General features: G+C 65.1%; 50 protein-coding genes, 1 tRNA gene and 1 other RNA gene (2 of these 52 only partly in view). 23 read left to right on the top strand and 29 right to left on the bottom strand.

Going from position 1 to position 57133, the window contains the following annotated elements; genetic code table 11:
• The 3 genes from ACMG4O_RS12680 to ACMG4O_RS12690 all read left to right on the top strand — a co-directional run.
• On the top strand, nt 1-54 hold the 3' portion of the coding sequence (locus tag ACMG4O_RS12680; RefSeq protein WP_370210844.1) for a YciK family oxidoreductase. The gene continues 720 nt to the left of window position 1, outside the view; the window shows 54 of its 774 coding nt (coding positions 721-774); the start codon falls outside the window, past its left edge; the stop codon is at nt 52-54.
• Between the two features lie 142 nt (nt 55-196).
• Nucleotides 197-1372 (top strand): putative solute-binding protein, encoded by a 1176-nt coding sequence (locus ACMG4O_RS12685; RefSeq protein WP_414433883.1) that lies wholly within the window; start codon nt 197-199, stop codon nt 1370-1372.
• Nucleotides 1373-1390: 18 nt separating this feature from the next.
• Entirely contained in the window at nt 1391-2506 is a 1116-nt protein-coding gene (locus ACMG4O_RS12690; protein ID WP_414433884.1) for a putative solute-binding protein, read from the top strand.
• A gap of 13 nt (nt 2507-2519) precedes the next feature.
• On the opposite strand, the gene ACMG4O_RS12695 is transcribed toward ACMG4O_RS12690, so the two are convergent.
• Entirely contained in the window at nt 2520-3884 is a 1365-nt protein-coding gene (locus tag ACMG4O_RS12695) for an ABC1 kinase family protein (RefSeq protein ID WP_194856673.1), read from the bottom strand.
• 322 nt (nt 3885-4206) lie between these two features.
• Here ACMG4O_RS12695 and ACMG4O_RS12700 point away from each other — a divergent pair, with 322 nt between their 5' ends.
• The 8 genes from ACMG4O_RS12700 to ACMG4O_RS12735 all read left to right on the top strand — a co-directional run bounded on the left by ACMG4O_RS12700 (nt 4207) and on the right by ACMG4O_RS12735 (nt 14518).
• Nucleotides 4207-5229, top strand: a complete 1023-nt coding sequence (locus ACMG4O_RS12700) for a hypothetical protein (RefSeq protein ID WP_414433885.1) — start codon at nt 4207-4209, stop codon at nt 5227-5229.
• Nucleotides 5230-5313: 84 nt separating this feature from the next.
• Nucleotides 5314-6330, top strand: coding sequence for a putative solute-binding protein (locus ACMG4O_RS12705; protein WP_414433886.1), 1017 nt, complete (start codon nt 5314-5316; stop codon nt 6328-6330).
• A 148-nt stretch (nt 6331-6478) separates the two neighbouring features.
• Nucleotides 6479-8809: a TRAP transporter large permease subunit gene (locus ACMG4O_RS12710; RefSeq protein WP_414433887.1), complete on the top strand. Its 2331-nt coding sequence runs from the start codon at nt 6479-6481 to the stop codon at nt 8807-8809.
• Between the two features lie 159 nt (nt 8810-8968).
• Complete coding sequence (locus tag ACMG4O_RS12715; RefSeq protein ID WP_414433888.1) at nt 8969-11314, top strand: TRAP transporter large permease subunit; 2346 nt, start codon at nt 8969-8971, stop codon at nt 11312-11314.
• 14 nt (nt 11315-11328) lie between these two features.
• Nucleotides 11329-13158 carry a long-chain-acyl-CoA synthetase gene (locus tag ACMG4O_RS12720; RefSeq protein ID WP_414433889.1) on the top strand — a complete coding sequence of 610 codons (1830 nt, stop codon included), beginning with the start codon at nt 11329-11331 and terminating at the stop codon, nt 13156-13158.
• Between the two features lie 88 nt (nt 13159-13246).
• Nucleotides 13247-13399 (top strand): hypothetical protein, encoded by a 153-nt coding sequence (locus ACMG4O_RS12725; RefSeq protein WP_185956954.1) that lies wholly within the window; start codon nt 13247-13249, stop codon nt 13397-13399.
• A gap of 20 nt (nt 13400-13419) precedes the next feature.
• Nucleotides 13420-13779 (top strand): PilZ domain-containing protein, encoded by a 360-nt coding sequence (locus tag ACMG4O_RS12730; protein ID WP_142949674.1) that lies wholly within the window; start codon nt 13420-13422, stop codon nt 13777-13779.
• Nucleotides 13760-14518, top strand: a complete 759-nt coding sequence (locus ACMG4O_RS12735; protein WP_414433890.1) for a class I SAM-dependent methyltransferase — start codon at nt 13760-13762, stop codon at nt 14516-14518. The genes ACMG4O_RS12730 and ACMG4O_RS12735 overlap by 20 nt, the downstream gene beginning before the upstream one ends.
• Nucleotides 14519-14530: 12 nt before the next feature.
• On the opposite strand, the gene ACMG4O_RS12740 is transcribed toward ACMG4O_RS12735, so the two are convergent.
• Genes ACMG4O_RS12740 through rnd form a run of 5 tightly spaced genes read right to left on the bottom strand, consistent with a single transcriptional unit; the run spans nt 14531 to nt 17152 of the window.
• On the bottom strand, nt 14531-14980 hold the full coding sequence (locus tag ACMG4O_RS12740) for an HIT family protein (protein ID WP_414433891.1): 450 nt from the start codon (nt 14978-14980) through the stop codon (nt 14531-14533).
• Nucleotides 14981-15328, bottom strand: coding sequence for a hypothetical protein (locus ACMG4O_RS12745; protein ID WP_255442598.1), 348 nt, complete (start codon nt 15326-15328; stop codon nt 14981-14983).
• A gap of 9 nt (nt 15329-15337) precedes the next feature.
• Entirely contained in the window at nt 15338-15775 is a 438-nt protein-coding gene (locus ACMG4O_RS12750) for a YcgN family cysteine cluster protein (protein ID WP_142949670.1), read from the bottom strand.
• On the bottom strand, nt 15768-16082 hold the full coding sequence (locus ACMG4O_RS12755; RefSeq protein WP_414433892.1) for a YcgL domain-containing protein: 315 nt from the start codon (nt 16080-16082) through the stop codon (nt 15768-15770). Before ACMG4O_RS12755 ends, ACMG4O_RS12750 begins: the two co-directional genes overlap by 8 nt.
• A complete protein-coding gene (gene rnd, locus ACMG4O_RS12760) occupies nt 16079-17152 on the bottom strand; it encodes a ribonuclease D (protein WP_142949668.1) in 1074 nt (357 codons plus the stop codon). The genes ACMG4O_RS12755 and rnd overlap by 4 nt, the downstream gene beginning before the upstream one ends.
• Nucleotides 17153-17308: 156 nt before the next feature.
• On the opposite strand from rnd, the gene gpmA reads away from it, so the two are divergent.
• On the top strand, nt 17309-18055 hold the full coding sequence (gpmA, locus tag ACMG4O_RS12765) for a 2,3-diphosphoglycerate-dependent phosphoglycerate mutase (RefSeq protein WP_142949667.1): 747 nt from the start codon (nt 17309-17311) through the stop codon (nt 18053-18055).
• Here gpmA and ACMG4O_RS12770 read toward each other — a convergent pair.
• Entirely contained in the window at nt 18052-19047 is a 996-nt protein-coding gene (locus ACMG4O_RS12770; RefSeq protein ID WP_414433893.1) for a lipase secretion chaperone, read from the bottom strand. The genes gpmA and ACMG4O_RS12770 overlap by 4 nt on opposite strands.
• Nucleotides 19048-19213: 166 nt before the next feature.
• Between ACMG4O_RS12770 and ACMG4O_RS12775 the strand changes: the two genes are divergently transcribed.
• Together ACMG4O_RS12775 and ACMG4O_RS12780 are read left to right on the top strand one after the other, a co-directional pair.
• A complete protein-coding gene (locus tag ACMG4O_RS12775; protein WP_221929775.1) occupies nt 19214-20143 on the top strand; it encodes a lipase family alpha/beta hydrolase in 930 nt (309 codons plus the stop codon).
• 164 nt (nt 20144-20307) lie between these two features.
• Nucleotides 20308-21306 (top strand): putative solute-binding protein, encoded by a 999-nt coding sequence (locus ACMG4O_RS12780; RefSeq protein WP_142949665.1) that lies wholly within the window; start codon nt 20308-20310, stop codon nt 21304-21306.
• A gap of 9 nt (nt 21307-21315) precedes the next feature.
• On the opposite strand, the gene ACMG4O_RS12785 is transcribed toward ACMG4O_RS12780, so the two are convergent.
• From ACMG4O_RS12785 to ACMG4O_RS12825, 9 genes are all read right to left on the bottom strand, one after another.
• On the bottom strand, nt 21316-22422 hold the full coding sequence (locus tag ACMG4O_RS12785; protein WP_142949676.1) for an acyl-CoA dehydrogenase family protein: 1107 nt from the start codon (nt 22420-22422) through the stop codon (nt 21316-21318).
• 166 nt (nt 22423-22588) lie between these two features.
• Nucleotides 22589-23191, bottom strand: a complete 603-nt coding sequence (recR, locus tag ACMG4O_RS12790; protein ID WP_142949664.1) for a recombination mediator RecR — start codon at nt 23189-23191, stop codon at nt 22589-22591.
• Entirely contained in the window at nt 23188-23505 is a 318-nt protein-coding gene (locus tag ACMG4O_RS12795; protein ID WP_067612862.1) for a YbaB/EbfC family nucleoid-associated protein, read from the bottom strand. Before ACMG4O_RS12795 ends, recR begins: the two co-directional genes overlap by 4 nt.
• Nucleotides 23506-23517: 12 nt before the next feature.
• Nucleotides 23518-25341 (bottom strand): DNA polymerase III subunit gamma/tau, encoded by a 1824-nt coding sequence (gene dnaX, locus ACMG4O_RS12800; protein WP_414433894.1) that lies wholly within the window; start codon nt 25339-25341, stop codon nt 23518-23520.
• A gap of 111 nt (nt 25342-25452) precedes the next feature.
• Nucleotides 25453-25549, bottom strand: an RNA gene (gene ffs / locus ACMG4O_RS12805) — signal recognition particle sRNA small type.
• Nucleotides 25550-25618: 69 nt separating this feature from the next.
• Nucleotides 25619-26137, bottom strand: coding sequence for a hypothetical protein (locus ACMG4O_RS12810; protein WP_142949662.1), 519 nt, complete (start codon nt 26135-26137; stop codon nt 25619-25621).
• Between the two features lie 186 nt (nt 26138-26323).
• Entirely contained in the window at nt 26324-26746 is a 423-nt protein-coding gene (locus ACMG4O_RS12815; RefSeq protein ID WP_194855361.1) for an Hsp20 family protein, read from the bottom strand.
• 145 nt (nt 26747-26891) lie between these two features.
• Nucleotides 26892-27488: a 2OG-Fe(II) oxygenase gene (locus tag ACMG4O_RS12820; protein WP_414433895.1), complete on the bottom strand. Its 597-nt coding sequence runs from the start codon at nt 27486-27488 to the stop codon at nt 26892-26894.
• A 95-nt stretch (nt 27489-27583) separates the two neighbouring features.
• Nucleotides 27584-28054, bottom strand: coding sequence for a YbjN domain-containing protein (locus ACMG4O_RS12825; protein ID WP_142949659.1), 471 nt, complete (start codon nt 28052-28054; stop codon nt 27584-27586).
• Between the two features lie 141 nt (nt 28055-28195).
• On the opposite strand from ACMG4O_RS12825, the gene ACMG4O_RS12830 reads away from it, so the two are divergent.
• The 6 genes from ACMG4O_RS12830 (at nt 28196) to ACMG4O_RS12855 (ending at nt 32997) form a co-directional block, all read left to right on the top strand.
• Nucleotides 28196-28873: a hypothetical protein gene (locus tag ACMG4O_RS12830; RefSeq protein WP_194855362.1), complete on the top strand. Its 678-nt coding sequence runs from the start codon at nt 28196-28198 to the stop codon at nt 28871-28873.
• Nucleotides 28874-29085: 212 nt separating this feature from the next.
• Nucleotides 29086-29634, top strand: a complete 549-nt coding sequence (locus ACMG4O_RS12835) for a PadR family transcriptional regulator (protein ID WP_067609143.1) — start codon at nt 29086-29088, stop codon at nt 29632-29634.
• Nucleotides 29631-30449, top strand: coding sequence for a DUF1853 family protein (locus ACMG4O_RS12840; RefSeq protein WP_414433896.1), 819 nt, complete (start codon nt 29631-29633; stop codon nt 30447-30449). The genes ACMG4O_RS12835 and ACMG4O_RS12840 overlap by 4 nt, the downstream gene beginning before the upstream one ends.
• A 32-nt stretch (nt 30450-30481) precedes the next feature.
• A complete protein-coding gene (locus tag ACMG4O_RS12845) occupies nt 30482-31522 on the top strand; it encodes a DUF2804 domain-containing protein (RefSeq protein WP_142949656.1) in 1041 nt (346 codons plus the stop codon).
• Entirely contained in the window at nt 31516-32073 is a 558-nt protein-coding gene (locus tag ACMG4O_RS12850; protein WP_194855365.1) for a DUF4282 domain-containing protein, read from the top strand. The genes ACMG4O_RS12845 and ACMG4O_RS12850 overlap by 7 nt, the downstream gene beginning before the upstream one ends.
• A 66-nt stretch (nt 32074-32139) precedes the next feature.
• Nucleotides 32140-32997 carry a pirin family protein gene (locus tag ACMG4O_RS12855; protein WP_414433897.1) on the top strand — a complete coding sequence of 286 codons (858 nt, stop codon included), beginning with the start codon at nt 32140-32142 and terminating at the stop codon, nt 32995-32997.
• Between the two features lie 9 nt (nt 32998-33006).
• Here the strand turns inward: ACMG4O_RS12855 and ACMG4O_RS12860 are convergent, their stop codons facing one another.
• From ACMG4O_RS12860 to ACMG4O_RS12885, 6 genes are read right to left on the bottom strand one after another with little or no spacing between them, the layout of a single operon-like run.
• Nucleotides 33007-35172, bottom strand: a complete 2166-nt coding sequence (locus tag ACMG4O_RS12860; RefSeq protein ID WP_414433898.1) for an acetyl-CoA hydrolase/transferase C-terminal domain-containing protein — start codon at nt 35170-35172, stop codon at nt 33007-33009.
• A gap of 24 nt (nt 35173-35196) precedes the next feature.
• Nucleotides 35197-35526, bottom strand: a complete 330-nt coding sequence (locus tag ACMG4O_RS12865; protein ID WP_067609163.1) for a DMT family transporter — start codon at nt 35524-35526, stop codon at nt 35197-35199.
• Between the two features lie 23 nt (nt 35527-35549).
• Nucleotides 35550-36047: a ZrgA family zinc uptake protein gene (locus ACMG4O_RS12870; RefSeq protein WP_414433899.1), complete on the bottom strand. Its 498-nt coding sequence runs from the start codon at nt 36045-36047 to the stop codon at nt 35550-35552.
• A 35-nt stretch (nt 36048-36082) separates the two neighbouring features.
• Nucleotides 36083-37087: a CobW family GTP-binding protein gene (locus tag ACMG4O_RS12875; protein ID WP_370202031.1), complete on the bottom strand. Its 1005-nt coding sequence runs from the start codon at nt 37085-37087 to the stop codon at nt 36083-36085.
• Nucleotides 37084-38127, bottom strand: coding sequence for a dihydroorotase (pyrC, locus tag ACMG4O_RS12880; protein ID WP_370202032.1), 1044 nt, complete (start codon nt 38125-38127; stop codon nt 37084-37086). The genes ACMG4O_RS12875 and pyrC overlap by 4 nt, the downstream gene beginning before the upstream one ends.
• 10 nt (nt 38128-38137) lie before the next feature.
• The gene (locus ACMG4O_RS12885) at nt 38138-39316 is read right to left on the bottom strand and encodes an acetyl-CoA C-acetyltransferase (RefSeq protein WP_142949650.1); all 1179 of its coding nucleotides are present in this window, start codon (nt 39314-39316) and stop codon (nt 38138-38140) included.
• A 352-nt stretch (nt 39317-39668) separates the two neighbouring features.
• On the opposite strand from ACMG4O_RS12885, the gene ACMG4O_RS12890 reads away from it, so the two are divergent.
• Nucleotides 39669-40730 (top strand): 3-deoxy-7-phosphoheptulonate synthase, encoded by a 1062-nt coding sequence (locus tag ACMG4O_RS12890; RefSeq protein WP_414433900.1) that lies wholly within the window; start codon nt 39669-39671, stop codon nt 40728-40730.
• On the opposite strand, the gene ACMG4O_RS12895 is transcribed toward ACMG4O_RS12890, so the two are convergent.
• The 3 genes from ACMG4O_RS12895 to ACMG4O_RS12905 all read right to left on the bottom strand — a co-directional run bounded on the left by ACMG4O_RS12895 (nt 40702) and on the right by ACMG4O_RS12905 (nt 48120).
• Nucleotides 40702-42264 carry a methyl-accepting chemotaxis protein gene (locus ACMG4O_RS12895; RefSeq protein ID WP_414433901.1) on the bottom strand — a complete coding sequence of 521 codons (1563 nt, stop codon included), beginning with the start codon at nt 42262-42264 and terminating at the stop codon, nt 40702-40704. The two genes, ACMG4O_RS12890 and ACMG4O_RS12895, sit on opposite strands and share 29 nt — an antisense overlap.
• Nucleotides 42265-42622: 358 nt before the next feature.
• Nucleotides 42623-45610, bottom strand: a complete 2988-nt coding sequence (locus tag ACMG4O_RS12900) for a parallel beta-helix domain-containing protein (RefSeq protein ID WP_414433902.1) — start codon at nt 45608-45610, stop codon at nt 42623-42625.
• A gap of 32 nt (nt 45611-45642) precedes the next feature.
• Entirely contained in the window at nt 45643-48120 is a 2478-nt protein-coding gene (locus tag ACMG4O_RS12905) for a hypothetical protein (protein ID WP_414433903.1), read from the bottom strand.
• Between the two features lie 256 nt (nt 48121-48376).
• Here ACMG4O_RS12905 and ACMG4O_RS12910 point away from each other — a divergent pair, with 256 nt between their 5' ends.
• Together ACMG4O_RS12910 and ACMG4O_RS12915 are read left to right on the top strand one after the other, a co-directional pair.
• Nucleotides 48377-51556: a PAS domain-containing protein gene (locus ACMG4O_RS12910; protein WP_370185344.1), complete on the top strand. Its 3180-nt coding sequence runs from the start codon at nt 48377-48379 to the stop codon at nt 51554-51556.
• Nucleotides 51553-52776 (top strand): EAL domain-containing protein, encoded by a 1224-nt coding sequence (locus ACMG4O_RS12915; protein ID WP_142949644.1) that lies wholly within the window; start codon nt 51553-51555, stop codon nt 52774-52776. The genes ACMG4O_RS12910 and ACMG4O_RS12915 overlap by 4 nt, the downstream gene beginning before the upstream one ends.
• 193 nt (nt 52777-52969) lie before the next feature.
• Here the strand turns inward: ACMG4O_RS12915 and ACMG4O_RS12920 are convergent.
• The 4 genes from ACMG4O_RS12920 to alaS all read right to left on the bottom strand — a co-directional run.
• A tRNA-Ser gene (locus ACMG4O_RS12920) sits at nt 52970-53060 on the bottom strand.
• A gap of 79 nt (nt 53061-53139) precedes the next feature.
• Entirely contained in the window at nt 53140-53331 is a 192-nt protein-coding gene (gene csrA / locus ACMG4O_RS12925; RefSeq protein WP_142949643.1) for a carbon storage regulator CsrA, read from the bottom strand.
• 210 nt (nt 53332-53541) lie between these two features.
• Complete coding sequence (locus ACMG4O_RS12930; protein WP_142949642.1) at nt 53542-54768, bottom strand: aspartate kinase; 1227 nt, start codon at nt 54766-54768, stop codon at nt 53542-53544.
• A gap of 71 nt (nt 54769-54839) precedes the next feature.
• A protein-coding gene (gene alaS, locus ACMG4O_RS12935) for an alanine--tRNA ligase (RefSeq protein WP_142949641.1) crosses the window boundary here: on the bottom strand, nt 54840-57133 show its 3' portion. 304 nt of this gene lie beyond the right edge of the window; only the last 2294 of its 2598 coding nucleotides appear in the window; the start codon falls outside the window, past its right edge; the stop codon is at nt 54840-54842.

Raw genomic sequence — 57133 nt, forward strand, 5'->3', positions numbered from 1 at the left:
GGCCCTGAAGGGGCCGCGATCAACGGGCAGTCCCTGGACGCCCAGCCCCGCTGATACCGGGAGCGGCCGAGGCCGCTCTCCGTTTCACTCGATCTTGACCTCAGCGACATTCCGGTATGTCTGACGAGCATCCGGTCGTGGTCATCTCCATGCTATTACTGCCGGCGACCCTCTCGAATAATAATCAGGGATTGCCATGTTTCGTTTCGTCCTCGCTTCATTGATCCTGACGCTGTCATCGCTGTGTATCGGCGCGGAAGAGCTGCGCCTGTCGCAGGAGCAGCAGCAAAAAATGGAACAACTGCTCCCCGGGGTGGACGTTGACCAGGAGCTGGTTCGCGCCCTGGCGGATATTTTTTACTCCCGTGACATGCCGGTGCGGGTGCGGCTGGGCGCCATCGCCAAGCTGGTCGGCATCGACCAGATGCCGCCGGGCACCGCCCTGAACCGCAAGATATGCATCTGGGATATCGCCGGACGCAACGGGCCGGTGTTCCAGGCGGCCATGGAGCAGCGCGCCATGGCGCTGGAATACGGCATCGACCTGGAAATGATCCCGTTCACCAACGAAACCATTCTGGTCGAGGAGCTCAAGGCCGGGCGCTGTGACGCCGGCCTGATGAGCGGCATGCGCGCGCGCCTGTTCAACAGCTATACCGGCACCATCGACGCCATCGGTGCGATCCCGGACAACCAGCACATGCGCACCCTGCTGCAGGTGCTGGCGCACCCCAGCCAGGCCGGGCGCATGGTCCAGGGTGAGTACGTGATCATGGGCATCTTCTCCGGCGGCGCCGCCCATGTGTTCGTCAATGACAAGCGCATCAGTTCGCTGGCCAACGCGGCCGGTAAAAAAGTGGCGGTGCTGGATTACGACAAGACCCAGTCGGAAATGGTGGCCGGCATCGGCGCCACGCCGGTGCCCTCGGACATCGTCAGCGCCCCCAATAAATTCAATAACGGCGTGGTCGACATCCTCGCCGCGCCGCTGATCGCCTATGAATTGCTGGAACTCTATAAAGGCATGGAGCCCGACGGCGGCATCGTCAACTATCCGATCGCCCAGATCAGCATGCAGCTGGTGGGCCGGCTGGACAAATTCCCGAATGAAGTGGCGCAGCTGATCCGTGAAGCCTCCTTCGAGGCCTACGACGAGGTGCGGGCACGGGTAAAAACCGAGGAAGACCGGGTGCCGGACCGCTGGTGGATCGAGATCCCCGCCGACGAAAAGCGCGAATACGAAGCGATGATGCAGGAAGCGCGCGACACCCTGCGCGAACAGGATTACTACGACGGTCGCATGTTGGACCTGCAAAGCCGGATTCGCTGCAAGTTCGATCCGTCCCGTGGCGAATGCTCGAATAACAAGTAAACCGCACCAGGAGGTCGTGTGCAGATAACCCGTCTATTGCGTAACACCCTGCTCGGCGTGGGCGCCACCCTGGCCTTCGCCGTGGCGCCGGCGTCCGCGTCCGACGACGCCCTGCGGGACACCGTCTACAACGACGCGCTGCCCATGACCGAGCGCGTCGACGCCATGCGCGAACTGACCGGCCTGGGCAAAGCCGGCAATGACACCCGCAAGATCTGCATCTGGGACATTGTCGGCCGCAACGGGCCGATCTTCTCGGCGGCCCAGGACCAGCGCGCCAAGCTGCTTGAGTACGGCATCCAGCTGGACCTGGTGCCCTATACCGACGAGCGGGTGATGGTGGACGAATTCAAGGCCGGCCTCTGTGACGCGGCGCTGATGAGCGGCCTGCGCGCCAGGCTGTTCAACACCTACACCGGCACCATCGACTCCATCGGCGGGCTGCCCACCCAGCAGCACATGCGTATTCTGCTGCAGGTGCTCGCCGACCCCGCCTCGGCGGAGCACATGGTGCAGGGGGATTACGTGGTGGCCGGTATCGCCCCCGGCGGCGGCGCCTACCTGTTCGTCAACGACAAGAAGATCAACAGCCTGGCGGCGGCGGCGGGCAAAAACGTGGCGGTGCTGGACTACGACCCGGTGCAGGCGGAGATGGTCGGCCAGGTGGGCGCCTCGCCGGTGCCCACGGACATCGTCAACGCGCCCAACATGTTCAACAACGGCGTGGTGGACGTGCTCGCGGCGCCGCTGGCGGCCTATGAGATCGTCGAGCTGTACAAGGGCATGACCCCGGACGGCGGCATCGTCAACTACCCGATCGCGCAGATCAGCATGCAGCTGGTGGCCCGCCGCGACCGCATCCCCAACGAAGCGGCCCAGTTAGTGCGCGAAGTGTTCTTCGAGAGCTATCAGCAGATTATTGACCGGGTGCACGAAGAGACCAAGAACATCCCCGACCGCTGGTGGATCGAGATTCCGGATAACGACAAGCGCGAGTACGAGGTGATGATGCGGGACGTGCGCCTGCAACTGCGCGAGCGCGGCTACTACAGCGCCGACATGCTGACCCTGCAGCGCCGCATCCGTTGCAAGCTGGATTCGTCGCGGGCCGAGTGCGCCGACCCGCAGGAATAGGCGCCCGAGCCGCTCAGTGGAGCGGCTCGTCCCCGGGCAGCTGGTCCAGGGTGCCGAACAGGTCCACGCGCTGGTCGCTGAACATGTCCAGCTCCGGCGCCAGCGCCTGCACGTAGCGGTCGAAATAGAGGAACTGTTTGAGCAGCAGCGCGAACTCGCGGGGGAAGCGGATACCGTGCCCCTCGCCGATGCGCACCAGATCGGTGAGCAGCTGATTGACCTCGCGGTCGTTGCGGTCGGCCTGCACCAGGGCGCTGGCGTCCACGTCCGTGAGCCGGTCCTGCAGCGCGGAAATGTCCCGCGCCAGGGCGTCCACGTCCACCTCTTCGCTGGTCATGCCCACCATCGCCATGGCGCGCGCCATGGCGGGCACGTCGCCGCTGCCGATCGCTTCGAAGAACGCCATCATGCCCTGCCAGGCTTCCGGGCGGATACGCCCCACCATGCCGAAGTCGATGAACCCCACCCGGCCGTCTTCCAGCAGCATCAGATTGCCGGCATGCACGTCGGCGTGGAAGAAGTCGCACACCATAAGGCTGGAGAACCAGGTGTTCAGCGCGGTGATCAGGGTGCCGGCCGGGTCGTCCGTGTAGCGCCGCAGCACCTGCAGATCGGTGAGCGGTACGCCGTGGAAGCGCTCCATGGTGAGCACCCGCTTGGTGGTGTGCGAGGCCACCGGGCGCGGCGCCACCGCGGCCACATTGCCGGTTTCGGCGAGGAAGCGGTTGAACGCGTCCAGATTGCGGGCCTCCTGCAGGAAATCGCACTCTTCGAGCATGCCCGCCTGCAGCTCCTCGATCACGCCGGAGAGCGCCGAGCGGGACAGCCCCGGCGCCAGCGACTCGACCAGGCGCGCCGACGCGTAGAGAAAGTTGAAATCGGTGAGCAGCACCTGACGCACGCCGGGGCGCTGGACCTTGATCACCACGTCGGCGCCGTTCTTCAGGCGGGCCGCGTGCACCTGGGCGATGGAGGCGCTGGCCAGCGGTTTGGGATCGACCCATTCGTACAGAGTGTCCAGGGGAGCGCCGAGCTCCGCTTCCACGGTCTCGCGGATATAATGGAACGGCAGCGGCGGCGTGCGGTCCAGGCACTTCTGGAATTCGCTGACGTACTCCTCCGGGAACAGCGACGGCGAACTGGCGATGAACTGGCCCAGCTTGATGTAGGTGGCACCCAGGGACTCAAAGGTGCGGCGCAGGTGCCTGGGCAGGGCCTCGCGGTCGCCCAGCAGCCAGCCCAGGCCCTGGCGGCCGACCACGCCCACCGTTTCGAACACACGGAAAGCGCCGCGGGCGGTGTTGCGCACCAGGGCCAGGCCCTCCCGCTCACGGGCAAGGTTTGCGCGCATTTCATTAACGATGGTGTCTTTGCTCATCACATCTACCTAGAGTTCCGTTGAAAGAGTCAACACCGCCCGGCCCGGCCACCCGGGAGCGGGCCGGGATCGTGACGCTAACAGATTGAAAAATAAAGCATAAAGAGGAAGGCTCCTGAAGTTCCCTGAAGGCATTGGCTGTTCCGACATAAGAGCCGAGACCCAGGGTCATTATCAGCGAGGTGCCGCGAACCCATGATCGCAAACCTAGCATTAGGTTTGTAATGGCTTAGGTGCTTTTTTGTAATCGGCGCTTGTGCCAACTCAGCAATGTTGAGTACTGTCATCGGCGCCGTGAGAACAATAAAAAGGAGCTCAAGGAATGCGTTCTCTACTCAGTAAAATCGCGCGCCCCGCGCGTGCCCTCATCGCCGGTGGCGTGATCACTGCACTTTCCGGTTGTGGCATCATCTACAAAACCACGGGTGACGTTCTGGTCAGCTTCGGCCAGGCGGAACTCGCCCCCCATCTGCTCGCCTACGACGACGTGCGCATGGGCTGCATCACCGGCGAGGCCCAAACACCGCTGCTGATGTCGTTCAGCGAAGTGGGTTCCCACCCGGAAAAACTGGGCGTGATGACCTACACCACCGCCGCGGTGTGCGCGGAGCAGATGGCGCTGGAATCCGAGCTCAGCTATCTGCGCGCGGTCAACGACGGCCGGGTGAGCGAAGCCCAGGACGCGCGCATTCAGCAGAAGCGCTGGTCCAAGATCGCCGCCAAGCGCCTGCTCAAGTCCCACCAGTTGATGAACGAAGTCTATGGTCCGCTGGACGAAGGCGAGTGCCCGAAACTGAACCACGAGTTCGATCAGATCGTCTGGCTGGTGGGTAACATCGCCGGCGTTCAGGCTCTGGTCGCCGACGGCGCCGCCGACGGTTCCGTGGGCGTGCCGCGCAACATCGTGGCCAAGGTCGAGCGTAACGCCAAGTGCCTGGACAGCGACGACTGGTGGGGCGCGCCCCAGGGTCTGCGTGCCGCGGTCTGGACCATCCTGCCGCAGCTGGCACCGGAAGGCGCCCAGCCCTGGCAAACCCTCGAACAGTCCGCTGAACAAGGCTTCGAAGGCGGCGTCCGTCTGGGCAGCGCCTTCTACGCCATCAGCGCCTACGGCAAAGGCGACAATGACCGCCTGCGCACCGCGATCCGCGATTTCGCCGCCAACGGTGAAAACATCAATGAAGACTACGCCATGATCGACGCCATCGCGGAAATCCTGATAACCGGCCTTTCCGACCGTCTCTGGACCGAGAACACCGGCAAGCGTACCCCGCTCAACGGCCTCGGCACCTTCTGGGATGACACTTCCAGCGAACCGAAGATGAACATCGACGATTTGCTGTAGTCCTTATCAGGTAAGCGGTTATAAGCGCGGGCCCTTCACGGGCCCGCCTTCCAACAGACAAGAAGTAAGCAAGGAGAGAAACCGATGCGCGTTTTCAAAGCCTTAGCGATGGCGGCGGTAACAACGGTGGGCCTGGCCTCCATGTCCGCCCAGGCCGCCAACACCGAACGCAGCCTCTGCGTATTCGATATCATCGGTGCCAGCGGTGATGTGTATAACATCATGAAGGACTACAAAACCGAAGCGGCCGGTTGGGGCGTGGACATCAAGCTCAAGCCCTACACCGACGAGAAAATCGCCGCCGAGGACCTGAAGGCGGGCCAGTGTGACGGCGCCGTTCTCACCGGTCTGCGGGTGCGCCAGTTCAACAGCTACGCCGGCAGCTTCGAAGCCGTGGGGGCGATCCCCTCCTACAAGGAACTGCAAACCGTGTTCCGGGTGATGGCCAGCGGCAACGCATCCATCAACAAGCAGCTCAAGCAAAACGGCTACACCATTGCCGGTTTCGCCCCCATGGGCGCCGCCTATCTGTTTGTTAAGGACCAGAGTATCGACACCGTCGGTGAGCTGTCCGGTAAATCCATCTCCGTGATGGAATACGCCCCGGACCAGGCCAACATGGCCTCCCAGGTGGGCATGTCCCCGGTGCCTTCGGATATCACCAACTTCGCCGGTCGCTTCAACAACGACTCGGTGGATATCTGCTTTGCCCCGGTGGTCGCCTACTCCGCCCTGGAACTGTACAAGGGCATGCAGCCGGACGGCGGTATCATTCGCTACACCCTGGGTCAGCTGACCAACCAGATCGTATTGCGCAGCGACAAGTTCTCCGACGAGTTCGCCGCCAAATCACGTACCTGGATGCTGGGCCAGTTCGACCGCGCCATGCAGGTGATCCGCAACGCCGAAAACGAAGTGGATGACAAGTGGTGGATCGATATTCCCGATGACGACAAACGCCGCTACAACGAAATGCTGCGCGAAGCCCGCGTGAACATGACCGAGAGCGGTATATATAACAAGGACCTGATGGACCTCCTCCGCAAGGTGCGCTGCAAAACCGACCCGAGCCGGGCGGAATGCACCTTGGCGATGGAGTAATCACCTCTCGCCGGACGCGAACCAACGGGGCCTCACCGGGCCCCGTTTTCTCTTTGTATGTAGTACGCACGCTGGCGCCGCGGGCGAGCCTCGGTGCCGGTAAGGTGATAGTGCCGTTTACAACGGCATAACAATAACCGGGTGAATAATGGAAAAACCTCAGTTGACCGTGGCCAGGCGTTCGGTGGGGGAGTGGTTATCATCGCTGCCCACCCTGTTCATTCTTCTGACCGTGATTTTTTTATCTTCGGGTCAGATTATCCACTCCCAGCTTCTCAAAATCGGTGAAAACACCTGGGACGAATACTTCCTGTTGCGGGGCGCCGGCATGGTGTCCGAGCCCACCTGTAATCCCGACCCCGATATCAACCAGCGGGTCCGGGAAATCGTCGAGCAACGCAAAGCGGAAGCCGCCAACGATCCTCTTGGGGATATCCTGGGCGGCTCGTCCGTGGATCCGGACGCGATCAGGGGCTCGCTTGAAGCGTCCAGGGAGAATTGCCGCAACAAGTGGGACCGCTTCAAAATCGTCGAGGAAAAGGTCACCCCGGCGGTGATCATGTTCCGCAATATCGAGGGCGGCGTCGCCAAAGTGGTGTCCACGCTCGGCGACTATAAACGTCTTCTGCTCTGTCTTCTGGTGATGATCTGCGCGATCACCGCCACACTCGCCCGACACCATATTTCCTTGCGCCCGTCGCGCACCAAAAAGGACCATGTCGTCACCACCACCGCGCAATTGATCGCCAACGCGTCGCTATTGATGTCGGCGACGGTATACCGCGCGGAGGAAGTGGAAGCCATCGCGTCCGGTGTGACGGTGAGCAATTTCTACCTGCACCAGTTCTGGATCGCCGGCTTCGCGTTACTGACGGCGGCCTCGATTTATCAGTTGATCCGACCGCCCAAGGATCTGGAAACCGGCGGCTCCTGGCCCAAGGCGTTCCTGACCATCCCGCTGTACAGCTTTATGTCGCTGACCGCGGCGGCGCAGTTCGCCAGCCAGGGCTACTACCACGGCATCAGCGTCTACCTGAACATGATGATGGAGCTGTCCACCCTGTTCCTGAATCTGGCGCTGTACATCTGGATCGGCATGCTGCTCAAGCAGACCAAGCTGGCGCATCTGGTGTTCGATATCCTGCGGCCCTGGAAGATGTCGCCGGAACTGATGTGTTTCGTGGTCCTGGCGGTCGCCGCCATCCCCACCGCTTATACCGGCGCTTCCGGTATCTTCGTGATCGCGGCGGGTGCCACGATCTATCAGGAACTGATCCGGGTGGGCGCCCGCAAGCAGCTCGCTCTGGCCGCCACCGCCATGTCCGGTTCCATGGGTGTGGTGCTGCGTCCCTGTTTGCTGGTGGTGATCATCGCCGCGCTCAACAAGAGCGTGACCACCGCCGAGTTGTTCTCCTCCGGCTATAAGATCTTCTTCCTGAGCCTGTTCCTGTTCTTTATCTACAGCCAGTTCGCGCGCACCTCGCCGGCCCGCATCGCTCCGTTCTCAGAAGCGCTGCCCAAGAGCCTTAAGCGCATGGTGCCGCTGATGCCCTACGCGATCATCGTGGGCGCCATCCTGGTGCTGTTCAGTGACGTGCTCGGCCGTCAGCTCGACGAGTTCTCCGCGCCCATCATTCTGCCCGTGATGATGATCGGCATTCTCTTTTACGAGAAGCTCAGCCGCCATCTGCTGCACCTGTTCACCCTCTTCCTGGTCCCCATGGTGGTGATGTCCTACATGGGCATCTGGGAAGGCTATCAGGCGCTGACCAGCGGCCAGGTCCCGGTGGGCGTGTCCGCCGCGGAGCTGGAAGACATCCTGTGGGGCGAATTCTGGCGCAACACCTTCCTGACCGCCTTCATGGTGATCCACTACCTGGTGAAAACCGGCGATCAGGACCCGCACTATCAGCCTGAAGCCGGGGTATCGGAGAAGCTGGAAGGCTCCCTGCGCATGGCCACCAATGAAACCACCGGTCACATCGGCGCCCTGTTGATGCTGATGGCCCTGTCGGTAAGCACCGGCGGCATTATTGAACGCTCCGGTCTGCTGGAGATGCTGCCCGAGGTGTTCCCGTCGATCTGGGTGGCGATGGGCATCCTGGTGGTGACCATGGTGATCATCGGCATGATCATGGACCCCTACGGGGCGGTGATCCTTGTCAACGCCACCATTGCCCAGGTGGCGTTCAATAACGGCATCGATCCACTGCACTTCTGGATGATCACGCTGGTGGCCTTCGAGCTGGGGTACCTGACACCACCGGTGGCCCTCAACCACCTGTTGACGCGACAGGTGGTCGGTGACGACGAGGTGGAAAGCGCCAAGCTCAGCACCGGCAGCTTCTTCCGGCGCTATGAGAAGTTCCTGCTTCCCATCGCGACCATGCTGACCGCGCTGCTGATCGTGTCGTTCCTGCCGCTGGTTTCCGACGGCCTGCACGAGTGGCTGTTCCAGAAAATCCAGTCCGGCGGCTGATCACGGCCACCGCTCGGCAATACCCACAAGGGCCGCTTTCGCGGCCCTTTTTTATGGCAATGCGGAGGGCTCCGGGCGATTTGGATAGAGAACAAAAAAGAGCTAGACTGGTCAAAATAACAACAATCATGACCAAAAAAATAAAAAAGGAATGCTCCCATGACGGAACGGACCCTGGGCATGCCCCGACGCACGCCCACTGAATGGTTTTCCACCCTGCCGACGCTGTTGCTTCTTCTGATCGTCGTGTTCCTGTCCTCCGGACAGATCATCCACTCGCAATTGCTCAAGATCGGTGAAGCCACCTGGCAGGAATATTTCATGCTGCGTAGCGCCGGCGTCATGCCGGAGCCGACCTGCAACCCGGACCCGAACATTGACCAGCGGGTTCGCGAAATCGTCAAGCAACGCCAGGCCGAAGCCGCCGGCGATCCGCTGGCCGGTATCCTCGGCGGCGCGTCCGTGGACAAAAGCGCCATCCGCGGCTCGCTGGAAGCCACGCGCGCCAACTGCCGGGCGAAACTGGAGCGCTACCAGACCGTGCAAGAGAAGGTGACGCCGGCGGTGATCGCTTTCCGCAACGTGGAGGGCGGCGTCGCCCTGGTGGTGTCCACGCTGGGCGAGTACAAGCGCCTGTTGCTTTGCCTGCTGCTGCTGATCTGCGCCACAACCACGACCTTCCAGCGCCACCATATCGCGCTGCGGCCGGCGCGCACCGACAAGGATCACCTGGTATCACTGAGCGGCCAGCTGGCGGCCAACGCCTTGCTGCTGGTATCGGCGATCGCCTATCGAATCCAGGATTCGGAATCGATGGCCGCCGGCGTCACCGTGGATAATTTCTATCTGCACAATATCTGGATCGCCGGCTTCGGCACGCTCACCCTGGCGTCCCTGTACCGGCTGCTGCGCCGCCCGCGCGATCTGGAGCCGGGCGGTTCCTGGGCCAAGGCCTTTCTGACCATCCCGCTGTACAGCTACATGTGTCTGTCGGCCTCGGCGCAGTTCTTTTCCCAGGGCTATTTCCACGGCACCAGCGTCTATCTGAACATGATGATGGAGCTGTCCAGCGTGTTCCTGAACCTGGCGCTGTATATCTGGATCGGCATGATGCTGAAACAGACCCGCCTGACGCATATTTTCTTCGACGCCCTGCGCCCCTGGCGCATGTCGCCGGAGCTGATGTGCGTGGTGGTGCTGGCGATCGCCGCCGTGCTCACCGCCTATACCGGTGCGTCCGGCATCTTCGTGATCGCCGCCGGCGCGACCATCTACACCGAGCTACGACGTGTCGGCGCGCGCAAGCAGCTGGCGCTGGCGGCCACCGCCATGTCCGGCTCCATGGGCGTGGTGCTGCGGCCCTGCCTGCTGGTGGTCATGATCGCGGCGCTCAACAAAAGCGTCACCACCAGCGAGCTGTTCGCCTCCGGCGCCAAGGTGTTCGCGCTCAGCCTGTTTATTTTCTTTATCTACAGCCAGTTCGCCCGTACCACCCCGGCACGCATCGCGCCGTTCTCGCAAGCGCTGCCGGCCAGTCTCAAAAAGATGATTCCGCTGACGCCCTACGGCGTGGTGGTGGGCGCCGTGGCGGTGTTCTTCAGCGACGTGCTGGGGCGCCAGCTGGACGAGTTTTCCGCGCCGATCATTCTGCCGGTGATGCTGCTGGCGATCCTGGTCTATGAGAAGCTCAGCCGTCACACCCTGCATCTGTTCAGTCTCTTCCTGGTGCCGATGCTGGTGCTCTCCTTCATGGGCATCGCGGAGGGCTACCAGGTGCTCGTCAGCGGCGAGATCCCCGGCGGCACCTCCGCCGCCGAGCTGGAAGCGGCGCTGTGGAGCGAGACCTGGCGTAACCTGCTGATGATTCTGTTCCTGGGCGTGCACTATGGCGCCGCCTTGTTGTCCCGGAACAACAGCGACCCGGTGGCCGATTACCCGCCCGAGGAAGGCGTCTCCGAGAAATTGGAAGGCAGCCTGCGCTTCGCCACCGGCGAAACCGCCGGCCATATCGGCGCCATGTTGATGTTGATCGCCCTGTCGGTGGGCACCGCCGGTATCATCGAACGCTCCGGGATGCTGGAACTGCTGCCGGACGCCTTCGCGTCGATCTGGATCGCCGGCCTGTTCCTGGTGGTCGCCCTGGTGCTGGTGGGCATGTTCATCGACCCACTGGGCGCGGTGATTCTGGTAAACGCCACCTTCGCGCCGCTGGCCGCCGCCAACGGCATCGCGCCGTTGCACTTCTGGATGATCGCGCTGGTCGCCTTCGAGCTCGGCTATCTGACGCCACCGGTGGCGCTCAACCACCTGCTGTCTCGACAGGTGGTCGGCGACGACGAAGTGGAAAGCGCCAAGCTCTCCACCGGCACCTTCTTCCGGCGCTATGAGAAATTCCTGCTGCCGATCGCGGTGATGCTCACCGCCCTGCTGATCGTCGCCTTCCTGCCGCTGCTGTCCGACGGACTGCACGACTGGTTGTTCCAGAAAATCCAGACCGCGGCCTAGGGGAGGGAAATGCCATGAGCCAGACCGACGTTATTACCCTGCCCAAAGTGCTGGGCAAAGTGCCTGAAGTGGTGATGAACCTGCCGGGCCTGATCAAAGGCTCCCGGATGAGCAAGATCACCGACACCACCAGGCCGCTGGGCTTGGGCGTGGCTTTCGAGAAGGTGGCGGCGAACAATCCGGACGGCCTCGCGGTGATTTACCGCGACCGCCGCTACACCTATCGCCAGTTCAATGCCTGGGCCAACCGCATCGCCGACTACCTGGCCTCCATCGGCCTGAAGAAAGGCGACACCGTGGCGCTGGATATGGAGAACCGTCCCGAGTTTCCGGCCACGCTTATCGGCTGTGCCAAACTGGGCGTGTGCGCCGCTCTGATCAACACCTCCCAGAAAGGGAAAGTGCTGACTCACAGCTTCAACCTGGTGAAACCCAAGGCGGCGATCATCGGTCAGGAACTGGTGGAAGTGATCCAGGAAGTACGCGATCACCTGGACCTGAAGGAAAACTTCTTCTACTTCGCCGACCAGGACACCCTGGCCGACCCGGGCGCCGCCCCGGAAGGCTTCACCAACCTGGCGGCCGCGATCCAGGGTTGTTCCAGCGAGAACCCGGAGAGCACCCACCAGACCTTCCTGCGCGACCCGCTGTTCTACATCTACACCTCCGGCACCACCGGCATGCCCAAGGCGGTGGTGTTCAACCACGGCCGCTGGGAGAAGGCCCACGGCGGGTTCGGCTTCTCCTCGGTGCGGCTGACGAAAACCGACCGGCTTTATTGCACCCTGCCGTTCTATCACGCCACCGGCCTGGTGGTCTGCTGGGCCTCGGTGATCGCCGGCCAGGGCTGCCTGGTTCTGGCCAGGCGCTTCTCCGCCAGCCGCTTCTGGGACGACATCCGCAAGCACCACTGCACTGCCTTCGGTTACGTCGGCGAGCTGTGCCGCTACCTGCACGAGCAGCCCGAGAAGCCGGACGACGGCGACAACCCGGTGCACACCATCGTCGGCAACGGCCTGCGCCCCAGCATCTGGAAAGAGTTCAAGAACCGCTTCGGCATTGAGCGCGTGGTGGAGCTGTACGCCTCCTCCGAGGGCAACGTGGCCTTCACCAACGTGTTCAACTTCGACAACACCGTGGGCTTCTCGCCGGTCAGCTACGCCATCGTCAAGTACGACAAGGAAGCCGATGAGCCGGTACGCGACGACAAGGGCTTCATGATCAAGGTGGGCAAGGGCGAATCCGGCCTGATGCTCGGCGAGATCACCGACAAGACCCCGTTCGACGGCTACACCGACAAGGACAAGACCGAGAAGGCGATCTTCCGGGACGTGTTCAAGAGAGGCGACGCCTGGTTCAACACCGGCGACATGATGCGCGACATCGGCTTCCGCCACGCCCAGTTCGTCGACCGCCTGGGCGACACCTTCCGCTGGAAGGGCGAGAACGTCTCCACCACCGAGGTGGAGCAGATCCTCGACGGCTTCGAGCAGATCGTCGAATCCGTGGTCTACGGCGTGGAAATCCCCGGCACCAACGGCCGCGCCGGCATGGCCGAGCTGCGTCTCGACCGCCCGCACGAGGAAGTGGACTGGCCGGCCCTGAGCAGCTACCTCAAGCGCGAGCTGCCGCCCTACGCGATCCCGGTGTTCCTGCGCATCACCGACCACGGCGTGGAAACCACCGGCACCTTCAAGCACCAGAAGAACACGCTGAAGGAAGAGAAGTACGATCTGAACCGGCACAACGACCCGGTCTATGTGCTGCTGCCCGGCGAGAGCGGCTACCAGCGCCTCACGCCGGAGATCCAGGCCGGCATCGAAGCCGGACGGTATCGCTTCTGAAGCCCGTGCCCGACAAGATGGTTTCTTCCCGGGTCTGAATATCCGATACTTCAGGGTATTTATTGCGCCGCCAGCAAAGGCCCAGACCATGCAAGACCCACAAGCAAGACACCGCGAGCGGCCCACCGAGCCGCTTCCCAAATCCGTTAAGCCGGCCCTGCTGTTCCTCGGCTTTTTGTTTATGGTGACGGTGGTGATCGCCGGGGCCGCCTACGTGGTGGACCGGCAAATTTACGGGTGAATCATTTGAACGGGTGATCCATGTCGTCCCAGCAAGAGCACCGTCATCATCCACGCCGCGACCCGCCCCGGGGGGTGTCCCTGACCCTGCGTCGGGATCCGCCGGCGGCGGACGAGGAGTCGCTGCATCTGCTATGCCGGGATGTGTCCCGAACCGGCCTGGGGGTGGCGTTCCCCCACTCCATCACGCCGGATACCGATGTGGAACTGTGGATTACGCTGCCCGGGGACGAGCGCCGCCTTCATCTGTACGGCACCATCGCCTGGTGCGCCGCGCCGCTGGGACAATGGCGCGCGGGCATCGCGCTCAACCTGGAACGCAGTGACGGCCGGTTCTGGTCGGCGCGCTTCGACCAAGACCATGACCTCGACGAACACTGAGCGTCCGCTGTTTCACCGCGGCGGCGACTACCAGAGCCATCGCCCTGATTACCCCGCCGCCCTGTTCCAGTGGCTGGCGCGGCACAGCCCCGGCCACCGTCTCGCCCTGGATCTGGGTTGCGGCAGCGGACAGGCCTGCCGCGCGCTGGAACCCTGGTTCGACACCGTGCTCGGCGGCGACGTCAGTGTCGATCAGCTCAAAGCGGCCCCGCCCGGCACCAGCCATTATCTGGCGGCGCACGCGGACGCCTTGCCGGTCGCCGACAACAGCGTCGATCTGATCACCGTGGCGCAGGCGCTGCACTGGTTCCCCCTGCCCGCTTTTTTCCATGAGAGCGCCCGCGTGCTGCGCGACGAGGGGCTGCTGGCGATCATCAGCTATGGACTGTGCAGCGTGGCCGGCCTGGAGGGCCTGATCGAGGACTTCCACGACCGCACCCTGAAACCCTGGTGGCCGGCGGCGCGCTGGCTGGTGATCGAGGGCTACCGAAGCGTCACCCTGCCCTGGCCGGAGCTCGAGGGCCCGCCGCCCATGCCGCTGGAACGGCAATGGCACTGGCAGGACATGGCCGGCTATCTGGATACCTGGTCGGCACTGGTCAAAGCCCGCGACCACGGCTACGACCCGCTGGCGGCGTTCCTGCCGGTGCTGCGGGAACACTGGGGAGAAGCGGAAAGAACCGTGCGCTGGCCGCTGCAACTGCGGGTCTGCGCGCGGCCGCCAAGACCGGCCGGATAAAAACGGGCGCCGTCAGGATTCGGGGAAGTGCTCGGCGAGCAGGCCGGCCAGGCGGTCCAGCCGGCGGCGGCGCTTGGCCAGTCCGAAGATGTTCATCATGCGCGTGCCCCAGGTCAGCGCGGTGGCCAGAGTGTCGCCGCCACGGCGGGGAATCACGTGCACATGCACATGGGGCACGTGCTGGTTGGCTTCGCGGCCGTCGTTGACGATCACGTTGTGGGCCAGCACGTCCAGGCCGGCCCGCTTGTGCGCACGAATGGTACGCCGGGCCAGCTCGAACAGATGGGCGCAGAGGTCCGACTCCAGGTCCTGAAGCAGGGGCTGGTGCTGCACCGGAATCACCAGGCAGTGGGCCTCGCGCACCGGAAACAGGTCCAGCAGCACGATGGCCCGCTCATCCCGGTAGACCACGCTGCCCTCGGCGCGCCCCTCCAGTATCTGGCAAAACACGCAGTCAGCCACTCAGTTCTCCGATTGCAGGTAATCTTGCTTGCGCCGCTGGCGCCAGATTTCCGCGCCGGCCAACAACAGCGCCAGCAACAACACGGCCAGCAGAGGTCCGCCGGCACGCCACAGGCTCACGTCTTCCCGGGCCAGACCGTCGAACAGGCTGACCACCCAGGCCGGCCCCCATTCCTGGTGGTTCGGCGACACCGGCCAGGGCATCAACAGCAGCGCCGCCGCCAGGGCGCGCAGCGGCAGCCGCAGCCAGCCGCGCAGCGGCCGGGTGATGTACCAGAGCACGAACAGCACGCCCACCGACCCGAGCAAATAGGCGAACCATCCCCACAAATAGGCTTTCGTCGTCACGATCTCTCCTCAGTTCACCCAGTGAATAATACGCTCTTCCAGGTCCGCTTCATCCACCGTGGTTTCGCTGACCACCCGCCCGGCCACGCTGACCCCGGCCTCGCGGACCGACTCCGCCCGCCCGGACCGCAACGGGTGCCAGGCTTTCAACGGCCGGCCCCGGGCGCGCAGGCGGTAGGCGCAAGTGTCGGGCAGCCAGTCGAAATGCTGCGCCACCTCGGCGGTGACCTCAACACAATCCGGCACATAGTGATGGCGCTCCGGGTACACCCGGCAGCGGCACTGTTCGGTGTCCAGGTAACCACAGGCCACGTCGGTGAAGGCCACCTCGCCGCTGTCCTCGTCTTCCAGTTTAACCAGACAGCAGCGCCCGCAGCCATCGCACAGGGCCTCCCACTCACGGGCGTCGAGCTGCTCCAGGGGCAGCTCCCAGAAGCGCTCACGCACGGCGCGGGCGGTCCGGGTGGCCGTCGGCCAGATACAGATCCGGATCCGGCGGTGGCGGCATCTGCAGGTAAAAGCCCTGCTGCTGCACGGCGGCCATGACCTTGTTGACGTCGGCGCGGGACAGCGGGCGCTCCGGCGACAGAATCAGATCGGTGACGTGCACGCCCGGGCCGAACTGCTCGGCGAGCGCCTCCGGCAGGTCCCGCAGCCCCTTGCCCCGGGGCACGTACAAATACATGTCCGCGCGCTTGCGGCTCTTGTAGATCGAACAGAACAGCTTGCCCTTAAGCAGAGTTGAAGCACTCATAGCATCTCTCTCAATGGCCGCGCGACCAGCTCCTCACGCCAGCCGGTGAGCGGCTCCGGCAGCGCGTCGGGGTCGCGGACCAGCGCTTCCAGCCAGCGGCGCCGCACCAGCACATCGGGTTTCAGTGACAATTCCTCGGCGATCCGCCCTACCCGTTCGCGCAGCGCCTTCACCGTGCCGCGCTGCTCCGGGTCCAGGGGCCCGGGCAGCGGCGCCGGCGGCTCCGCCTTGGCGGCCTGCTCGATCAGCGCCAGCAGCGCGTCGCCGTCACGGCGGATGGCGCGCGGGTGCAACCCCAGCTTCTGCAGGTCCACGCGGCCGCGCACGGCGGCGCGGCTCAGGTCCAGCAGGGTATTGTCGCGCAGCACGAAGCCCTTGGGCAGGTCCCGCTCACGGGCGGTGGCTTCGCGCCAGTCGGCGAGCGCTTCCAGCACCGCCAGTTCGCGGCCCTGCAGATGGCCGGCGCCCTTCACCTGGCGCCACACCGCCTGGGGCTCGGCGCGGCGGCGGGCGTCGTCGCGCAGCCGCGCGCATTCCTCATACCACCAGTCCAGCCGCCCCAGCCGCTCCAGCTCGGCCTGAAGCTGCTCGGCGAGCTCCGGCAGATACTTGACGTCGTCCTCGGCGTACAGCAACTGCTCCTCGCTGAGCGGCCGCTTCAGCCAGTCGGTGCGGGTGGCGCCCTTGGCCAGGCTCACCCCCATGCGGTTCTCCACCAGACGCTGATAGCCCACCTGCATGTCCTCGCCGGTGAGCGCCGCGGCGATCTGGGTGTCGCGGACCCGCTCCGGGTAAGCGCCGGCGAACGACGCCAGCGCCTCCAGGTCTTCCGAGCAGGCGTGCATGATCAACGGGCGTTCGGCGAACAACGGCACCAGCGCCGGCGGGTCCACCCGGGTGGTGTCGATCAGACGAATATGCTCGCCGTCGTGCACTTGCACCAGGGCCAGGCGCGGAAAGTAGGTCCGTTCGCGCATGAACTCGGTGTCCAGGTAAAGCGGCTGATCCGGAGCCAGGCCATCGGCCCAGTCCCGCAGGGAGTCGGTGCTGTCGCACCAAAGGTACGCCATGGGAATCCGTTGCGTCGCTGAATGTGCCGGCATTATACGGGTCGCGGGCGGCGGCTGAAACGCGTGCCGGTGAGACGGCCCGGCGGCACTCAATTTCAGCGCCGGTTTCTGCTACCCTTTGCGCCCTCTGAATCGTCAGTTGCACAGGAAACCGCCATGAGCACCAAATTGGTACTGGTCCGCCACGGCCAGAGCGTCTGGAACAAGGAAAACCGCTTCACCGGCTGGAAAGACGTGGACCTCACCGATCAAGGCCGCGAGGAAGCCCGCCAGGCCGGCGAGTTGCTGAAGGAAGCCGGCTTCGAATTCGATATGGCCTACACCTCGGTGCTCAAGCGCGCCATCCGCACCCTCTGGACCATCCTCGACGGCATGGACCAGATGTGGATTCCGGTGATCCGCGATTACCGTCTCAACGAGCGCCACTACGGTGCGCTGCAAGGCCTCAACAAGGCGGAAACCGCCGAAAAATACGGCGACGAGCAGGTGCTGATCTGGCGCCGCAGCTACGACACGCCGCCGCCCAAGATGGACCGCGACGACGAGCGCTACGCCGGCCGTCTGCGCGTCTACAAGGACCTGGACGAGGACCGTATCCCGCTGTCGGAAAGCCTCAAGGACACCGTGGACCGTTTCCTGCCCTACTACCAGCAGGAGATCGAGCCCCAGGTGCGCGCCGGCAAGCAGGTGCTGATCTGCGCCCACGGCAACAGCCTGCGCGCGCTGGTCAAGCATTTGAGCGGCATCTCCGACGAGGACATCGTCAAGCTCAATATCCCCACCGGCATTCCCATGGTCTATGAGCTGGACGACGATCTGAAGCCGATCAAGAACTACTACCTGGGCGACCAGGAAGCGGCCGCCAAGGCCGCCGAGGCGGTGGCCAACCAAACCAAGGGCTAACCGCCGATCCGATCCAGCGCCCGCACCCGCCGCTGCTCCGCTTCATCGAACAGCGACGCGCGCAGGCGCTGGATCGCATCCTCCCGATCTTCCTCCGCCAGGCCGCTGTCCTCGATGGCGCGGCGCTGTGCCTGGTACGCCTGATAGCGCTCACGCCACGCCTCCCGACGCCGGTCCAGTTCGCTCAGGCGCTCGGCGGCCTCCGCCCCGAGCCGCTGTTCCCGATACTGATACACGCGCGCCTCCGGGGCGCCCTGCTCGCGTAATTGCCGCACCGCCTCGGCCACCTCCGAGGGCCGCCGCGAGGCGCGCACCATCTCGCGCATGTCCTCCGGCAGGCCCGCCTCCAGCGCTTCCAGACGGGCCTGTTTCTCGGCCGGCTCGAGTTGCTCGTTTTCCAACAGCGCACGCCGCTGCAAGGCGAAGTCCGCGTAGCGGTCGCGGAAGCCGAAAAACGCCTCGCGGGTGGCGGCGCTGAACCACTGGTCGCGCAGCGCCCGGCGCTCTTCCAGGCTTTGCCGCATGCCGGCGACGCTGCCGTCGTGCTCGTCCAGCTCGCGCAGGGCGGACCGATAACCGATATAGCGCTCGAACAGATCCCACGCCTGGCGGGCCGCCCTCTCCGAAAGCGCGCCCCGCAAGTGGGCCGCCACCCGGCCGCGCAGCACGTTCAGCTCCTCTTCGCCCAGAGCGGAGAGGAAATAATCGAAACGCCGCCGCACCTCCTCCGAGACAATCAGATTGCCGCGCTCGTCCTCGCGCAGGGCGCCGTCGGGCACGGTGCCGCGCCAGGACGCCGGCTCCTCGCCGAGCTTGCGTCCGCGGGCCACGTAGTCCTGGAACTCGGATTCGCCGCCGTCCGGGTCCGCCGCCGGCGCGTCCGATCGGGCCGGCGCCGGTTTCGACGGCGTTTCCCGCCACCACACGCCCATCAGCGCCAGCGTCACCACCAGCAACGACATGGTCGCCGCCAGGGCCAGAGGTCCTTTCATTGTTGTTCTCCGTTCAGTTGTTCCCTGTCGACCGCTAGTCGGATTGGTACTTTTTTATTAGTGAACCACCGCCAGCAGTAAGGCTAGCATCAAACCACCGGTCGATAAAAAACAAGGACCGACCGGCGGACCAAGACATTCGACAACAAAAAAATCAGGGAAGCTTATGAAAACCTTAACCCGGACTCTCATAGGGGTCATGGCCCTGGCGGTTCTGTCACTGCCCGGCCTGACCACCGCGGATTACACCGAAACCCGTTACCCCATCGTGCTGGTGCACGGCCTGTTCGGCTTCGACAGCGCCGCCGGCGTGGACTACTGGTACCGCATCCCCGAGGAACTGCGCCAGGGCGGCGCCGAGGTCTACGTGACCCAGGTCAGCGCCGCCGAGGACACCGAGGTGCGCGGCGAACAGCTGGCCCGCCAGGTGGAGGACATCCTCGCCACCACCGGCGCCGGCAAGGTCAATCTGATCGGCCACAGCCACGGCGGCCCCACCGCCCGCTACGTGGCTTCGGTCTACCCGCAGATGGTGGCCTCGGTGAGCAGCGTGGGCGGCGTCAACTGGGGCGCGCGCATGGCCGACGTGCTGCAGGGCGTGTCCGACAACGTGCCCTTCTCCGGCGACCTGATCGGCTATCTGGGCAACGCCCTGGCCGGCCTGATCGACCTGTTTTCCGGCGGCGGCAATCAGCAGGACATCATGGCCGCGCTCAAGGCGCTGACCACCGAGGAAACTCTGGCCTTCAACCAGCTCTACCCTGAAGGCGTGCCCGCCGAATACTGCGGTGAAGGCCAGCGTCAGGCCGGCAACGGCGTGTCCTACTTCTCCTGGAGCGGCGCCAAACCGCTGACCAACGGTTTCGATCCGTCCGACGCGCTGCTCGGCGCCACCTCCATCGTCTTCCTGGGCGAAAAGAACGACGGCCTGGTGAGCAGCTGTTCCAGCCATCTGGGCATGGTGATCCGCGACGACTACCGCATGAACCACCTGGACGAGGTCAACCAGGTGCTGGGCCTGCACGATATCTGGAGCACCGACCCGGTAACCCTGTATCGCCAGCAGGCCAACCGCCTGAAGAACTACAGCTTCTGACAGGCGGCGCCACCGGCAAAAAACCGCCCGCCGGCCACGGCGGGCGAAAGTTCCCGCGCCGGGTGACCGAAACGCTCAGCGCGCCCGGCGCCATGGTTTTGTGTCCTTGCCCCGCCCCTCTAACATCGGGTACTCGGCAGCTTTTCCTATGAAGGACCATAATCATGACAACAACCCTCAAAGCGTTTCTTGCTTCCGGCCTGTTGCTGGCCTCTTCCGTGGCCACGGCGGAAACCATCGAACGGGACATCTGCGTCTTCGACATCGCCGGCAAGGTCGGCCCCACCATGGCCGCCATGCAGGATTGGCGCACCGAAGCCATGAACTGGGGGCTGGACGCCAACCTGAAGGTGTACACCAACGAATCGGTGGTCGCGGAAGACCTCAAGGCCGGGGTGTGTGACGCCGCCCTGATGACCGGTATCCGCGCGCGCCAGTTCAACACCTACGCGGGCACCCTGGATTCCATCGGCGCCATTCCCACCATGGAACACATGAAGATCGCGCTGCAGGTACTGGCGCACCCCAACAGCGCCGACAAGCTGACCGCCAACTCCTATGAAGTCATGGGCATCGCGCCGATCGGCGCCGCCTACATTTTCGTCAACGACCGGCGCGTGAACACCCTCGCCAAGGCGGCCGGCAAAAAAGTGGCGGTACTCGACTACGACCCCACCCAGGCCAAGCTGGTGGCCGCCGCCGGTGCCACGCCGGTGCCCTCGGACATCACCAACTTCGCCGGCAAGTTCAACAACGGCGTGGTGGATGTGATCGCCGCCCCGCTGGTGGCCTACAACGTGCTGGAACTCTACAAGGGCCTGGAACCGGACGGCGGCATCATCGACTACCCGCTGGTGCAGCTCTCAATCCAGCTGATCGCCAAGGGCGACCGCTTCCCCGAGGAAATGGCCCAGACCTCACGGGAGTACTTCTACAACAGCCTCGACCAGGTGCTGGAGCAGGTGGAACGGGAAGCGTCGGTGGTGGACGACAAGTGGTGGGTGGACATCCCCGACAAGGACAAGCAGGAATACGAAGTCATGATGCAGGACGCCCGCGACCAGATGCGTAACGAGGGCCACTACGACCCGGACATGCTCGACCTGCTGCGCAAAGTGCGCTGCAAACTGAACAGCTCCCGGGCCGAATGCACCGGCGGCTGAACCGGCGGCTTACAGCCCCAGACGCTTGGCGATCACCTCGTTCATGATCTCGTAGGTGCCGCCGCCGATAGAGAGAATGCGGTTGTCGCGGAACAGCCGCTCCACTACGGTGCCGCGCATATAGCCGGCGCCGCCGAAGATCTGCACCGCGTCCCAGGTGACCCGGTCGGCGCACTGGGTGGCCTGGTTCTTGGCCATGGACACGTCCAGCACGCAATCCTCGCCGTTGGCCAGCCGCGCCGCCACCCGATAGGTGAACTCCCGGCTCACCGCCACCTGGGTGGCCATTTCCGCCAGCTTGTGGCGGGTCACCTGGAAGCCGGCGATCGGGCGGCCGAACGCCTCGCGCTCACGGGCATAGGCCATGGCTTCGTCCAGGGCGACCTGGGCGGTCATGTTGGCGGTGACCGCGAGAATCAGGCGCTCCATCTGGAAGTTGCTCATGATGCAGAAAAAGCCGCCGTTCTCCGCGCCGATCAGGTTTTCCGCCGGCACCCGGCAATCCTCGAAGAACAGCTCGGCGGTGTCGGACGCCCACCAGCCCATCTTCTTGAGCTTGCGGCCGACGGTGAAGCCGGGGGTGTCCTTCTCCACCAGCAGCAGCGAGATGCCGCCGAAGCCGGGGTCGCCGGTGCGCACCGCCACGGTGTAATAGTCGGCGCGCACGCCGCTGGTAATGAAGGTCTTGCTGCCGTTGACCACATAGTGGTCGCCGTCACGCACGGCGCGGGTGCGCAGGTTGGCCACGTCCGAGCCGCCGCCCGGCTCGGTGACCGCCAGCGCGGCGATCTTGTCGCCGGCCAGTACCGGCGGCACCACTTTTTCCTGCAGCGCTTCCGAGCCCCATTTCCAGACCGGCGGCAGGCCGATATCCAGCGACCCCAGGCTGGCGCCCACGCCGCCGGAGGTGCAGCGCACCATCTCTTCGCAGGCCGCCACTTTCATGAACACGTCTTCGCCGCTGCCGCCCCATTTCTCCGGTGCGCCGATGCCGAGAATGCCGGCGTCCGCCGCCTTCTTGTAAAGCTCGCGGGGGAATTCCCCGGCTTCTTCCCAATCGTTCACGTAGGGCAGAATTTCACGCTGAACGAAGCTGCGCACGGTGTCGCGGACCATGCGATGGGTATCGTCGAAATAGGACAGTTCAGGCACGGGATCTCCTTATTGTATCGAGCGTCATAAACCAAGCGCTTGCTTGGTTCGCATGGTAGCCCCGTGGAAGAAAAGCAGCAAGGCAACCGCAAGGGACACGCGGGCGACGCCCGCGCGATTCAGGAAGGGGTCAAGAAGAAAACGGTCGGCGGCCGCGCAGGGCCTGGGCCAGGGTGGCGCCGTCGACGAATTCCAGGTCGCCGCCCATGGGCACGCCCTGGGCGATGCGGGTGACGCTGACGCCCGCTTCCCGGGCCAGGTCCAGCACGTAGTGCGCGGTGGCCTCGCCTTCCACGGTGGTGCCGGTGGCCAGGATCAGCTCCTGGATCTGGCCTTCGTTGAGGCGCGCTTCCAGCACGTCCAGGCCCAGCTCGCGGGGGCCGACGCCGTCCAGCGGCGACAGCTCGCCCATCAGCACGAAATAGTGGCCCCGGTATTCCGCCGATTGCTCCACCGCCAGCACGTCCGCCGGCGAGGCGACGATGCACACCAGGCCCGGGTCGCGACGCGGGTCCTGGCAGACCGGGCACAGCTCCTGCTCGGCGTAATTGCGGCAGCGGCGGCACTGTTTAACGCCGTCCATGGCCGCGTTCAGCGCCGCCGCCAGGCCGCGGCCGTCGTCACGGCCCCGTTCCAGCAGCGCGTAGGCCATGCGCTGGGCGGAGCGCGGCCCCACCCCGGGCAGGCAGGTGAACGACTGGATCAGTTTCTCCACCAGGGGAGTGTGCTTCACGGCTTGAACCCCGGCGGGAAGGGAAAGCCGTCGGTCATGCCCTTCATCATGTCTTTCTGGCTGCTTTCCACCCGGCGCACCGCGTCGTTGACCGCCGCCGCCAGCAGGTCTTCCAGCATTTCCTTGTCCTCGCTCATCAGGCTCGGATCCAGGGAGACATTCTTCACGTCGTGGCGGCCGTTCATGACCACCTTCACCAGGCCGGCGCCGGCTTCACCGGTGACTTCCGCGTTGGCGGCCTCTTCCTGGGCTTTCTTCATCTTCTCCTGCATCTGCTGTGCCTGCTGGAGAAGGTTGTTCATATCGAAATCCATGACGCACCTTTTTCAATCGGTGGGTTGGTCGTGGTCCCGGGGCTGGATGCTGCTTTCATCCAGCCGGGCGTTGAACTGCTGAATCAGGGTCTGCACGGTGCGGTCTTCCAGCAAGGCGCCGCGCGCTTCCTCCAGCCGCACCCGGCGGCGCTCCTGGTCGATGGCCTCGGGGGTGTCGCCGGCGTCGGCGTCGTATTCCAGATTGAGCCGGATACGGCGCTGAAAATAGTCGCTGAGGGCGCCGGCCAGCTCCTGGGTACGCTCCGGGTTCACCAGCACCTGGTGGCCGGTGCTCAGGCGCAGGGTCCACTGGTTCTCCTGGCGGGCCGCCAGCACCGTGTTGCGGGCCAGGTTGCGCGCCGCGCCGTCCAGCGGCAGGCGCTCCACCAGGGCGGCCCACCAGGAGCCCACGTCCTGATCGGATTCCGGCTCCGCCAGCGGCATTGGCGTGGGCTCGGCCTTCGGCTCGGGCTCGGACACGGGCTCCGGTTCGGAGGCCGGCGCCGGGGCGGGCGCGGATGACGTGGCCGACGACTCTCCGCGCGCAGCCGGGGCTTCGGCCGGCGCGCGCTCAGCCGGCGGCGGCTCGGCGGGCGGTGTTTCTTCGGCCCGGGGCTCCGGCGCCACCGGCTCCTTGGGCGCGGTGCGTCGGCCCGTGTCACCGCCGAGCAAGGCGCGCAAATCCCCCGGCCCGCCGCCCTGGGGCGACGGCGCCGGGGCGTCAGGCTTTTTTGCCGGGGCGCGGGCCTCCCCGCCCGGCAGCACGCCACGCGGGGAAAACAGCACCATGCGCAGCAGGATCATTTCCAGGGCCGCCCGCGCGTCCGGAGCGTCCTGGATATCCCGCCGTCCGCGCAGCGCCACGTCGTAATAGAGTTGAATCTGTTCCGCCTGGAAGCGCTCCGCCAGGCCCGCCATGGTCGGGTCGGCGCCCTCCCCGCCCAGCGCCTGGATCACCGCCAGCTCGTGCAGCGCGGATACCAGCTCATCGAGCAGGGCCAGCTCGTCGGGCGCGTGCTCGGCGATCGCCGCCAGCCCCTGCAGCACACCGGCGGCTTCGCCACCGGCCAGCGCTTCCAGCAGGGTATGCACATGGCCCCGGTCCACGGTGCCCAGCATGGCGCTCACCGACTGGGCGCTGAGCTGCTCGCCGCCGAACGAAATCGCCTGGTCGGTGAGGCTCAGGGCGTCGCGCATGGAGCCCTGCGCCGCCCGGCCCAGGGCCAGCAGCGCCGGCTCCTCGAAGCGGATCATCTCGCGCTCGAGCAGGGCTTTCAGGTGGCCGGCGATCTGCTCGGCGGGCAGCGCCTTGAGGCTGAACTGCAGGCAGCGGGACAGCACCGTTACCGGCAGACGCTGGGGGTCGGTGGTGGCAAGCAGGAACTTCACGTGCGGCGGTGGCTCTTCCAGCGTCTTCAGCAACGCATTGAAGGAGTGCGCCGAAAGCATGTGCACCTCATCGATCAGGTACACCTTGTAGCGGCCCCGGGTGGGCGCGTACTGCACATTCTCGAGCAGCTCGCGGGTGTCCTCCACCTTGGTACGGCTGGCGGCATCCACCTCGATCAGATCCACGAAGCGGCCTTCGCCGATTTCCTCGCAGGTGGGGCAGACCCCGCACGGGCGGCTGCTGCCCCCCTCTTCGCAGTTCAGACAGCGGGACAGGATGCGCGCGATGGTGGTCTTGCCGACCCCGCGGGTGCCGGTGAACAAATAGGCGTGGTGCAGGCGGTCCTGATCCAGCGCGTGGGTGAGCGCCCGGGACACATGCTCCTGGCCCACCAGCTCGTCGAAGGTGCGCGGTCGATATTTGCGGGCGAGAACCTGGTAACTCATCGCTCTCCAGCCAAAGGGCTATCCGGGGCTTCGGGGGAAAGCCGTATGCTAGCGAATCTGACCGGTTTAAGACAGCGGGAGGGGCATGACGGGGGAAGAAATTGGAGGCCTTCCCGCCAGCCGCACCCCGGCACACGAGTCCACTGCTACCGTTGCTCCCTTCCGGGCCTGGCGGGGTTTACAGTTTGTCGTTGCGGGGGGACCAGCGGGTCGGCCATAACGCGCTTTTCAGCGAGCGCGCATTGTGGCCAAAGGCCGGATTCTTTGCAAGCGCGGCTCAGTCGAACGGGCTGAAAGAATCCTCGCGGCCCACTTCCCGGGCCTCGCCGTGGCTGTCGTTCATCACCCGCACGATGCGCCCGGCCTGGGCGTCGTCATCGGCGTCCACCATCACCAGGTACTGGCCCTTCTCCACCTCGCGCCAATAGGGCCGCAGGTGGTGGTTGCGCGATGAAATACCGAAGATGCCGCCCAGCCAGGCGCCGAAGCACAGGCCGAACAAGGTGGTGATCGGCACCACGCTCACCGACAACTGCCAGCCCCAGGGGTCCATGCCGGCCAGCATGAAGCCCAGCACGATGCCGGCGATGGCGCCGATCAGCGCGCCCAGAAAGCCGGTGTGCATGATCTCGGTGTCTTCCCAGATGGTGGTGCCGTGCACCTTGGCCGCTTCCAGCGGCCCCGGGTCGCGCCCCAGCACGTGCAACCGTCCGGCGTCGATGCCGGCGCGGTCCAGATCCCGGGAAATATGCTGCACGCTGTCAATCGACGCGGTCAGATAATAGAACCGTTTCATGATGCTTCTCCCTGTCACCTTGGGCCGGCCCGGTACCGCCCTCTCCGGGCCCTCGCCTTCGATTGTGCTACCGGGGCGCCGGGGTACGCAGTGAAGAAGCTAGATTGCTTTGCTATATGGGCGGAGCGCTCATATCGAAACGGGATAAACGAAACAGGGCCGGCGCGGGCCGGCCCTTCGGGCGGTTTAGTGCGGTTCCCCGATCGGGATCTGGCGCGGTTTGTGCGCCTCCGGAACCACCCGGGACAGATGCACGATCAGCAGGCCGTCTTCCATGGTCGCGCCCTCCACCTGAACGTGGTCGGCGAGCCGGAAGCTGCGTTCGAAACCGCGGCGGGCAATGCCCCGATGCAGCCAGGTGCGCTGCTCGCTGTCTTCTTCCGCCGGTTTGCCGCTGATGCGCAGCAGGTTTTCCTGCACGGTGATGTCCAGGTCGGCGCGGCTGAAGCCGGCCACCGCCATCACCACCCGGTAGGTGCCGTCGCTTTCGCGGATAATGTCATAGGGCGGGTAGCCGTTGGACTGATCCGAACGCAGGGCCGTTTCCAACCAGTCGTCGAACCGGTCGAAACCCACGCTGTGCCGGAAAAGGGGTGCCAAAGTATTCATCACGTTACCTCCATAGCATCGTAAGCGGTCCCCGCAGGCGACCGCGCAAACAATCTTCAAGTAGGCGTGACAACTTCAGCCGGCTGTTCGTCACGGTGAAGTAAATAGGGTCACCAAAACGGATTTCAAGGCTTTCAAGAAGGGATTAGCGGGGTGGGTCGGGGCGGTCCGCGGTGCTGTTGTTACAACGGAACCAACCGGCCACGGAGATCCGCTGGCGGCGGGCTTCCAGCACCTCATGGGGAATCCGGTCGCTGAGAAAGCACACCAGGGTACCGGCGCGCGGCTCCACTTCGGTGGCCGGGTGAATCGCGTCCGGGTCGGCCCAGACACGGAGGCGGCCGCCCTCTTCGCTGCGCCATTGATCGTTCAGGTACACCACCACGGACAATACCCGCCCGTTGCGGCCGTTGAAGGCGTCCAGGTGGCGCCGGTAGAACGCCCCGGGGTCGTACACCGCGAAGTGGGATTCGAGATCGAACAAGCCCATGAACAGCTGCCGGTTCACCGCCAGCCGCAGTTGCTCGAACTCGCCCAGCAGACGGCACTGGGCCAGCGTCGACCCGTCCAGCCACAGGGTGCGGTCGCGGCGCACGCGGGCGTTGTGCTGGTGTTCGCCGCGCCGGCCGATGCCGGCACTCTGGAATTCCCCACGCCGGTCACGCAGCAAGGCCTCGCGGCGCAGGGCGCGCACCAGGTGGGCGGGGAAGTAATTGGGCGCCACGGCGTACTGCCGGGCCACCAGATCATCGATCAGCCGCTGGCAGCGGGGGCTGCCGCCGTCGAACAGATCAGCGTGATTTTCCAGGGCGGGGTCCTCGGAAGGCGGGTGCCGTATTAGTGCAACGAGCCCGGTTCGGCGGGCGGGACATCGTCGTCGGGCCAGAACAACCAGTCGGCCTGCTGGGAATCTTCCAGCAGTTGCACGGTGGCGTCCAGCGTCGCCTGCACGAAATAGAGAAATTGCTCGAAGGTGACGCCCCGGCGGCCCAGCAGCAGGTCGCAGGCGACCAGCCGCGGCATGGAGTCGTCGTTCACATCCAGGAACAGCTTCAGGGAGGGGTATTCCATATTCAGGCGGGTAAGGTCCGCCTGCACCGTGAACAACGCCGCCGGCCTGACTTCCAGCTCGGTGGAGAACAACACCCCGTCTTCTTCCACGAACAGACGCGCGTCCACCACCCCTTCCCGGCCCTGCAGTTCGGAAAGATGCAGGCCATGGCACTGGTCGCAGATATAGTGTTGGATGTTGGCCTGTTCCAGCCAGCGCGTGACTTGCTCCGCATCCGGCGTGACCACCGTCAGCATCGGCTTACTCCTCTGTTCAGGGGGCGCATCATCCGGCATTCGCAACCTAAAGGAAAGAGGTTGCCTCGGAAAATCGGCCCACTTGCGCCGCCGGGTGGAACGGTGGTTATGATTCAGCAAACTCCCCCACAGAGAGAGACAATGACAACAACTTACGTGGCCTTCCGCTCCAGCGACGACCTGCACCAGACCACCGACGGCTTCATCCAGCGCATGCGCGACGGCGCCAGCAAACCCGAGCCCAAGGTGGTGGAAAAGATCATGACCACCTTTATCGACGAAGCCCTGGACGCCTTCTTTCTGCAACCGGCCGCCATGTCCGGCCTGAGCGGCACCCAGAAGCGCCTGGTGCAGGTGGCGTCGGATACCATTTCCAAGGCCACCCGCCTGGTGATCGGCCGCAGCGCCCGCAAAATGGACCTGGAACAAAACAAAGCCGCCGCCGAATACATGGATGAGATCCGCTTCCCCGGCCCGGACCAGGCCTACTGGTACGTGGCCTTCCCGATCAGCGACCCGCTCGCCGCCCAGGGGCGCGGCCTCGCCGACATGGCCGAGGACGGCACCACCAACGCCGCCGCCCGCGACGAGATGGTCGCCTACCTGCGCGGCGTCACCGACGAAGCGCTCAAGTGGTACTTCAACAAGCCCATCGCGCTGCTCGGCTTCGGCCCGATCCTGCGCAAGGTCGCCGACGTGGGCGTCGACACCACCCGCCGGGCCAGCTACGGCGTGATCAATAAAGTGATCCCCAACCTGGATGACGAGCAGTTCCTGCAGTCCGCCGTGTACTACCGTTCCATGCAAATTACCCGCTAGGCCGACGGCCTTCCCGGCGCCGCCCGGCGGCGTCCGGGTTTCATTCCGCTTCCGAAATAAAACGATTTGATAACAAACACTTACGCTCGTACCGGGAGCGGAAGGAACGTCACTAAGTTTTTACAAAAGTGCTTATACAACGGATTGCGCAGCGCGCAAGCGGCTCTCTACTATCCCTCTAGTACCACGAATAACGAACCGAGGAGTCAGCCGTGTCACTGCGCCACGCTATTCTTGTCCTACTGCAAGACCAAGAAGCCAGCGGCTATGACCTCGCCAGGGAATTCGCCAATAGTATTGGCCTGGTGTGGAATGCCACCCACCAGCAGATTTACCTGGAACTGGGGAAGCTTAACGAGCAACACATGGTCAGTTTTCGCCATGTGCCGCAGGAGGGGAAGCCGGACAAAAAACTCTACAGCATCACCGAGGACGGCCGGCAGGAGTTGATCCGATGGCTAAAGAAGCCCGCCGGGCCCGCCCGCATCCGCGACGCCTTCATGGTCAAGGTCGCCGGTGGGCAACTGGCGGACTCGGGCGCACTACTGGGGGAACTGGAACAACTGTCCAAACAACGACGGGAACGCCTCGCCACCTTTGAAGCCCTGGCCCAGCGCCTGGACGAACAAGGCCGCGAAGAGAACCTGTACAGCTACCTGACGGTACGCCGTGGCATCCTCGACCAGCGCGCCTGGCTGCAATGGGCCGAGGAAGTCCGTCAGGCCCTGGAACACGCCTCGGTGGGCCTGCCCACCTCGTGAGCGACCCGGCGACCCTCGCCGGGGAGCTGGCATGGCTGACTCAGGCGCCGCCGCTGATCACACCGCCACCCGGCTGTGACAGCGCCGACGCCATCCTCCGGCAGTGCGCCGGCGAACCCGGCGTACTGCGCCGGGCCGCCGCCACCCTCGTCGAACAACCCCGCCCGCGCCGGCTCGGCCTGCACTTCGAAAACCTGGTCGCCGCCGTCCTCCAACACAGCCAACGCTACCGCCTGGTGGCCCGCAACGTGCCCCTGCGCCTCAATGGCAACACCCTCGGCGAACTGGACATGCTGGTCGAGGACCGGGACACCGGCGACCTGATGCACTGGGAGCTGGCGCTGAAGTTCTACCTGGGCCTGCCCGGCGAGCCGGCGGAACGTGCCTGGCCGGGGACCGACCCACGGGATCAGTTAGCCACTAAAATTCGCCATCTTCATGACCGTCAACTGGCCCGTTGTGACGACCCTGTGGTCACCACCTTGCTTGCCGAGCAGGGCTGGCGTGTGAGCCGAAAGATGCTGCTCACACGGGGGCGGCTGTTTCATACCGAACGCGAGACCGCCCTGCCCAAGGAAACCAATCCGTCCCATCAACGGGGAAGCTGGTTGTACGCGCGGTCACTCGAAACCCCTGGCGTGGTTATTCCACACGACCAATGGCACTACCATCAAACCTTGTCCGACAACCGGACTGACTTTGTTGCCGCCGAGGTGTTGCGCGACTATGTTCAGACCTTGTCGTCGCCGGTGATGATAGGAACCGAGTCGGGCCGCCTCACTTTTGCCGCCCCGGACAGCTGGCCCGATCACTGAGCGCGACCGACCAACTACAACGCGAGCACTTCATGACCCAGCACCAGCCCGACCGGTTACTGATCAATAAAAACGGCGATATCACCACCGGGCTTTTCGAAGATACGGTGGCTCGCATCAACGGTCGCGACTACGACTACCGCACGCCGCTCGGCAAGCCGGCGTCCCGTCGGGCGCGGCACTTTCATTACAAGCAGTTCCAGTATTTCGGCGTGGTCAGTGATGAACTGCTGATCGGCTGCGCGTTCGCGGATACGGCGTATCTGGGCATGGTGTTCTTCTATGTGTTCGACACCCGGACCGGGGCGCTGAGCGAGCACACCTGGCGCTCGCCGCTGGGGCGGGCGCTGACGTTGAGCGATTCGCCGGTGGACGGCGAGAGCCGCTTCCGGCAGGGCAAGGTGGATATCGCCATGGGCTACCACCAGGCGCCGGGCGGCACGCGCCGGAAGTCGCTGACGGTGGCGATGCCGGGGTTGAATCTGCAAGCGGCTTTGCATGAACCGGCCGGGTATCAGCCGATGTCGCTGTGCACGCGCACCGGCATCAACGGCTGGACCTACGCCAACAAGGTGGCCGGTGTGGATGTGTCCGGGGAACTGCGTCGTGACGGCGACACGCTGGATCTGGGCACGTTGACCGGCGCCGGTGGCCACCATGATTTTTCCGCCGGTTATATGCGCCGGGAAACGTTCTGGAACTGGGCCTGTTTGTCCGGGCGGGTAAAGGGGCGCCGGCTGGGGCTGAACCTGTCCTGCGGGGTGAACGAGACCAGTGTCAATGAGAACTGCGTGTGGGTGGACGGCCGGCGGATCAAGGTGGACGGCACCGCGTTCGCGTATGATCGCGACGATCTGACACAGCCCTGGCGGGTGGACAGCCGGTGCGGCCAGGTGGCGCTACGGTTCACGCCGTTGGGCAGCCACCGCGAGCGCCTGAACCTGGGTCTGTTCGCCAGTAATTTCCAACAAATTTTCGGGCGCTTCGACGGCGAGATACGCGTCGCCGGCGAATCGCCCCTGGCCGTGCACGGGCTGCACGGCTTCGTCGAGGAGCAGTACGCCAAATGGTAGACGACCATCGCGAGAGCAACGACACCGGGCCGGCCGACGCCGGCGCACCCCATCAGCCTGAGCCGCCCCAGGGCGACGCCGTCAATGAGCGTCTGCGACGCGGCCTGTTCTGGGCGCTGCAATACTGGCGGGAGCTGTTCAATTTCCGCTTCGACAAATACATGATCATTCAGGTGATTCCGGGGGTATACGGCGTGGCGCTGACCGCCATCGGCCTGGGCCTGGTGTATCTGTGCGCGGAGGCGTTCATGGCCTCCACCTGGCGCGGTCTGTTTTTTCTGTTCGTGGGCGGGCCGCTGCTGTTTCTGTTCATGGCCACGCTGCTGCGCGCGTTGCTGGAGTTCTACATGGTGGTGTTCAAGATTTCCGAGCATGTGGATCAGCTGGTGGGGCTGCGCGACACCGTGGACCGGCTGTCCGGCATCGGCGATTCAGTGGACGAGATGGTATCGGTGACCCGGCGGATTCCGTTCTGGCGGGTGCTGGCCGGGCCGCGCCGCGGCGACATGCGGCGCAACGACAAACCCCGACCCGGCGAACGGGACGACTGACAACCGGCGCGGGGGCGCCCTGTCCGGCGTATACTGAAAGCCTCAGCGCCGAACGAGGCCCTAATCATGGAACTGCTCAAACCCCATGCCCGCGACATCGGTTTTCCGGTGCGCCGGCTTTTGCCCGCCGCCGGCCGGCAGCGCATCGGCCCCTTTATCTTTTTTGATCATATGGGCCCGTCGGCGTTCGAGGCCGGCGGCCGCAATGGCGACGTCCGCCCGCACCCGCATATCGGCCTGGCCACGGTCACCTATCTGTTCAGCGGCGCCATGGACCACCGCGACAGCCTCGGCACCGTGCAACGGATCGAGCCCGGCGCCATCAATCTAATGACCGCCGGCCACGGCATCGTGCATTCCGAACGGGTGCCCGAAGACGTGCGCCGGGACGGCATCGAAGTGGAAGGGATCCAGACCTGGCTGGCGTTGCCGGAAGACAAAGAGAACGGCGAGCCCGCCTTCAGCCATCACCCCCAGGACAGCCTGCCGCTCTACCAGAGCCGGGGCGTGCGGGCGCGGGTGTTGATCGGCGGGGCTTTCGGCGTGCAGTCGCCGGTGCCCACTGCCTCACCGGCGCTGTACGTGGATATTCAACTGGATGCCGGCGGCTCGCTGCCGCTACCGCCCAGCGATCAGGAGCGCGCCGTCTATGTGGTCTCCGGCAGCCCCACGGCCGGCGACGAACCGCTGCCGCTGCATCATGTGATGACATTGGACGGCCAACGCAGCTGGTTGCTGGAAGCGTTGGAGGAGCCGGCCCGGCTGATGCTGTTCGGCGGCGCCGCCCTGCCCGGCCGGCGCTATATCAACTGGAATTTCGTGTCATCCGATAAAAAGCGCATCGAGAAAGCCCGGGACGACTGGCGCCACCAGCGGTTCCCCGGCGTGCCCGGGGAAACCGAATGGATACCGCTGCCGGAATAAGCGGCGGCATCAGGCTTCGGTGGCGTCCAGCGCGGTGAGCAGCAAGCGCTGGTACAAGCGCTCGCGCAGGCCGTCGGTGTCCGCCAGCCCCATGCGCGCCAGCTCGGCCTGGTAGCGTTCCGCGTCGTGGTCGCCGAGCAGCGCGCGACGGCCCAGGGACAGGAAGTCCTTCTGGCTGACTTTTTCCTTGAGCCAGGTGAGTGCCTTCATCAGGCGCTGTTCGCGCTCGTCGAAGTCGGTGCCCAGCGGGAAGGTGGCGAAAGAGCCTTCGCCGCCGGTCTCCGCCACCCGGCGTAAAAATTCCGGATTGTTGTGCCGGAAGCGCTCCGGAATGCTGTAGTCCCGGCGCAGTTTGCCGGCCTCCTGGGCCTGTTCCATCAGTTCCACCTGAAAGCGGCTGTCGGCCACGTTGAGCATGGCCATCACCACTTCTTCGTCGGTCTTGCCGCGCAGGTGGGCGACCCCGTACTCGGTGATCACCATATCGCGCAGATGGCGGGGAATGGTGTTGTGCGCGTAGGAGAACAGCACATTGGACGCCGCCTCGCCGCCACGCTCGCGCCAGGCCCGGGTCATCAGGATGGAACGGGCGCCGGGCAGTTCGTGAGCCTGGCTGACGAAGTTGTACTGGCCGCCCACGCCGCTGAGCACCCGGCCGTCCTCAAGCTGATCGGAGACCGCCGCGCCCAGCAGCGTGGCGGTGAACGCGGTATTGACGAAACGCGCGTCACGGCGTTGCAGAAGGCGCAGCGCCTCGCCGCCGTAGAGGTCGTTGATGGCGTTTACCCGGGTCATGTTGATCGCCGCCCGGGTGTCGTCGTCCAGTTCCCTCAGCCGCTGATAAAAAGCCTCAGGGCCGAGGAAAAAGCCGCCGTGCATGATGATGCCGCCGTTCAAACGGTCACCGAACAGGCCTTCCAGCGCTTCCCGGGTATCCGGGTGGTCCAGGTCGTTGGGCACGCTGTCGTCATTGGGAAGCCGCAGGTGGCTGGCTTCCACCACCACCCCGGCGCGCAGCACGCCGAAGCGGGTCAGCCGGTCGAGCTGTTCCGGCGTCATCGGTGACGATACGCCGCCGTCCTGACGCAGCGCGTCCAGCAGCGACAGATCCGGCCGCGCCTGCGGGTGCGCCAGAACGTAGCGCTGCAGCGCCGACCAGTCGTACACCGGACGGCGGATGATGCCCTCGTCGATCAACCGCAGCAGACCGTGGGTCATCATCTCGCTGCAGCCGTAGAGGCCCTGGTCGAAACGGCCGGTGCCGCCTTCGCGCTCGATCAGCGCCCGGTGTTCGTCGGGCAGGTCCAGTGCTTTCAGCAGGGCGCGGTAGTTATCGTTGTGCTGCTCGCGGCGCAGGGTGTGATGCACCAGGGCGTCGCCCAGGGCGCCGATGCCGATCTGCAGCGTGCCGCCGTCACGGACCAGGGAGCTGGCGTGCAGGCCGACGAAATGGTCCTGCAGATTGACCGGCATATTGGGCGTGCTGAACAGCCGGGTATGGCCCTGGGGATCATCCAGCAGGATGTCCATGTCGGCGAGCCACTCGCCCACCCGCGCGTCGTTTTCCATGAACGGCAGATCGCGGTGCACCTGCCCCACGGTGACGATGGTTTCACCGGCGTCGCGGCGGGCCTTGAGCATGGGCAACAGTTCCAACGTCACTTCCGGGTTGCAGGAGAAACTGTAATCGTTGCCGTTCTCGCCATCGGCCCCCGGACGGCACGCCAGCAATTGCGCCACCACGTTCACGCCGCGCGCGTTCAGGTCACGGGCGGCGTGGGTGTAGTTGACGCTGATGTAATGGCGTTGCGCGCTGTTGCTGCCCAGCATGCTGCCCGGCTGAAAGAAAAACTCGAACACCCGAATGTTGTCGGGCAGCTGATCTTTCTTGGCGGCCTTCAGGTAGTCGAGCTCTTCATAGTCGCCGAACACCCGCTCCGCGAAGGGCTCCAGAAAACGCTTTTCCAAATCGCTGCCGGCGCCGGGCCGGCCCAGTGACAAAGCGGTATAGATGTCCAGCCGGACGTCCGGGTTTTCCGTGGCCCGCTGATAGAGCGCATTGACCAGACGGTTCGGCTTGCCCAACCCCAGCGGCAGCCCCAGCCGTATCTCACCACCGGTGAGTTCGATGATCCTGTCGGCCGCTTTCAGGGCATCGTCCATTTGCTCGGGCACGGCGTTCTCCTTATCGGTACGTTTTCAATGGCCGGCGGTGCGCGACACGGCGCTGACCAGCACCACGCCGACAATAATGAACAGCATACCCAAGACCGCGGGCAGGTCGGGTAACTGTTTGAAAAAGATGGCGCCGGAAATCGCGATCAAGACGATGCCGGCGCCGGCCCACACCGCATAGGCGATGCCCATGGGCACGGTGCGCAAGGTCAGCGACAGAAAATAAAACGCCAGACAATAGCCCACCACCGTAACCATGGACGGCCAAAGACGTGTGAACCCCTGGGAGGCGTTCAAGGCGGAAGTGGCGACCACCTCACTGAGGATCGCCACCACTAAATACCAATAGCCCATATCGGCTCCTTGCGGGCGTCGAATCAGTCCGCCAGCAGCGGCAAGCGTGTTTCAGGGGGCGCGATGCGGCGCTCGAAACGGTGCTCGCCATTCACCACCAACGCGTCCAGGGCGACGCCGTTGAGAAATTCCAGCAGCGGCACGTCCGCCGCCACCAGCCCGGCCGGGCTTTCGCAGCGCCAGGCGTAACGCGCCTGGAATTCGGCGGGGTCCGGGGTGGCCGGCGGCATCAGGGTGGTGGTCGCCTCCTCCCGGGTCACCGTGCAGCCGGCTTCCGCCGCCGGCACCAGCACATTGTCGGCTTTGCCGAGCCGCGCCAGCGCCTCGGTGACCGCGATCTTTTCTTCGTCGCTCTCCGGCCGGTGGCTGAAGCCCACCACTTGGTCGGCGGGCAACGTCAGGCGCGCGATCAACGCCTGGCCCTTGCGGGCGATTTCCAGGTCACCGGCGGCGCGGTCGCCCTCGGCGGCGGCACCGGTGACGGCGAGATTCAACACCATGACAGCGATAAATAGACGCATGATCCTTCCTCGTTTCCATTCCATGGCAACCGGGCTCAGGCACTGGCCACGTCCGCGAGCCCGAGATAAATACGCCAATGCTCCAGCCAGCGCGTCGGGGTGCCGGCGTCCTCGCCGGCGGCGATCACCACCAGGCGGCTGTCCTCGTCGCCGCCGGGCCAGGCCGGCAACGGCGCCACCTCCACCGCCTGGCCGGCCACCGCCTGGATCAGCAAAGGCCCGTCCAGCTTATCAATGGCCACCAGGCCCTTCAGGCGCACCAGTTCGTCGCCGGCCTCGGCACGCAGTGCCGCCAGCGCCTCCTGCAGGCGATCATAGGCGATCCGCCCGCGCCAGCGTAGACCCGACGGATGCAGGTGGTGGCCGCGCCGTTCCGGCCGTGGCGCCAGGGTGGCCACCGCGCCGGCCGGCGCCAGGGCACCGGTGATCCGGCACTGGCGGGGGAAATCCCGGTCCAGCAGCCCGGCGTCGGCGCTGGCCGCGTCGTCCACCCCGGCGCGGGGGTTAAGACGGCGCAACGCGTCGACCAGGGCGCCGCGTTGCGCCGCCGTCGCCCGGTCGGTCTTGGTCAGCAGCAGTTGGTCGGCGGCGGTGACCTGCTCCAGGGCTTCCGGGAAGCGGGCCAGTGCCGCCTCGCCGGCCACGGCATCCACCGTGGTCAGGATTGAGCGCAGCGTGAAGCGCTTGCGCAGCCAGGCGTCCTGCTCCAGCACGGCGGTCACGCCGAACGGATCAGCGGCGCCGGTGGTCTCCAACAGCACCGCCGAAAACGGCGGCAGATCGCCGCCGGCCTGGGCCATGTAGAGATTGCGCAAGGTGGTGCGCAGGGTGCCCTGCACGGCACAGCAGACACAGCCGCCGGCCAACAGGCTGATCGGCGCGCCCACGCGCCGGGCCAGATCCTTGTCGATGCCGATCTCGCCCAGCTCGTTAATCACCACCGCCAGGTCGCCGCGCTGGTCGAGCCAGCGGTTAAGCAGGGTGGTCTTGCCACTGCCCAGGAAACCGGTCAGCACCACCAGCGGGATCGGCGCCGTCATTGGCTTTCGCGGATCGCCCAGGGCAGCGCCTGACCGGCCATGAACGGCACCATGTCTTCACCGGCGGCGGTGACCGTCTCCGGCACGGCCCAGTCGCGCCGCTCCAGGGTCACGGTGTCCGGGTTGCGCGGCAGCCGGTAGAAGTCGGCGCCGAAATGGCTGGCGAAGCCTTCCAGCTTGTCGAGCGCTCCGTGGCGGTCGAGAAAGGACGCGTACAAAGGCAGCGCCGCCCGGGCCGAGTAGCAACCCGCGCAGCCGCACGCCGCTTCCTTCTTGTCGCGGGCGTGGGGGGCGGAGTCGGTGCCCAGGAAAAAGCGCGGATGCCCTTCCAGCACCGCCTGCTGAATCGCCTGCTGGTGGGTGCGCCGCTTGAGGACCGGCAGGCAGTAGTTGTGCGGGCGCACGCCGCCGACCAGCAGGTCGTTGCGGTTCATCAACAGATGCTGGGGGGTGACGGTGGCGGCGGTCAGGTCGCCGCCCTCGCGCACGAAGTCCACGCCTTCCGAGGTGGTGACGTGCTCGAACACGATACGCAGCGCCGGGAACCGTTCCCGAATGTCGTTCAGGTAGCGGTCGATGAACACCCGCTCGCGGTCGAAGATGTCGATTTCCGGCTCGGTCACCTCGCCGTGCACCAGAAACGGCAGATCGTGCTTTTCCAGTGCCTCGTAGAGATGGTGAATGCGCGCCGGGTTGGTGACGCCGCTGTCCGAGTTGGTGGTGGCCCCGGCCGGGTACAGCTTGAAGGCATGCACAAACGGGCTTTGCGCCGCCCGTTCGATCTCCTCCACCGGGGTTTCGTCGGTCAGATAGAGCACCATCAGCGGCTCGAAATCCACGCCCGCCGGAATCGCCGCCAGGATGCGCTCGCGGTAGGCCTCGGCCAGCGCCACGGTGGTCACCGGCGGCGTCAGGTTGGGCATCACGATGGCGCGGCGGAACACCCGCGCGGTGGCGGGCACGGTTTCCTCCAGCATGGCGCCGTCGCGGAAGTGCAGGTGCCAGTCGTCCGGGCGGGTCAGGGTCAGAGTATCGGTCATCAGCGCGCCCTCAACGTTCCACCGCCAGGGCGACGCCCTGACCGCCACCGATGCACAGGGTCGCCAGGCCCTTCTTCACGTCGCGGCGCTGCATTTCGTGGAGCAGCGTTACCAGCACCCGGCAGCCGGACGCGCCGATCGGGTGGCCCAGGGCGATGGCGCCGCCGTTGACGTTGACCTTGTCCTGGTCCCACTCCAGGTCCTTGCCCACCGCCAGGGACTGGGCGGCGAAGGCTTCGTTGGCTTCGATCAGGTCCACCTGATCCAGGGACCAGCCGGCGCGCTCCAGGCAGCGGCGGGTGGCGGACACCGGGCCGATGCCCATGATCGCCGGATCCACGCCGGCGCTGGCCTGACCGGCCAGACGGGCGAGGATCGGCAGGCCCAGCTGGTTGGCACGCGCTTCGCTCATCAACATCACGGCGGCGGCGCCGTCGTTCAGCGCCGAGGCGTTGCCGGCGGTGACGGTGCCGTCCTTTTTGAAGGCGGCGCGCAGGCCGCCCAGGGACTCGGCGGTGGTGTCGCCGCGCGGCTGCTCGTCGGTGTCGACGATCTTCGGGTCGCCCTTGCGCTGCGGTACTTCCACCGGCGTGATCTCATTCTTGAAGCGGCCTTCGTTGATGGCGGCCGCCGCCTTCCGGTGGGAGGCCGCCGCGAAGGCGTCCTGGGCTTCCCGGCTGAGGCTGTATTTCTGCGCCAGGTTCTCGGCGGTGATGCCCATATGGAAGTCGTTGAAGGCGTCCCACAGGCCGTCCTGGATCATGGAATCCACCAGGCTGGCATGGCCCATGCGCAGGCCGGTGCGCGCCTTGGGCAGCACATAGGGGGCCAGGCTCATGCTTTCCTGGCCGCCGGCGATGATCACGTCGGCCTCGCCGCAGCGGATCGCCTGGCTGCCCAGGTGCACCGCTTTCAGGCCGGAGCCGCACACCTTGTTGATGGTCATGGCCGGCACTTCGTCGGGCAGGCCGGCGAAGATCGAGGTCTGCCGGGCGGTGTTCTGGCCGGCGCCGGCGGTGAGCACCTGGCCGAGGATCACTTCGCTGACCGCGCCCGGCTCCACGCCGGTGTCCGCCAGCAGGCGGCGCACCACCGCTTCACCGAGTTTGGTGGCGGGGACGTCCGCGAGCCCGCCCTGGAAGCGGCCGATGGCGGTGCGGGTGGCGGCGACAATGACCACGTCTTGCATGTTGTTCTCCCAAGCTAAGATTCATGAGCAGCTGTTAACCGCGCATGGTAACACGGCCGCCGGGGCGCCCCCATTGCGCTGAACGCGAAAGGCCGTTAGGCTTCAAGCATCGATTTTGGAGATTCCATGGCCGCAGCACTGCTCGACAACCTGATGCTTGTGAACACCGCTTCCGCGGTGGCGCTGGCTGCTGCCTGCTATTTCTACGGATATTGGTTTAGCCGCGCGCGCGTCTGACCTCTATCCGGTCAGGCGCCCGCTTCGGGACGCCTGCCGTAGAATCCTGAAACCCCGGCTGGTCGTCCCGCCGGGGTTTTTTCGTTTCAGGATGATCAAAATTAAGGAAGTTGCTATGAACGCCAGTCTTGCCGCCGTCACCGCCGACGACTCTTCGACACCCGCGTCGGGGACCGTGAGCCGCCGTCTGCCCAGCGCCCGGCAGCTACGCCAGACGCTGCCCGTGGACGCCGCCCTGGGCACGCGCATCGCCGCCCAGCGCCAGGCGGTGCGCGACATCCTCAACGGCGAGGACGGTCGCCTGCTGATCGTCACCGGCCCGTGCTCGCTGCACGACCCGGAGGCGGCGCTGGAATACGGCCGGCGGCTCGCCGCCCTCGCCGACCGGGTCAGCGACCGTGCCCTGCTGGTGATGCGCGCTTACGTGGAGAAGCCGCGCACCACGGTGGGCTGGAAAGGGCTGCTCTACGACCCGCACCTGGACGGCCGCCAGGATCTGGCGGAGGGCCTGCGTCTGTGCCGGGAGCTGCTGCGTGATCTGGCCGGCCTGGGCCTGCCCCTGGCCAGCGAGCTGCTCAGCCCGGTGGCGGCGAGCTACCTGGAAGACCTTCTCAGCTGGGCGGCGATCGGTGCCCGAACCACCGAATCCCAGATCCACCGGGAGCTGGTCAGCGGCCTGTCGCTGCCGGTGGGCTTCAAGAACGGCACCGACGGCGGCATCGCGGTGGCCCGGGACGCCATGCAGGCGGCCGCCCACCCACACGCCCATCTGGGCGTCGATGACGAAGGTCACCCGGCGCTGCTGGAAACCGCCGGCAACCCGGACACCCACCTGGTGTTGCGCGGCGGCCGGGGCGGCCCCAACTACCACGCCGAGCAAATTCAGGCGGCGCGCGAGCAGCTGGCGCAGGCCGGGCTCAACCCGCGTCTGATGGTGGACTGCAGCCACGCCAACAGCGGCAAGGACCCGCGCCGCCAGCCGCTGGTGGCCCGCGACCTGATCCAGCAGCGCCGCGACGGCGAGCGCGCCATCGCCGGCGTGATGCTGGAAAGCCACCTGCACGACGGCAGCCAGCCGCTGGCCCACCCGCTGCGCTACGGCGTGTCGATCACCGACGCCTGTCTCGGCTGGGGCCAGACCGAAGACCTTATTGGTGAGTTAATCGAAACTCCCTGACTTCGCGCATCAGCAAACCGGCCTGACTCTCCAGGGTCTCCGCGCGCTCCGCGGCGGCGGCCACCAGGGTGACGTTCTGCTGGGTGACCCGGTCCATTTGCGACACCGCCAGGCCGATCTGCTCGATGCCCCGGGTCTGCTCGGCGGAAGCGCCGCTGATGCGCGCCATGATCGCCGATACCCGCTCCACCGCGGCGACGATCTCGGCCATGGTGTCGCCGGCCTGGGCGGCCTGCTCCGAGCCGCGCGCCACCTCGGCGCCGGAGTCGACGATCAGCGTGCGGATTTCCTTGGCCAGCCGGTCGCTGTTCTGCGCCAGCAGCCGCACTTCCTCGGCCACCACGGCGAAGCCGCTGCCGTGCTCGCCGGCCCGCGCCGCCTCCACCGAGGCGTTTAGCGCCAGAATATTGGTCTGAAAGGCGATCCCTTCGATGGACCCGACAATCTGCTCAATGCGCTGGGAGCGTGTTTCGATCAGCCCCATGGTGTCCACCACCCGTGCCACCGCGTCGCCGCCGCGGGCCGCCACGCCGCCGGCATCGCCGGCCAGCCGGTGGGCCTGGTCGGCGTGCTCGTCGTTGTCTTTCACGGTGGCGGTAAGCTGTTCCATGCTGGCGGAGGTTTCCACCAGCGACGCGGACAGTTGTTCAAAGCGGGTGGAAAGATCGGTGTTGCCCCGTGTGGTTTCCACCGCCGCGTCCTGAATCCGTTCGCTGCTGGTGCGCACCTGCCCGACGATGGCGGCCAGGCTGCCCTGCATGCGCGCCAGGCCGGCGTAGAGGCGCCCGATATCGTTGTTGCCGCGTGGCGGAATCGCCTCGGACAGGTCGCCGTCGGCGATCCGGTCCAGGTGCCCGATCACGTTGCGCAGGGGCCGGATCACGTTCACCGTGACCCCCCACAACACCGCCGCGACCATCAGCAGCGCGGCGAGCACCGCCGCCACCATGGCGGCGTCCAGCCGTTGCACGCGGCGGTCGAAACGCGACACCAGCGCATTGGCGGCGGCCCGTGAATCGGCCAGAAAAGCGTCCGCGGCGTTGATAAAATCCTGGCTCATGCCGTTGAGCCGCGAGCGCCCGGAGCGGTAGCCGGCGAAGTCGCCCTCACGGAGCAGCACCAATTGCAGCCGCAGGCCCACGTCCGTGAGCCGGTCCATGGCGTCGGACAGCGGCACCACGGCCTGCATCGCCGCGCCTTCGCCGGTCATCGCAAGAAAGTTTTCAAAATGCCGCTGTGCATGTTCGATGAACGCCGCCGCCTGATCCAGCACCGGCCCGGGTTCATCAAAGGACGGCACCCGCACCAGCTCGGCGGCGCGGTCCATGGCCACCTGCGCCTGCAGCAGGTTGATATAGGTACGCTGCAAGGCGCCCGCCCGCTCCACATGGGTCTGATTCAACGTCTCGAACGATTGCCGGCTCTGGTGGCTGGTGTAAATGCTCAGCCCGCCGATCAGCAGAATAATCACACTGAACGCCAGCAGCACCAGGCTCCAACTCGTCTTCACCGTCATGTTGTTAAGCCGATTCATTGGCTTTCCCCCAGCTCATGAACAATGGCTGGAAAGGCTAGCCGCAAACCATGAAGGAAAGACGACAAAGTGACTTTTTGTTGTTTTAAATCAATGTTTTAGCGCCGAGAACCAAACTCTGAAAATTGATAAAAAAGCGGAAAGAGTATCGGCCAGAGTTCTCATTTCTTTAGAAAAAGCAAAAAGTTTTCGCGAACCTTTCTACGGAGCCGGGTTTGTGCGAGCGGGCCTCGCCCGCGAAAGGGAGCGAAGCTCCCGGCAGGATCCCAGAGACATCTCCAACGTCAGCACCAACAACGTCTCTGGCATCCCGCCGGCCGGCGTTGCCGGCCTTTCGCTTGCAGGCAAGCTCCCACACTTAGTTGCAGCCGCCGGCGTTGTCGTAATCACCGTCCACCACGGTGTTGATCCACTGCCGCATCAGGGCGGTGGCGCCGTCGTGGGCGACGCTGCGCGCGATCGGCGGCATCATCCGTTGCGGGTCGTTTTCCGCCTCCATGCGGCAGGAGACGATGGAATCGTCGCTGCTGCCCGGCACCACCACGTGCTGGCGGCCGCAGGACCCGCCGCCGGTGGCGGTGGGCTTCTTGCAGATGCCGTAACCCGCGTCCACGGCGCGGAACACGTCCAGGTAATACCCGGTGTTGGACGCGGCGCCCTTGTCGTTGTGGCAATGCTGGCAGTTCACTTCCAGATAGGCGCGCAGGCGGTGCTCGATGTCCGCCGGTGAGTTGGCGGTGTCGCCGCCGTCGCCGGGCACGTTCCAGCGCGGCAGCCGCTCCACGTTGGTGGCCACGCCCTGCCCGTCCAGTTCCAGCTCCGGGGCGCCGGCCAGCAGGCCCTGATCGACCCAGTACTGCAGCTGGTTAACGCGCGGGAAACCGGCCTGACCGGCGGTGCCCATGAAGCTGCTTTCCGGCTGGTAGGCGCGGTTCAGGTTGCGCGGCTTGGGGCCGATCGGCGCGCTGCCGGCGGGCCGGTCGTCGTTGCCGTGGCAGGTGATGCACTGGTTGGCGTTGGGCACCGAATAGCTGTCGGTGGACCCGGTGATCAAAGTGCCGGTGTCGGCGTCGCGGAAGTGCCAGCTCGCCGCGCGGCTGCCGCCGCCGGGGGTCAGCACCGCCACCGGTTCACCCTGGTCGTTCTGTTCCCAGATGTAGGGCAGCCCGGCCCAGAACGCCTTGCCGCTCTGGCTCACTCTCTTGATCAGCAGCCGGGTTTCCACCAGCGCTTCGCTGTTGTTGGCTTCGTCGGTGAAGGCGAAGGTCTTGGCGATCACCGTGCCTACCGGGAAGTCGATGGTGCCGTTCACGTTGTTGCCGCCCTGCCCGTCGCGGTAAACCGCCTGTTCGCCGGGGGGCACGAACAGCACCCGGTACTTGGTGGCGTGGTCGGAGAACAGTTTGCTGTTGAGCACGTAGGGCACGCCGCCTTCGTGGGGCAGGCTGCGCGGGTCGTCCGCTTCGGCGAACAGGTTGTACTGGGACAACAGCGGGCAATCCACCTCGAAGGCCGCGCGGTTGATCTCGCCCTCTTCCACTTCCGCCTCGCAGAGATGCGCGATGTATTCCTCGGAGGCGGCCGGGTCGAAGTCGCCGCTGGGCTCGAACGGCGGAATCTCCACCCTCGGCAGGGACGGCAACACGCTGCCGAAACGGGCCTGGCAGTCGTGGTCGGACAGGTTGGTGTCCGACGGGAAGTTGAGCAGGCCGCCGACGATATCCAGCAGGCCGCCGGGGGTGAGGATGGACAGGTCCTGGTCGACCAGGCCGATCACCAGTTCCAGGCCGTCGGTGCCGTGGAAATTCAGGTAGGGCGCGCTGTCGTCGGACAGTTCGTTGTCATGGATACAGGAACCCCAGCGCGGCAGCTTGCGGTTACCCTGGTCGTCGAACTTGTAGGCGTTGTAGTGGCAGGACGGGTTGGGGTGCTGGTTGGTGTGCAGCGGCTTGCCGTGCTCATCCTGGGGTACCGGGTTGCCCTGGGCGTCCACCGGATAGGGGCAGTCCTCGTCCAGCTCGTCACGCAGGCCGTCCCAGATGATGTGCGCGCCCTTACCCAGGTTGGCCAGGTTCTGCAGGCTGGAGAGCAACTGCGCCGGGTCGTTGATGGTGGGCAGGTTCTTCAGGCCGATCAAGGTCGGCAGCACGCTTTCGATTTCCCCGTTGAGGGTCTTCTCCAGATCCGGCGGCGGCAGGTCGTAGCCGGAATTGCGCATCACGTTGTCGTGGATGTGCAGCCCTTCGGTGTAGGGGTCGAGTTTTTTGTCGGCGGTGCCGCCGGGGCCGTCGATCAGTTCATAGCTGATATAGAGCACCGCGGCGGTGCTGTGGTCCTCGAAAACGTTATCCACCACCTCGATGTTGTCGTAACCCAGGGTGATAAAGCCGACGCCGCGCGGCACCACCGATACCAGACCGCTGTGGGCGAAGTTATAGGTGTTGTTGTTGCGGGCGGTGTTGTTGAGCATCACCGAGGTGTCGCCGTACTGGGTGATGTTTTCCAGATCGTAGATCAGGAAGCCGCCGGTGTTGCACTCCGCCAGGTTGGAGTCGTATTCACCGCCCTGGACGTTTTCGATCTCGAAGCCCATGACGTTATACACCGCCCGGCTGTCGCGGATGATGGCGGTGTTGGTCTGGCCCACGTAGATGCCGGCGTCGGAGGCGCCCACGGACTCCGATTCCTCCACCAGAATGTTCTCCGACTCCACCGGGTAGATGCCGTAGCGGCCGCTGTCGGAGCTGGGCACGTAGTCCGGGGCCGGGTCGCCCTCGTTGAACGGCGGCGCGGTGCAGGCCACGTTCAGGCGCTGCGGGTAGTTGTCCTCGGTGATCGGGCCGCCGCCACCGGACCAGATCGCGCGCACGTTGCTCAGCGTGCCCCATTTGACGCCCTTGAGCTTGAAGGCGTCGCCGGGGGAGTCGAGGATGGTCAGATCACGCACGGTGATGCCGCGCACGTTGAGCGCTTCCAGGCCGGTGACGTTGGCGCTGTCGCGGAACGACAGCACGGTTTTGTCCTTGCCGCAGCCCTTGATCAGCACGTCCTCGGTGGCCTGGATCAGCAGGCCCTGGTCCAGATTGAAATAGCCGCAGGCGAATTCCAGGGTGTCCCGGGGGCGCAGCTGGATCATGGCGTTGACCATGTCCTCGGTGGCGCCTTCGCCGGGCTCAATGAGAAAAGTCCGGCCCTCGGTGAAGCGGTCCGGTTCTTCTTCCTCGGGCTGGTTGGGCGCCGGCGACGGCGTGGCGCCGCCGTCGCCGCCGGAGTCACCGCCGCAGCCGCTCAGTGTCAGCCCCAGCATCAACGTCAGTAGCGCTAACCAGGATGTGTTGCCGTTCATGGTCGTTCCCCTGTTGGTGTTGGCCGCCCCGTTCATCGCGGGGCCTGCTCCAGTCTTTCCCACATGCGCAAATAGGCTTCCGCGGAGGTGAACAGCTGGTTCACCGCGTCTTCGATCTGCTCCCGGGGGCGGTCGCTGTTGGCGATCATGTCGGCGATCTGATCCGCATAGAGGCCGTAGTGCGCCACGCCCCTGCCCTCGTAGAGGCTGAATTCGTGGTCGCCGGTGCGCTGCACGTCGAAGCGCACACGGCCGTCCACGGATTGGAACGGATACAGGTCGTCGTGCTGGTCCTCGGTGCCCGGGTTGCTCGCCAGCTGCGCGATGCCGTTGACGTCCGAGGCGAAGCCGGCGCCGCCGAACGGCCCGACCTTGAGCGCCTCGTCACGGGGGCGCTGGCCGTCGCGGGTCAGTTCGTCCACCCAGGCGCCGCGCACGCTGCCGAACGAGGCCGCCACGCCACCCTGGGAGGCCACACGGTCGCGCAGCGCTTCGGTGCCGCCCCAGGCGCCGTGGCTGTTGATCACCGGGTAACCGCGCCGCCCGGTCAGTTCGAGAATCTGTTCCGCCGCCTTGCGGCTGATGTGGTCGGTTTCGATCATCATGCGGCGCTTCATCAATTCCTCGATCAGGAAGAAGCCCAGGTCGGACAGGCCACGGCTGTTGCAAAGATGGTCGGTGCCCCGGCGCGGGTCGTATTCCGCCAATTGCTCCGGTGTGGCCGGGAAGCGGTCGCCGACGTAGTCGAGCTGGAACAGCAACTGGTCGATGAGGCCCAGCGGCGCCAGCGGGTCCGGCAGGGACGACGCCGGCGGCGCGTCGTCGCCGTGGTCGTGGGCGCAGGTTTCGAATTCGATGGTGTGGCCGGTTTCCAGAATGTTCCCCGCGTAGAGCACCGGACCGATGCCGATGCCCGAAGACAAATCCGGCAAATGGCCGCCGAAGGCGTTGTCGAATTTGTGCACCGGGAACAGGCTGCGCACGTCCATGGCATAGAGACGGTCGAGCCGCTCGACGATCTGCTCGCGGGTGCATTCCGGCGCGCCCAGGAACTCGCCGCAATTGAGCACCTTGGAGGCCTCCACGCCGAGGATCACCGCCATCTTGCCCTCGCCGATCACGTCCCGGGCCTGGGCCGGATCGGTGACGATGCGGAACCAGCCCTCGCCGGGGCCGCCGTGCTGGGCGTCAATATAGTCCTGCATGGCGTGCATCTGCTCGGCCTGCATTTCGATCGCCGCCATGGTGTCGCAATCGTTCTGCTTCTGGGGGTTGAGCTGACACAGCACCTGGTTGTGCACCAGATGGTTGACCAGGATTTTCAGACCGGCGAGGTGGGCCCGCTCGATCCAGCGGTAGTAACTCTGGTGGTGCTGCAGCGAGTCGTGGCGCGGCCAGAACTCATAGCCCGGCCAGCCTTCGGTGGCGTGGGGCCCGGGGCTGCTGGTGACCTGCTCCACCAGACCGGTGAGTCCCTGGGGGCCATGATTGACGGCGCAGTCGTCCAGGGCATGATCGACACCGAAGGGATGGAAAGGGTCGCCGTAATTCACCCGGCCGCCGATGAACTCATAGGCGGAAATATGGCTGTGCGCGTCGACGAAGCCGAACACGTCATCGTCGTCCAGCCCTTCCACGTTCTGGAAACGGGGCACCTCGCGCAGATAGTTGGCCGGGCCTTGCTCGGCCACGGTGGCGTTGAGCTCCGCTTCCGGATAGGCGTCACAACCCTGCGCGGGGAGCAGGTGGAAACGGTTGGCTTCGCTCTCCAGCGACGGTGAGGCCAGAGTCAGCGCGTCCTCGCCCACGGTGAGCAACAGCCCGGTGGCGTCGGAGGCCACCGTGAAGGTCTCGCCTTCGCTGCGGTTGAGATTCCACACCGCCAGATCACTGGCCTGGTCCACCTTGCCCAGCGTGGGCCGCGGGGTACGGTCGCCGAGGCGCGTGCCCGCCACCTCCAGGCTCTCGCCCAGTTCCCGCAGCACGCCCCCCAAGGGCGCCACCGGATCCAATACCAGGTTCAGGGTGTCGCCCAGGCCGGCGACCAGGTAGCTGACTTCCGCGATCAAGCGACCGCCGCCGTCGAGCAGCTCGCCGGCCGGGTCGGAGATACCCAGCAGCTCCTTGTCGCCGGCCTGGCCGGGATCGCGGCGGTAATCGGACAGCAGCAGATAGGAACCCAGTGCCGTGGGCTTCATATAAAACGACGCCGCCCGACCGGGGTCCAGGGTCACACCGTAGCGCCCGTCCAGACCACTAAGGTAGCGCCCGTCGGCGTACAGGTGGTAGCAGCCATTGGCGAACTGAAAGCGGTTGAGGGCCTGGGGTTCGGGTTCCGGTTCGGGTTCGGTGGGCGGCTCCGGCTCCGGTTCCGGCTCGGAGGGCGCCGGCGGGTTATTCGCCTGTCGGTCGTCCGACGAGGACGAACCGCCCCCACAAGCGGTAAGGCCGAGAGCCAAAAGCAGCAGCAACCAATAAGTCGACACACGACGCACGCCTTTCACGGTCATAGCACCTTCCTGTTCTTGTTTTATTGGTACGTTTGTACAACTTATTACCGTGAAACGTTGTGGCGTTATTGTGAACGATTGGTGAACGGGCCCGCGGCACTCAAGTTTTCCGCCCTTCCGCCGAGAAATGCGTTGGATGGCGCCGTGTTGGCGGCTATGGCATATTCGAAAAAAGGCGATAGATAGTATGTATACGGCGCGCCGTATTACCGCGCCGCGCCATGCGGGGAGGGGGACCCTGATGCAGGACAAGGGGATGTCAGAGACGGAGCGGGCCCGGCTGGAAAGCCTGGCCAGCTACAATATTCTGGACAGCGCCCCGGAACACGAATACGACGACATCGTGCAGCGCGCGGCGGCGCTCTGCGAGTGCCCGATCTCCACCGTCACCCTGGTGGACCGTCACCGCCAGTGGTTCAAGGCGTCCGTCGGGCTTGATATCCGGGAAACCGAACGCGACATCGCGCTCTGTGACCACACCATTCGCGGCACCGGCCCTCTGATCATCCCGGATACCCGGCTCGACCACCGCTTCGCCGATAACCCGGTGGTCACCGACCCCAACGGCATCCGCTTCTACGCCGGCGCCCCGTTGGTCGCCCCGGACGGTCAGGCCCTCGGCACACTCTGTGTCATGGATCACCGGCCCCGGCATCTGAGCGAGGCCGAGGCGAACTATCTGGCGCTGCTGGCAGACCAGGTGATGATGCATTTGGAGCTCCGCCGACAGAATCAGCGGCTACAGGACGCCGTCGACGAACGGAACCGCGCCCTCCATAAGGCCGAACGTCGCGCCGCTCATTTGGAGGAGTCGCAACGCATCGGCCGGATCGGCAGTTGGACCTTCCATCTGGATAGTCAGACTCTCAAGTGGTCGGAGCAGACCTTCCGCATCTTCGACCTGTCCCCGAAAGACTTGGACGGCCGCTTCGAGCGTTTTCTGCAATGCGTGCACAACGACGACCGGCGCCGCCTGCTCGACTACCGCAAAGATGCCCTCGCCGGCCACACCCCTTTGGATATTCAGTACCGCATCAATTTACCCCAAGGTGGACAACGCCACTTGCATGAGCGTGGAGAATTGCATAAGGACAATCACGGTCGGCCGATGTATCTGCAGGGCACGGTTCAGGACATTACTGAGCTCAAGACCTTTGAAATGCAACTGCAACACACCCAGCGACTCACCGGCATCGCCGGGAGGCTGGCTCGGGTCGGCGCCTGGAGCGTGGATGTGGGCTCCGGGCAGGTTTCCATGTCACCGGAAATTCTCGCTCTGCATGACCTTGGCAACGACACACGCATGGCCCTGGAGGATTCGCTCAGTTTCTATGCCCCGGAGGACCAACCCAAGGTACAGTCCCTGTTCGCCGCCTGCGTCAAGCGGGGGCAGCCCTACGACGAAGAACTAAGGGTCGTCACCGCCACCGGACAGCCATTCTGGGTACGCGCTCTGGGCGAACCCGTGTTTGATGAGGTGGGCAAAGTCGTCCGCGTCGATGGCGCCTTCCAGGACATCAGCGAACAGCGCAATGCCGCCAATGCTTTACGCGAAGAAAAAATCCGCTTTGAGGCCGCCGCCCGCGCCACCGCCGATGCGATCTGGGACTGGAACACGTCCACTGACCGGTTGTGGTGGAGCGAAGGCATGGAAACCCTGTTCGGCTACAGTGCCGAAGACCTGGAACGGGACAGCCGTTCCTGGACCACGCGCATTCATCCGGACGACAAAAAGCGCGTGCTCACCGATATTGAAAGGGTCATTTACAGCCAGCAGCAGAAATGGGAAGCGGAGTACCGCTTCATACGCAAGAACGGCAGCGTGGCCTATGTGTCGGATCGCGGCTACGTAATCCGCGATGAAAACGGCGACGCCCTGCGTATGGTGGGCGGTATGAGCGATGTCACCGAGCGCCGCCACTTCCTCACCAATCTGGCCCGACAGGCCGCCCTGCTGGATAAATCCCGCGACGCCATCATGGTGCTCGATCTGGATCGCCGTATTACCTATTGGAACCAGGCCGCCGAGGGCATCTACGGCTGGCGCCAGAGCCAGGCCCTGGGACAGCGCATTGATGAGGTGCTCGGCGAGGACCCGGATGTCCTGAAAGCCGCCACCCGGGAGCTGCTGCTCAGCGGCCAATGGGCCGGCCGCCTGGCCAGCCACGGCGTGAACGGCAAAACCGTGATCTCAGACGCGCGCTGGAGCCTGGTCGCCGACGACCACGGCCAGCCGGACGCCATCCTGGCCATCAACACCGACATCACCGAACATCTGGCGCTGGAGGAGCAGCTCCAGCAGTCGCAGCGGTTGGAAGCCATCGGTCAGCTGACCGGCGGCGTCGCCCATGATTTCAACAACCTGTTAACGGTGATTCTGGGTAATTCCGAGTTACTCGAAGAGCAACTGGAAGAGGCCTCGCCATTACGGGCTTCCGCGGGCTTGATCCGCGGCGCGGCGGAACGGGCGGCGGAGCTGACGCGCCGGCTGCTGGCTTTCGCCCGGCGCCAGCCACTGGCCCCGCAGATCGTCGACGTCAACGAACTGATTTACGGCCTTACCCCCCTTCTTCGCCCCTCGCTGCACGAACATCTGGAGATCGATATCGTGCCTTGCCCGACGCCCTGGCCGGCGTTCATTGATCCGGGGCAGCTGGAGTCGGCGATTCTCAATTTATGCCTCAACGCCCGCGACGCCATGGACGGCGGAGGCTGCATCGTTCTTGAAACCGCCAACGTCAGCCTGGACCAGGATTACGCCAACCGCCATTCCGAAGTGGTGGCCGGCGACTACGTTCAGGTGGTGGTCTCGGATACCGGTGCCGGCATCCCCGAGACCACATTGAAACAGGTGTTCGACCCCTTCTTCACCACCAAGCCCAAGGGCAAGGGCACCGGCCTGGGTTTGAGCATGGTGTACGGTTTCGTTAAGCAGTCCCGCGGCCATATCAAAATTTACTCCGAGCCGGGTGAAGGCACCACGGTAAAACTCTACCTGCCCCGGGCGGACCGTGAGCGGCAGGAGCCGCTTCCACCGGCTTGCCCGGTGCGGTTTACCAACCGCCAGGAAACAGTCCTTGTCGTGGAAGACGACGACGAGGTGCGCGACCAGGCCGCCCGACAACTGCGCGAGCTGGGCTACCGGGTGATCAGCGCCGCTAACGGCAATGACGCCCTGGAGTGGCTTTCCGAACAGGAAGTCGATCTGCTGTTCACCGACGTGATCATGCCCGGCGGCCCGAACGGGCCGGAGCTGGCGCGGCTCGCGCGGCAGCGTCTGCCCGAGCTGCCGGTGCTCTACACCTCCGGCTACACTGAAAACGCCATTGTCCACCACGGCCGTCTGGACCCCGGCGTGCATTTATTGGAAAAGCCCTACCATAAGACGGATCTGGCGCAAAAGATCCGCGACGCTCTCGACGAGGTGCCAAGATGACGCCGCCACAAAAATCAGAAACGATACCTCGGCTCCTGGTTCTTGATGACGACCCAGACATCGGTCAGACGGTTTGCAGCATGGTCTCGAGCCTGGGTTACCAATGCCAGGTCACCACCCTGCCGGACACTTTCTTCGAGATACTCGACACCTGGCAGCCCACCCACATTCTGCTCGACCTGGTGATGCCAGCGATGGACGGCGTGGAAGTAATCCGCCATCTCGCCGAGCGTCACTGCGACGCAGGCCTGATTATCTCCAGCGGGCTGGGCAGCCGGGTCATCGATGCGGCCGGCAGGGCCGCCAGCCAGCACCGGTTGCACATGACCGGTGTGCTCCCCAAACCCTTTTCGATCCGCGATCTGCGTGCTCTGCTGGGCCAGCAACCGCCGCCAAGCCGCCAGCCGCGCCAGGCTCCGGTGAGCCCCGAGCAGGACATCACCCCGGCAATGCTCGCCGACGCCATCGATAATGACCAGATCCGCCTGATGTATCAGCCCAAGGTCAGTTGTGCCGAGGGCAATCCTGTTGTCGGGTTCGAAGCGCTGGCCCGCTGGCGGCACCCCCAGTGGGGGCCCATCGCCCCGGACCGCTTTATTCGCCTCGCCGAACGCGAAGGGTTGATCGAGCCCCTTACCCGCAAGGTAGTCGTCCAGGCCTGTGCCGCTATGGCGGCCCTGTTACGAAGTGGCGGAGCGAAGGCCGAGCACTGGACCATGGCGGTGAATCTGTCCGCCTCCTGCCTGACCCGGTTCGATATGGCGGATAAGCTGGTGGTCCTGTGCCGACGGTACGGTCTGGAGCCGCGCCATTTAACGCTGGAACTCACCGAGACGGCGGCCATGGAAGACGGCGTGCTGGCGCTGGACCTGCTCACCCGGCTGCGCATGAAAGGGTTTCAACTGGCGATCGACGATTTCGGCGTGGGGTATTCCTCCATGGTGCAGTTGGCCAAACTGCCGTTCTCCGAGTTGAAGCTGGATAAAGCCTTCGTCATCGCGGCGGACCATTCCCGGGAAGCACGCACCATTATCAAATCGGCGGTGGATTTGGGGCACCAACTGGATCTGAAGGTGATCGCCGAAGGGGTGGAAACCGACGCGGCTCTGGCGTTCCTCCGCGAAACCGGGTGCGATTTCATGCAGGGGTACTATATTGCGCGGCCGATGGAGGGAGAAGATATTGGGGGGTGGTTGGAGGACCGCGAAGGGCGCTGCTGAGAGGCCTGGGCGCGCTGGGGCGCGCCGAGAGGGAGGGATTGGCTCGCTGCGCTCGGGGCTGCGCCCCGTTGCCGCCGGGCGGCAACGCCCCTCACGGCGCTTTGCGCCGTTCGGTCGAACGGAGGGTTCGAATCATCAACTCCCTCTCCGCCATACACAAAAAAGCCCGGCGTTGGCCGGGCTTTTTTGTGTATGGCGGAGAGGGAGGGATTCGAACCCTCGATACGCGCAATGCGTATGGTTCCTTAGCAGGGAACTGGTTTCAGCCACTCACCCACCTCTCCGGAACTCGGATTTTTCGATCGTTGGATAACGATTTAGCCGCGCATGATACCAGCTTGCGCGAAAAATACAGCCCAAAAATCAGGCATTCTCGCCGGTGTCGCTGCTTTTTTCGTGTTGAATCCGCTGGTAGATCTCTTCGCGGTGCACCGCGACTTCCTTCGGGGCGTTAACACCGATGCGGACCTGGTTGCCTTTGACGCCAAGCACGGTGACGGTGACATCGTCGCCGACCATCAACGTCTCGCCGACGCGACGCGTAAGTATCAGCATGGAAAATCCCTCCTGGGTCCATCAGATTGTTCAGTGAGCGCGTTCCCGCACACCAGGTGTGAGAGGACCCGTCATCCTTGTGTTCCATCATGCGGACGGCCCGGCTCCCTGGTGAGCGAGGCCGGCATTATGCCGCATCAGATTAGGAAAGTCTCCCTAGAGACTAGCCACGCCCGCCCCGTGAATGCAATCACCGGGCGGGCCCCGGCATCACGCCGCCGGCTGGTCCAGCTCGAAGGCCTGATGCAACGCACGCACCGCCAATTCGAGGTATTTCTCGGCCACCACCACGGAGACTTTAATCTCGGAGGTGGAGATCATGGTGATGTTCACGCCCTCGGCGGCCAGCGTCTGGAACATCTTGCTGGCGACACCGGCGTGGGAGCGCATGCCGACACCCACCAGGGAGATTTTGGCGATCTTGTCGTCACCGATGATTTCCGGGTTGCCCAGTTCCTCGGCGGCCTGCTTGAGGGCCTCCTTGGCTTTGGCGAAATCGTTGCGGTGCACGGTGAACGTGAAGTCGGTGGCGCCGTCGGCGCCCACGTTCTGCACGATCATGTCCACTTCAATGTTGGCGTCGCTGACCGGCCCGAGAATCTTGAAGGCAATGCCCGGAGTGTCCGGCGCGCCGCGTACGGTGATCTTTGCTTCGTCACGGGTAAAAGCGATGCCAGAGATAACCGGCTTTTCCATATCCACCTCGTCGTCGACGGTAATGAGGGTGCCCGGGCCCTCTTGAAAACTGGACAGTACGCGCAGCGGCACGTTGTATTTGCCGGCGAATTCCACCGAACGAATCTGCAACACCTTGGAACCCAGGCTGGCCATTTCCAGCATTTCCTCGAAGGTGATGCTGTCCAGACGGCGGGCGGTGTCCACGACCCGCGGGTCGGTGGTGTAAACCCCGTCCACATCGGTGTAGATCTGGCACTCGTCGGCTTTCAGCGCCGCCGCCAGGGCCACCGCGGTGGTGTCCGAGCCGCCCCGGCCCAGGGTGGTGATGTTGCCGTCCTGGTCGATGCCCTGGAAGCCGGCCACCACGCACACCCGGCCGGCGTCGAGATCGGCGCGCATCTTGCGGTCGTCGATCTCTTCAATGCGGGCCTTGGAGTGGGTGTTGTCGGTGCGGATGGCGACCTGGCCGCCGGTGTAGGAACGGGCGCCCACGTTGAGCTTCTGCAGCGCCATGGACAGCAGCGCGATGGTGACCTGCTCGCCGGTGGAGACCAGCACGTCCATCTCCCGCGCCGGCGGGTTGTCGTGCACGCCGTTGGCCAATTCGATCAGGCGGTTGGTTTCACCGCTCATGGCGGAGACCACCACGACCACCTGATCACCACGTTCCCGGAAGCGCGCCACCCGTTCGGCGACGGCCTGAATGCGTTCGACGGTGCCTACCGAGGTGCCGCCGTATTTCTGGACAATTAGAGCCATAGTGACTTGGTTTCTGCCAAAAGAGGCGCGCAAGCATAGCATTTGCGCCCCTGATTTTCATGTGAGGGTGGTCAGAGCTGCTCCGCCACCCACCGATACGCACTCTCCAACGCCGCCGGCAGAGCCGCCGCGTCGCTGCCGCCGCCCTGCGCCATATCCGGCCGGCCGCCGCCTTTGCCACCGACCTGCCCGGCAACGTGTTTCATCAAATCACCGGCCTTGACCCGGTCGGTGAGGTCCTTGGTGACACCGGCCACCAGCGACACCTTGTCGCCTTCGGCGGCGGCCAGGAGGATCACGCCGGAGCCCAGTTTGTCCTTCACCTTGTCCATGGTGACGCGCAGCGTTTTGGCGTCGGCGCCATCGACGCTGGTGGCCAGCACCTTCACGCCCTGGACATCACGGGCCTCGGCCGTCAGGTCGCCACCGGCGCCGGACGCGAGTTTCTGCTTGAGTCGTTCGATCTCTTTTTCCAGTTCCCGCACCCGGCGGGTCTGGGCGCCGACCCGTTCGGCGGCCTGCTCCGGCCCGCTTCTCAGGGTCGCGGCGATTTCGCCCAGCGCCTGCTCTTGCTGGCGCACCCGCGCCAGGGCGTACTCGCCGGTGACCGCTTCGATGCGGCGCACGCCGGCGGCGGCGGAGGTTTCCAGGGTGATCTTGAACAGGCCGATGTCGCCGGTCCGCTGCACATGGGTACCGCCGCACAGCTCCTTGGAGAAGCCGTCGCTGCCCATGGTCAGCACCCGCACTTCGCTGTCGTATTTCTCTCCGAACAGGGCCATGGCGCCGGCGTCCTTGGCCGCTTCCATATCCATCAACTCGGTGGTCACCGCCGCGTTCTCGAGAATCTGACGGTTGACCAGGGTCTCGATCTCTTCGCGCTGCTCGGCACTCAGGGCTTCGCCGTGGGCGAAGTCAAAGCGCAGGTAGTCCGGCGCCACCAGCGAGCCTTTTTGCTGCACATGGTCGCCCAGCACGCGGCGCAGGGCGGCGTGCAGCAAATGGGTAGCGGAGTGGTGGCGCATGATGGCGCGGCGGCGCTCCACATCCACGTAGGCGTCCACCTTGTCGCCCACTTTCAGGGTACCGCTGCTCACGGTGCCCACGTGGATGTGCGCCTGGCCGCGCTTGCGGGTGTCTTCCACGTTGAAGCGGGCGTCGCCGGCGACGAGCACGCCCCGGTCGCCCACCTGGCCGCCGGACTCGGCGTAGAACGGCGTGCGCTTGAGCAGCACCATGCCGGTGTCCCCGGCTTCCAGGCTGTCCACGGCGGCGCCGTCGCGGTAGAGGCCTTCCACCTCGGCCTGATCCTGATGTTTCTCGTAACCGGAGAAGTCGGTGACCGCCTCAATGTTGAGCCGGTCGCTGTAATCGTTGGCGAAGGCGCCGGCGCCCCGGGCGCGCTCACGCTGCGCCTGCATTTCCTGGTCGAAGCCGTCCATGTCCACGGACAGGCCGCGCTCACGGGCGACGTCGGCGGTCAGGTCGGGCGGGAAGCCATGAGTGTCGTAGAGAGCGAACACCACCCGGCCGGGCAGCTCGTCGCCCTGCAGGTCGGCCATGGCGCCTTCCAGCACTTTCATGCCGGCGGCCAGGGTGCGGCCGAACTGCTCTTCCTCGGCCAGCAGGGCCTTCTCCACCCGCGCCTGCTCACGGCGCAGCTCGGGGTAGGCGTCGCCCATCTGCGCCACCAGCTCCGCCACCAGGGTGTGGAAGAACGGCTTGTCCTGGCCCAGCTGGTGACCGTGACGCAGGGCGCGGCGGATGATACGGCGCAGCACATAGCCGCGCCCCTCGTTGGACGGCACCACACCGTCGGTGATCAGGAAACTGGCCGAGCGGATATGGTCGGCGATCACCCGCAGGCTTTTGTTTTCCAGGTCGTCGCAGCCGGTGGCCCGGGCGGCGGCCTTGAGCAGCGCCTGGAACAGGTCGATCTCATAGTTGGAATGCACGCCCTGCTGCACCGCGGCGATACGTTCCAGGCCCATGCCGGTGTCCACGCTGGGCTTGGGCAGCGGCTTCAACTCGCCGTCGTCCTGGCGGTCGTACTGCATGAACACCAGGTTCCAGATCTCGATGTAGCGGTCCAGGTCGCCGTCCTCGGAGCCCGGCGGGCCGCCGGGCACGTCGGCGCCGTGGTCGTAGAAGATCTCGGAGCTGGGGCCGCAGGGGCCGGTGTCGCCCATCTGCCAGAAGTTGTCTTCATCCAGACGCGAGAAGCGCTCGGCGCTGACGCCCATTTCCTTGAGCCAGATGTCCGCCGCTTCGTCGTCGGACACATGCACCGTCACCCACAGCTTCTCCGGCGGCAGCCCCAGCTCACCGGTGAGGAACTCCCAGGCGAAGCGGATGGCGTCGCGCT

This window comes from Alloalcanivorax venustensis, assembly GCF_047495515.1.
Classification (GTDB): domain Bacteria; phylum Pseudomonadota; class Gammaproteobacteria; order Pseudomonadales; family Alcanivoracaceae; genus Alloalcanivorax; species Alloalcanivorax venustensis.

Excerpts from the sequence above, each read along its gene's own strand:
- dnaX (WP_414433894.1), bottom strand. The coding sequence starts at position 25,341 with ATGAGTTACCAGGTTCTCGCCCGCAAATATCGACCGCGCACCTTCGAC.
- ACMG4O_RS12785 (WP_142949676.1), bottom strand. The coding sequence starts at position 22,422 with ATGGTCCGCGACACCGTGCGCAGCTTCGTTCAGCGTGAAATTCTGCCC.
- ACMG4O_RS12845 (WP_142949656.1), top strand. The coding sequence starts at position 30,482 with ATGACCCAGCACCAGCCCGACCGGTTACTGATCAATAAAAACGGCGAT.
- ACMG4O_RS12930 (WP_142949642.1), bottom strand. The coding sequence starts at position 54,768 with ATGGCTCTAATTGTCCAGAAATACGGCGGCACCTCGGTAGGCACCGTC.
- ACMG4O_RS12705 (WP_414433886.1), top strand. The coding sequence starts at position 5,314 with ATGCGCGTTTTCAAAGCCTTAGCGATGGCGGCGGTAACAACGGTGGGC.
- ACMG4O_RS12810 (WP_142949662.1), bottom strand. The coding sequence starts at position 26,137 with ATGAAACGGTTCTATTATCTGACCGCGTCGATTGACAGCGTGCAGCAT.
- ACMG4O_RS12780 (WP_142949665.1), top strand. The coding sequence starts at position 20,308 with ATGACAACAACCCTCAAAGCGTTTCTTGCTTCCGGCCTGTTGCTGGCC.
- ACMG4O_RS12710 (WP_414433887.1), top strand. The coding sequence starts at position 6,479 with ATGGAAAAACCTCAGTTGACCGTGGCCAGGCGTTCGGTGGGGGAGTGG.
- csrA (WP_142949643.1), bottom strand. The coding sequence starts at position 53,331 with ATGCTGATACTTACGCGTCGCGTCGGCGAGACGTTGATGGTCGGCGAC.
- ACMG4O_RS12865 (WP_067609163.1), bottom strand. The coding sequence starts at position 35,526 with ATGGGCTATTGGTATTTAGTGGTGGCGATCCTCAGTGAGGTGGTCGCC.
- ACMG4O_RS12900 (WP_414433902.1), bottom strand. The coding sequence starts at position 45,610 with ATGAACGGCAACACATCCTGGTTAGCGCTACTGACGTTGATGCTGGGG.
- ACMG4O_RS12685 (WP_414433883.1), top strand. The coding sequence starts at position 197 with ATGTTTCGTTTCGTCCTCGCTTCATTGATCCTGACGCTGTCATCGCTG.
- ACMG4O_RS12870 (WP_414433899.1), bottom strand. The coding sequence starts at position 36,047 with ATGCGTCTATTTATCGCTGTCATGGTGTTGAATCTCGCCGTCACCGGT.
- rnd (WP_142949668.1), bottom strand. The coding sequence starts at position 17,152 with ATGGCGTACCTTTGGTGCGACAGCACCGACTCCCTGCGGGACTGGGCC.
- ACMG4O_RS12910 (WP_370185344.1), top strand. The coding sequence starts at position 48,377 with ATGTCAGAGACGGAGCGGGCCCGGCTGGAAAGCCTGGCCAGCTACAAT.
- gpmA (WP_142949667.1), top strand. The coding sequence starts at position 17,309 with ATGAGCACCAAATTGGTACTGGTCCGCCACGGCCAGAGCGTCTGGAAC.
- ACMG4O_RS12770 (WP_414433893.1), bottom strand. The coding sequence starts at position 19,047 with ATGAAAGGACCTCTGGCCCTGGCGGCGACCATGTCGTTGCTGGTGGTG.
- ACMG4O_RS12795 (WP_067612862.1), bottom strand. The coding sequence starts at position 23,505 with ATGGATTTCGATATGAACAACCTTCTCCAGCAGGCACAGCAGATGCAG.
- ACMG4O_RS12730 (WP_142949674.1), top strand. The coding sequence starts at position 13,420 with ATGTCGTCCCAGCAAGAGCACCGTCATCATCCACGCCGCGACCCGCCC.
- ACMG4O_RS12715 (WP_414433888.1), top strand. The coding sequence starts at position 8,969 with ATGACGGAACGGACCCTGGGCATGCCCCGACGCACGCCCACTGAATGG.
- ACMG4O_RS12830 (WP_194855362.1), top strand. The coding sequence starts at position 28,196 with ATGACAACAACTTACGTGGCCTTCCGCTCCAGCGACGACCTGCACCAG.
- ACMG4O_RS12890 (WP_414433900.1), top strand. The coding sequence starts at position 39,669 with ATGAACGCCAGTCTTGCCGCCGTCACCGCCGACGACTCTTCGACACCC.
- ACMG4O_RS12700 (WP_414433885.1), top strand. The coding sequence starts at position 4,207 with ATGCGTTCTCTACTCAGTAAAATCGCGCGCCCCGCGCGTGCCCTCATC.
- ACMG4O_RS12735 (WP_414433890.1), top strand. The coding sequence starts at position 13,760 with ATGACCTCGACGAACACTGAGCGTCCGCTGTTTCACCGCGGCGGCGAC.
- ACMG4O_RS12775 (WP_221929775.1), top strand. The coding sequence starts at position 19,214 with ATGAAAACCTTAACCCGGACTCTCATAGGGGTCATGGCCCTGGCGGTT.
- ACMG4O_RS12725 (WP_185956954.1), top strand. The coding sequence starts at position 13,247 with ATGCAAGACCCACAAGCAAGACACCGCGAGCGGCCCACCGAGCCGCTT.
- ACMG4O_RS12875 (WP_370202031.1), bottom strand. The coding sequence starts at position 37,087 with ATGACGGCGCCGATCCCGCTGGTGGTGCTGACCGGTTTCCTGGGCAGT.
- ACMG4O_RS12755 (WP_414433892.1), bottom strand. The coding sequence starts at position 16,082 with ATGAGTGCTTCAACTCTGCTTAAGGGCAAGCTGTTCTGTTCGATCTAC.
- ACMG4O_RS12825 (WP_142949659.1), bottom strand. The coding sequence starts at position 28,054 with ATGCTGACGGTGGTCACGCCGGATGCGGAGCAAGTCACGCGCTGGCTG.
- ACMG4O_RS12895 (WP_414433901.1), bottom strand. The coding sequence starts at position 42,264 with ATGAATCGGCTTAACAACATGACGGTGAAGACGAGTTGGAGCCTGGTG.
- ACMG4O_RS12815 (WP_194855361.1), bottom strand. The coding sequence starts at position 26,746 with ATGAATACTTTGGCACCCCTTTTCCGGCACAGCGTGGGTTTCGACCGG.
- ACMG4O_RS12915 (WP_142949644.1), top strand. The coding sequence starts at position 51,553 with ATGACGCCGCCACAAAAATCAGAAACGATACCTCGGCTCCTGGTTCTT.
- ACMG4O_RS12885 (WP_142949650.1), bottom strand. The coding sequence starts at position 39,316 with ATGCAAGACGTGGTCATTGTCGCCGCCACCCGCACCGCCATCGGCCGC.
- ACMG4O_RS12855 (WP_414433897.1), top strand. The coding sequence starts at position 32,140 with ATGGAACTGCTCAAACCCCATGCCCGCGACATCGGTTTTCCGGTGCGC.
- ACMG4O_RS12720 (WP_414433889.1), top strand. The coding sequence starts at position 11,329 with ATGAGCCAGACCGACGTTATTACCCTGCCCAAAGTGCTGGGCAAAGTG.
- ACMG4O_RS12695 (WP_194856673.1), bottom strand. The coding sequence starts at position 3,884 with ATGAGCAAAGACACCATCGTTAATGAAATGCGCGCAAACCTTGCCCGT.
- pyrC (WP_370202032.1), bottom strand. The coding sequence starts at position 38,127 with ATGACCGATACTCTGACCCTGACCCGCCCGGACGACTGGCACCTGCAC.
- ACMG4O_RS12850 (WP_194855365.1), top strand. The coding sequence starts at position 31,516 with ATGGTAGACGACCATCGCGAGAGCAACGACACCGGGCCGGCCGACGCC.
- ACMG4O_RS12905 (WP_414433903.1), bottom strand. The coding sequence starts at position 48,120 with ATGACCGTGAAAGGCGTGCGTCGTGTGTCGACTTATTGGTTGCTGCTG.